The sequence below is a fragment of the Pseudomonas sp. 8AS genome, from assembly GCF_902506505.1.
GTDB lineage: Bacteria > Pseudomonadota > Gammaproteobacteria > Pseudomonadales > Pseudomonadaceae > Aquipseudomonas.
In genome coordinates this window covers 3,508,401-3,561,954 of record NZ_LR733406.1, presented here as the reverse complement: position 1 = coordinate 3,561,954, position 53,554 = coordinate 3,508,401, and the positions used below count along the sequence as shown (strand labels likewise).

The 53,554-nt window shown below is 66.9% G+C and carries 58 protein-coding genes and 1 pseudogene (2 of these 59 only partly in view); 34 read left to right on the top strand and 25 right to left on the bottom strand.

Features of this window, described 5'->3' with window-relative positions:
- From GV001_RS16665 to GV001_RS16655, 3 genes and pseudogenes are all read right to left on the bottom strand, one after another.
- Positions 1–272: pseudogene (locus GV001_RS16665) on the bottom strand (biotin/lipoyl-containing protein); its annotated part reaches 34 nt to the left of the window's first position; the annotation flags it as partial.
- Positions 273–1,325, bottom strand: coding sequence for an alpha-ketoacid dehydrogenase subunit beta (locus GV001_RS16660; RefSeq protein WP_160081826.1), 1,053 nt, complete (start codon positions 1,323–1,325; stop codon positions 273–275).
- Complete coding sequence (locus GV001_RS16655) at positions 1,322–2,554, bottom strand: 3-methyl-2-oxobutanoate dehydrogenase (2-methylpropanoyl-transferring) subunit alpha (protein WP_160081824.1); 1,233 nt, start codon at positions 2,552–2,554, stop codon at positions 1,322–1,324. Before GV001_RS16655 ends, GV001_RS16660 begins: the two co-directional genes overlap by 4 nt.
- 284 nt (positions 2,555–2,838) lie before the next feature.
- Between GV001_RS16655 and GV001_RS16650 the strand changes: the two genes are divergently transcribed.
- Entirely contained in the window at positions 2,839–3,300 is a 462-nt protein-coding gene (locus tag GV001_RS16650; RefSeq protein ID WP_160081822.1) for an Lrp/AsnC family transcriptional regulator, read from the top strand.
- 283 nt (positions 3,301–3,583) lie between these two features.
- On the opposite strand, the gene GV001_RS16645 is transcribed toward GV001_RS16650, so the two are convergent.
- Positions 3,584–4,708 carry a YbdK family carboxylate-amine ligase gene (locus tag GV001_RS16645; protein ID WP_160081820.1) on the bottom strand — a complete coding sequence of 375 codons (1,125 nt, stop codon included), beginning with the start codon at positions 4,706–4,708 and terminating at the stop codon, positions 3,584–3,586.
- A 1-nt stretch (position 4,709) separates the two neighbouring features.
- Complete coding sequence (locus GV001_RS16640; protein ID WP_160081818.1) at positions 4,710–5,897, bottom strand: cation:proton antiporter; 1,188 nt, start codon at positions 5,895–5,897, stop codon at positions 4,710–4,712.
- A gap of 671 nt (positions 5,898–6,568) precedes the next feature.
- Between GV001_RS16640 and GV001_RS16635 the strand changes: the two genes are divergently transcribed.
- Together GV001_RS16635 and GV001_RS16630 are read left to right on the top strand one after the other, a co-directional pair.
- On the top strand, positions 6,569–7,870 hold the full coding sequence (locus tag GV001_RS16635) for an MFS transporter (RefSeq protein WP_160081816.1): 1,302 nt from the start codon (positions 6,569–6,571) through the stop codon (positions 7,868–7,870).
- Between the two features lie 111 nt (positions 7,871–7,981).
- The gene (locus tag GV001_RS16630) at positions 7,982–9,427 is read left to right on the top strand and encodes a SulP family inorganic anion transporter (RefSeq protein ID WP_160081814.1); all 1,446 of its coding nucleotides are present in this window, start codon (positions 7,982–7,984) and stop codon (positions 9,425–9,427) included.
- Between the two features lie 64 nt (positions 9,428–9,491).
- Here GV001_RS16630 and GV001_RS16625 read toward each other — a convergent pair whose 3' ends face one another.
- Positions 9,492–9,923, bottom strand: coding sequence for a helix-turn-helix domain-containing protein (locus GV001_RS16625; protein WP_160081812.1), 432 nt, complete (start codon positions 9,921–9,923; stop codon positions 9,492–9,494).
- Positions 9,924–10,004: 81 nt separating this feature from the next.
- On the opposite strand from GV001_RS16625, the gene GV001_RS16620 reads away from it, so the two are divergent.
- The 3 genes from GV001_RS16620 to GV001_RS16610 are packed head-to-tail and all read left to right on the top strand — an operon-like array spanning position 10,005 to position 11,363.
- Complete coding sequence (locus GV001_RS16620; protein ID WP_160081810.1) at positions 10,005–10,502, top strand: DUF2938 family protein; 498 nt, start codon at positions 10,005–10,007, stop codon at positions 10,500–10,502.
- 37 nt (positions 10,503–10,539) lie between these two features.
- Positions 10,540–11,139 (top strand): flavodoxin family protein, encoded by a 600-nt coding sequence (locus tag GV001_RS16615; protein ID WP_160081808.1) that lies wholly within the window; start codon positions 10,540–10,542, stop codon positions 11,137–11,139.
- Positions 11,136–11,363: a DUF2798 domain-containing protein gene (locus GV001_RS16610; RefSeq protein WP_160081806.1), complete on the top strand. Its 228-nt coding sequence runs from the start codon at positions 11,136–11,138 to the stop codon at positions 11,361–11,363. Before GV001_RS16615 ends, GV001_RS16610 begins: the two co-directional genes overlap by 4 nt.
- A 66-nt stretch (positions 11,364–11,429) precedes the next feature.
- Here the strand turns inward: GV001_RS16610 and GV001_RS16605 are convergent, their stop codons facing one another.
- Positions 11,430–12,134 carry a glutathione S-transferase N-terminal domain-containing protein gene (locus GV001_RS16605; protein WP_160081804.1) on the bottom strand — a complete coding sequence of 235 codons (705 nt, stop codon included), beginning with the start codon at positions 12,132–12,134 and terminating at the stop codon, positions 11,430–11,432.
- A gap of 132 nt (positions 12,135–12,266) precedes the next feature.
- On the opposite strand from GV001_RS16605, the gene GV001_RS16600 reads away from it, so the two are divergent.
- Positions 12,267–12,701 (top strand): HIT family protein, encoded by a 435-nt coding sequence (locus tag GV001_RS16600; RefSeq protein ID WP_160081802.1) that lies wholly within the window; start codon positions 12,267–12,269, stop codon positions 12,699–12,701.
- Positions 12,702–12,736: 35 nt separating this feature from the next.
- On the opposite strand, the gene GV001_RS16595 is transcribed toward GV001_RS16600, so the two are convergent.
- On the bottom strand, positions 12,737–13,591 hold the full coding sequence (locus GV001_RS16595) for a tetratricopeptide repeat protein (protein ID WP_160081800.1): 855 nt from the start codon (positions 13,589–13,591) through the stop codon (positions 12,737–12,739).
- A 256-nt stretch (positions 13,592–13,847) separates the two neighbouring features.
- On the opposite strand from GV001_RS16595, the gene GV001_RS16590 reads away from it, so the two are divergent.
- A complete protein-coding gene (locus GV001_RS16590) occupies positions 13,848–14,279 on the top strand; it encodes a 3-isopropylmalate dehydratase (RefSeq protein WP_160081798.1) in 432 nt (143 codons plus the stop codon).
- A gap of 63 nt (positions 14,280–14,342) precedes the next feature.
- On the opposite strand, the gene GV001_RS16585 is transcribed toward GV001_RS16590, so the two are convergent.
- The 3 genes from GV001_RS16585 to GV001_RS16580 all read right to left on the bottom strand — a co-directional run bounded on the left by GV001_RS16585 (position 14,343) and on the right by GV001_RS16580 (position 15,979).
- Positions 14,343–14,978, bottom strand: a complete 636-nt coding sequence (locus tag GV001_RS16585; RefSeq protein WP_160081796.1) for a DUF1326 domain-containing protein — start codon at positions 14,976–14,978, stop codon at positions 14,343–14,345.
- 98 nt (positions 14,979–15,076) lie between these two features.
- Entirely contained in the window at positions 15,077–15,205 is a 129-nt protein-coding gene (locus GV001_RS20215) for a hypothetical protein (protein WP_256664949.1), read from the bottom strand.
- A gap of 162 nt (positions 15,206–15,367) precedes the next feature.
- A complete protein-coding gene (locus tag GV001_RS16580) occupies positions 15,368–15,979 on the bottom strand; it encodes a LysE family translocator (RefSeq protein WP_160081794.1) in 612 nt (203 codons plus the stop codon).
- A gap of 361 nt (positions 15,980–16,340) precedes the next feature.
- Here GV001_RS16580 and GV001_RS16575 point away from each other — a divergent pair, with 361 nt between their 5' ends.
- The 9 genes from GV001_RS16575 (at position 16,341) to GV001_RS16535 (ending at position 23,821) form a co-directional block, all read left to right on the top strand.
- Positions 16,341–17,462, top strand: a complete 1,122-nt coding sequence (locus GV001_RS16575; RefSeq protein WP_160081792.1) for a beta-ketoacyl-ACP synthase III — start codon at positions 16,341–16,343, stop codon at positions 17,460–17,462.
- Positions 17,463–17,517: 55 nt separating this feature from the next.
- Complete coding sequence (locus tag GV001_RS16570; protein ID WP_160081790.1) at positions 17,518–18,120, top strand: RNA polymerase sigma factor; 603 nt, start codon at positions 17,518–17,520, stop codon at positions 18,118–18,120.
- The gene (locus GV001_RS16565) at positions 18,114–18,344 is read left to right on the top strand and encodes an anti-sigma factor (RefSeq protein ID WP_160081788.1); all 231 of its coding nucleotides are present in this window, start codon (positions 18,114–18,116) and stop codon (positions 18,342–18,344) included. Before GV001_RS16570 ends, GV001_RS16565 begins: the two co-directional genes overlap by 7 nt.
- A gap of 213 nt (positions 18,345–18,557) precedes the next feature.
- Entirely contained in the window at positions 18,558–18,869 is a 312-nt protein-coding gene (locus tag GV001_RS16560) for a hypothetical protein (protein WP_160081786.1), read from the top strand.
- A 12-nt stretch (positions 18,870–18,881) separates the two neighbouring features.
- Complete coding sequence (locus GV001_RS16555; protein WP_160081784.1) at positions 18,882–19,727, top strand: DUF692 domain-containing protein; 846 nt, start codon at positions 18,882–18,884, stop codon at positions 19,725–19,727.
- On the top strand, positions 19,724–20,419 hold the full coding sequence (locus tag GV001_RS16550; protein ID WP_160081782.1) for a DUF2063 domain-containing protein: 696 nt from the start codon (positions 19,724–19,726) through the stop codon (positions 20,417–20,419). The genes GV001_RS16555 and GV001_RS16550 overlap by 4 nt, the downstream gene beginning before the upstream one ends.
- 11 nt (positions 20,420–20,430) lie before the next feature.
- The gene (locus GV001_RS16545; protein WP_160081780.1) at positions 20,431–21,027 is read left to right on the top strand and encodes a DoxX family protein; all 597 of its coding nucleotides are present in this window, start codon (positions 20,431–20,433) and stop codon (positions 21,025–21,027) included.
- Between the two features lie 241 nt (positions 21,028–21,268).
- A complete protein-coding gene (locus tag GV001_RS16540; protein WP_160081778.1) occupies positions 21,269–22,609 on the top strand; it encodes an OprO/OprP family phosphate-selective porin in 1,341 nt (446 codons plus the stop codon).
- A gap of 84 nt (positions 22,610–22,693) precedes the next feature.
- Positions 22,694–23,821 carry a GNAT family N-acetyltransferase gene (locus GV001_RS16535; protein WP_160081776.1) on the top strand — a complete coding sequence of 376 codons (1,128 nt, stop codon included), beginning with the start codon at positions 22,694–22,696 and terminating at the stop codon, positions 23,819–23,821.
- 91 nt (positions 23,822–23,912) lie between these two features.
- Here the strand turns inward: GV001_RS16535 and GV001_RS16530 are convergent, their stop codons facing one another.
- Positions 23,913–24,476, bottom strand: a complete 564-nt coding sequence (locus tag GV001_RS16530; RefSeq protein WP_256664948.1) for a hypothetical protein — start codon at positions 24,474–24,476, stop codon at positions 23,913–23,915.
- Between the two features lie 207 nt (positions 24,477–24,683).
- Here GV001_RS16530 and GV001_RS16525 point away from each other — a divergent pair, with 207 nt between their 5' ends.
- From GV001_RS16525 to GV001_RS16515, 3 genes are all read left to right on the top strand, one after another.
- Positions 24,684–25,394, top strand: coding sequence for a DUF4349 domain-containing protein (locus GV001_RS16525; RefSeq protein ID WP_160081772.1), 711 nt, complete (start codon positions 24,684–24,686; stop codon positions 25,392–25,394).
- Between the two features lie 63 nt (positions 25,395–25,457).
- Positions 25,458–25,988 carry an alpha/beta hydrolase gene (locus GV001_RS16520; protein ID WP_160081770.1) on the top strand — a complete coding sequence of 177 codons (531 nt, stop codon included), beginning with the start codon at positions 25,458–25,460 and terminating at the stop codon, positions 25,986–25,988.
- A gap of 75 nt (positions 25,989–26,063) precedes the next feature.
- Positions 26,064–26,285 (top strand): VF530 family DNA-binding protein, encoded by a 222-nt coding sequence (locus GV001_RS16515; RefSeq protein WP_160081768.1) that lies wholly within the window; start codon positions 26,064–26,066, stop codon positions 26,283–26,285.
- 101 nt (positions 26,286–26,386) lie between these two features.
- Here the strand turns inward: GV001_RS16515 and GV001_RS16510 are convergent, their stop codons facing one another.
- Positions 26,387–29,497 carry a transglycosylase domain-containing protein gene (locus GV001_RS16510; protein WP_160081766.1) on the bottom strand — a complete coding sequence of 1,037 codons (3,111 nt, stop codon included), beginning with the start codon at positions 29,495–29,497 and terminating at the stop codon, positions 26,387–26,389.
- Between the two features lie 103 nt (positions 29,498–29,600).
- On the bottom strand, positions 29,601–30,551 hold the full coding sequence (locus GV001_RS16505; RefSeq protein ID WP_160081764.1) for a LysR family transcriptional regulator: 951 nt from the start codon (positions 30,549–30,551) through the stop codon (positions 29,601–29,603).
- Positions 30,552–30,718: 167 nt separating this feature from the next.
- Here GV001_RS16505 and GV001_RS16500 point away from each other — a divergent pair, with 167 nt between their 5' ends.
- From GV001_RS16500 to GV001_RS16480, 5 genes are all read left to right on the top strand, one after another.
- Complete coding sequence (locus GV001_RS16500) at positions 30,719–32,227, top strand: efflux transporter outer membrane subunit (RefSeq protein ID WP_160081762.1); 1,509 nt, start codon at positions 30,719–30,721, stop codon at positions 32,225–32,227.
- A 9-nt stretch (positions 32,228–32,236) separates the two neighbouring features.
- On the top strand, positions 32,237–34,399 hold the full coding sequence (locus tag GV001_RS16495) for an FUSC family protein (RefSeq protein ID WP_160081760.1): 2,163 nt from the start codon (positions 32,237–32,239) through the stop codon (positions 34,397–34,399).
- Positions 34,389–34,589, top strand: a complete 201-nt coding sequence (locus GV001_RS16490; protein WP_160081758.1) for a DUF1656 domain-containing protein — start codon at positions 34,389–34,391, stop codon at positions 34,587–34,589. Before GV001_RS16495 ends, GV001_RS16490 begins: the two co-directional genes overlap by 11 nt.
- Positions 34,590–34,597: 8 nt before the next feature.
- Positions 34,598–35,524 (top strand): HlyD family secretion protein, encoded by a 927-nt coding sequence (locus GV001_RS16485; protein WP_160081756.1) that lies wholly within the window; start codon positions 34,598–34,600, stop codon positions 35,522–35,524.
- 176 nt (positions 35,525–35,700) lie between these two features.
- Complete coding sequence (locus GV001_RS16480; protein ID WP_160081754.1) at positions 35,701–35,964, top strand: DUF2790 domain-containing protein; 264 nt, start codon at positions 35,701–35,703, stop codon at positions 35,962–35,964.
- A 91-nt stretch (positions 35,965–36,055) separates the two neighbouring features.
- Here GV001_RS16480 and GV001_RS16475 read toward each other — a convergent pair whose 3' ends face one another.
- The 6 genes from GV001_RS16475 to metR form a co-directional block, all read right to left on the bottom strand.
- Positions 36,056–36,352 (bottom strand): chorismate mutase, encoded by a 297-nt coding sequence (locus GV001_RS16475; RefSeq protein ID WP_160081752.1) that lies wholly within the window; start codon positions 36,350–36,352, stop codon positions 36,056–36,058.
- Positions 36,353–36,360: 8 nt separating this feature from the next.
- Complete coding sequence (locus tag GV001_RS16470) at positions 36,361–37,014, bottom strand: DUF2238 domain-containing protein (protein ID WP_160081750.1); 654 nt, start codon at positions 37,012–37,014, stop codon at positions 36,361–36,363.
- A 53-nt stretch (positions 37,015–37,067) separates the two neighbouring features.
- Positions 37,068–37,376, bottom strand: a complete 309-nt coding sequence (locus GV001_RS16465) for a hypothetical protein (RefSeq protein WP_160081748.1) — start codon at positions 37,374–37,376, stop codon at positions 37,068–37,070.
- Positions 37,369–37,692 carry a DUF2834 domain-containing protein gene (locus tag GV001_RS16460; protein ID WP_160081746.1) on the bottom strand — a complete coding sequence of 108 codons (324 nt, stop codon included), beginning with the start codon at positions 37,690–37,692 and terminating at the stop codon, positions 37,369–37,371. Before GV001_RS16460 ends, GV001_RS16465 begins: the two co-directional genes overlap by 8 nt.
- A 230-nt stretch (positions 37,693–37,922) precedes the next feature.
- The gene (locus GV001_RS16455; protein ID WP_160081744.1) at positions 37,923–38,252 is read right to left on the bottom strand and encodes a cupin domain-containing protein; all 330 of its coding nucleotides are present in this window, start codon (positions 38,250–38,252) and stop codon (positions 37,923–37,925) included.
- A 97-nt stretch (positions 38,253–38,349) separates the two neighbouring features.
- Positions 38,350–39,270: a transcriptional regulator MetR gene (gene metR / locus GV001_RS16450; RefSeq protein ID WP_160083438.1), complete on the bottom strand. Its 921-nt coding sequence runs from the start codon at positions 39,268–39,270 to the stop codon at positions 38,350–38,352.
- A 199-nt stretch (positions 39,271–39,469) separates the two neighbouring features.
- Between metR and metE the strand changes: the two genes are divergently transcribed.
- The gene (metE, locus tag GV001_RS16445) at positions 39,470–41,776 is read left to right on the top strand and encodes a 5-methyltetrahydropteroyltriglutamate--homocysteine S-methyltransferase (protein WP_160081742.1); all 2,307 of its coding nucleotides are present in this window, start codon (positions 39,470–39,472) and stop codon (positions 41,774–41,776) included.
- Between the two features lie 249 nt (positions 41,777–42,025).
- On the opposite strand, the gene GV001_RS16440 is transcribed toward metE, so the two are convergent.
- On the bottom strand, positions 42,026–42,736 hold the full coding sequence (locus GV001_RS16440) for a 4'-phosphopantetheinyl transferase (RefSeq protein ID WP_160081740.1): 711 nt from the start codon (positions 42,734–42,736) through the stop codon (positions 42,026–42,028).
- A 417-nt stretch (positions 42,737–43,153) separates the two neighbouring features.
- Positions 43,154–43,930, bottom strand: coding sequence for a dienelactone hydrolase family protein (locus tag GV001_RS16435; protein ID WP_160081738.1), 777 nt, complete (start codon positions 43,928–43,930; stop codon positions 43,154–43,156).
- A 153-nt stretch (positions 43,931–44,083) separates the two neighbouring features.
- Between GV001_RS16435 and GV001_RS16430 the strand changes: the two genes are divergently transcribed.
- The gene (locus GV001_RS16430; RefSeq protein WP_160081736.1) at positions 44,084–45,268 is read left to right on the top strand and encodes an MFS transporter; all 1,185 of its coding nucleotides are present in this window, start codon (positions 44,084–44,086) and stop codon (positions 45,266–45,268) included.
- A gap of 25 nt (positions 45,269–45,293) precedes the next feature.
- On the opposite strand, the gene GV001_RS16425 is transcribed toward GV001_RS16430, so the two are convergent.
- On the bottom strand, positions 45,294–45,926 hold the full coding sequence (locus tag GV001_RS16425) for a DUF502 domain-containing protein (RefSeq protein ID WP_160081734.1): 633 nt from the start codon (positions 45,924–45,926) through the stop codon (positions 45,294–45,296).
- Between the two features lie 403 nt (positions 45,927–46,329).
- Between GV001_RS16425 and GV001_RS16420 the strand changes: the two genes are divergently transcribed.
- Positions 46,330–47,073, top strand: coding sequence for a class I SAM-dependent methyltransferase (locus tag GV001_RS16420; protein ID WP_160081732.1), 744 nt, complete (start codon positions 46,330–46,332; stop codon positions 47,071–47,073).
- 60 nt (positions 47,074–47,133) lie between these two features.
- Here GV001_RS16420 and GV001_RS16415 read toward each other — a convergent pair whose 3' ends face one another.
- On the bottom strand, positions 47,134–47,640 hold the full coding sequence (locus tag GV001_RS16415) for a M23 family metallopeptidase (RefSeq protein WP_372238553.1): 507 nt from the start codon (positions 47,638–47,640) through the stop codon (positions 47,134–47,136).
- Positions 47,641–47,669: 29 nt separating this feature from the next.
- The gene (locus GV001_RS16410) at positions 47,670–48,671 is read right to left on the bottom strand and encodes an AraC family transcriptional regulator (RefSeq protein ID WP_160081728.1); all 1,002 of its coding nucleotides are present in this window, start codon (positions 48,669–48,671) and stop codon (positions 47,670–47,672) included.
- Between the two features lie 142 nt (positions 48,672–48,813).
- Here GV001_RS16410 and GV001_RS16405 point away from each other — a divergent pair, with 142 nt between their 5' ends.
- The 6 genes from GV001_RS16405 to GV001_RS16380 all read left to right on the top strand — a co-directional run.
- Complete coding sequence (locus tag GV001_RS16405; protein ID WP_160081726.1) at positions 48,814–49,872, top strand: ArsO family NAD(P)H-dependent flavin-containing monooxygenase; 1,059 nt, start codon at positions 48,814–48,816, stop codon at positions 49,870–49,872.
- Positions 49,873–49,904: 32 nt separating this feature from the next.
- Complete coding sequence (gene arsB / locus GV001_RS16400; protein ID WP_160081724.1) at positions 49,905–50,975, top strand: ACR3 family arsenite efflux transporter; 1,071 nt, start codon at positions 49,905–49,907, stop codon at positions 50,973–50,975.
- Positions 50,976–50,986: 11 nt separating this feature from the next.
- Positions 50,987–51,991: a permease gene (locus GV001_RS16395; RefSeq protein ID WP_160081722.1), complete on the top strand. Its 1,005-nt coding sequence runs from the start codon at positions 50,987–50,989 to the stop codon at positions 51,989–51,991.
- A gap of 18 nt (positions 51,992–52,009) precedes the next feature.
- Complete coding sequence (locus tag GV001_RS16390) at positions 52,010–52,246, top strand: thioredoxin family protein (RefSeq protein ID WP_160081720.1); 237 nt, start codon at positions 52,010–52,012, stop codon at positions 52,244–52,246.
- A gap of 106 nt (positions 52,247–52,352) precedes the next feature.
- Complete coding sequence (locus GV001_RS16385; protein WP_160081718.1) at positions 52,353–53,297, top strand: DnaJ C-terminal domain-containing protein; 945 nt, start codon at positions 52,353–52,355, stop codon at positions 53,295–53,297.
- Positions 53,298–53,300: 3 nt separating this feature from the next.
- Positions 53,301–53,554: the 5' portion of a chaperone modulator CbpM gene (locus GV001_RS16380; protein ID WP_160081716.1), read on the top strand. The gene runs 58 nt beyond the window's last position; the window shows 254 of its 312 coding nt (coding positions 1–254); its start codon is at positions 53,301–53,303; its stop codon lies beyond the right edge, outside the window.

The window sequence follows — 53,554 nt, the reverse complement described above, 5'->3', positions numbered from 1 at the left end:
GCGGGTGCGCCGGCCTTGGCGTTGCCGGCACCGGCCACTTCCAGGCGGATCAGTTCGCTGCCGACGGCCATCACCTGGCCCGGCGTGCCGCCCAGGGCCAGCACCGTGCCGGCCACTGGCGAGGGGATTTCCACCATGGCCTTGTCGGTCATCACATCGGCCAGGGTCTGATCCTCGGCCACGGTCTCGCCAACCTGCACATACCACTTCACCAGCTCGACTTCGGCGATGCCTTCGCCGATGTCCGGCATCTTGATCACATGGGTACCCATTCAGACCTCCATTGCGCGCTTGAATGCCGCGCCGACCCGCGCCGGCCCCGGGAAGTAGTCCCACTCCTGGGCATGCGGGTAGGGCGTGTCCCAGCCGGTGACCCGTTCGATGGGCGCTTCCAGGTAGTGGAAGCAGTGCTCCTGCACCAGCGCCATCAGCTCGGCGCCGAAGCCGCAGGTGCGGGTGGCCTCGTGGGCGATCACGCAGCGCCCGGTCTTTTTCACCGAGCTGACTATGGCCTCCAGGTCCAGCGGCCAGAGGCTGCGCAGGTCGATGATCTCGGCATCCACGCCGGTCTCCTCGGCGGCGGCCTGGGCCACGTAGACCATGGTGCCGTAGGTCAGCACGGTCAGTGCGTTGCCGGGGCGGGCGATGGCGGCCTTGTCCAGCGGCACCTTGTAGTAACCCTCCGGCACCTGGCTGGCCGCGTGCTTGGACCAGGGCGTTACCGGACGGTCGTGGTGGCCGTCGAACGGGCCGTTATACAGGCGCTTGGGTTCGAGGAAGATCACCGGATCGTCGTTCTCGATGCAGGCGATCAGCAGGCCCTTGGCGTCGTAGGGGTTGGACGGCATCACCGTGCGCAGGCCGCAGACCTGGGTGAACATCGCTTCCGGGCTCTGGCTGTGCGTCTGCCCGCCGTAGATGCCGCCGCCGCAGGGCATGCGCACGGTCATCGGCACGGTGAAGTCGCCGACCGAGCGGTAGCGGATGCGCGCCGCCTCGGAGATCAGCTGGTCGGAGGCCGGGTACACATAGTCGGCGAACTGGATCTCCACCACCGGGCGCAGGCCGTAGGCGCACATGCCCACGGCGGCGCCGATGATGCCGCTCTCGGAAATCGGCGCGTCGAACACCCGCGAGGTGCCGTACTTCTGCTGCAGGCCTTCGGTGCAGCGGAACACGCCGCCGAAGTAGCCGACGTCCTGGCCGAACACCACCACGTTGTCGTCGCGCTCCAGCATCACGTCCATCGCCGAGCGCAGCGCCTGGATCATGGTCATGCTGGTGACGGCTTGGGTGTTCTCGTGTTGCGTCGTCATGGCGGTCATACCCCCAGCTCCTGGCGCTGCCGGCGCAGGTGCTCCGGCAGCTCCTTGTAGACATCCTCGAACATGTTGGCGGCGCTGAAGACATGGCCGTCGACCAGCGAGCCGTGGCTTTCCGCCTCCTTCTGCGCGGCCAGCACTTCGCCTTCCAGCTTCTTGTGCAGCGCTTCGTGCTGTTCTTCGGACCAGATGCCCAGAGCGACCATGTGCTGCTTCAGGCGGGCGATCGGGTCACCGAGCGGGAAGTGCGCATAGTCGTCGGCCGGGCGGTATTTCGACGGGTCGTCCGAGGTCGAGTGCGGGCCGGCGCGGTAGGTCACCCATTCGATCAGGCTCGGCCCGAGGTTGCGCCGGGCACGCTCGGCGGCCCAGCGGGAGGCGGCGTAGACGGCCAGGAAGTCGTTGCCGTCGACCCGTAGCGAGGCGATGCCGCAACCGACGCCGCGGTTGGCGAAGGTGGTGCCTTCACCGCCGGCGATGGCCTGGAAGGTGGAGATCGCCCACTGGTTGTTGACCACGTTGAGGATCACCGGCGCGCGGTAGACGTGGGCGAAGGTGAGGGCGGTGTGGAAGTCCGACTCGGCGGTGGCGCCGTCGCCGATCCAGGCCGAGGCGATCTTGGTATCGCCCTTGATCGCCGAGGCCATGGCCCAGCCCACCGCCTGGATGAACTGGGTGGCCAGGTTGCCGGAAATCGAGAAGAAGCCGTACTCGCGGCTGGAGTACATGATCGGCAGCTGGCGGCCCTTGAGCGGATCGGCCTCGTTGGACAACAGCTGGCAGATCATCTCCTTCAGCGGGTAGTCGCGGGCGATCAGGATGCCCTGCTGGCGATAGGTCGGGAAACACATGTCGCCGTCCTGCAGGGCCAGGGTGTGCGCAGTGGCGATGGCTTCCTCGCCCAGGCACTGCATATAGAAGGACATCTTCTTCTGCCGCTGCGCGGTGGTCATGCGCGCGTCGAAGATGCGGGTCTTGAGCATCGCGCGCAGGCCGCGCAGCAGTTGCTCGCTGCTCAGTTTCGGGTCCCACGGGCCGACGGCGTTGCCTTGCTCGTCGAGCACGCGCACCAGGCTGTAGGCCAGGTCGCTGGTGGCGGCGGGTTCCACGTCGATGGCCGGCTTGCGCACGGTGCCGGCGGCGGACAGGTGCAGGTAGGAGAAATCGGTCTTGCAGCCCGGTCGCCCGGTGGGCTCCGGCACGTGCAGGCGCAAGGGCGCGTAGTCAGTCATGGTGCCTCCAGTCAAAAGTGATCGGGAACGGATCAGCAGCGTGACGGCGGACTGGGCGGGTGCAGCATGTCTGGCTGGACGGAGGCGCAAAGGGCATGCGCGCGGCGGGTGCGGCAGGGGAGGCGGGTGTGCGTGACATCACTCATGGTGAGGCCCTCGTCGTTGTTCTTGTGATTTCAGTATATGCTTCGACTGCTAGTTTTTTGCTCCAAAGTCACTAGGTTTGCCTGGCTGTATTAGTATGTTTTAACTAATAAAACCAATAATCGTAGAAGCCTGCCGCCATGTCCGAACTTGACCGCATCGACCTGAAAATCCTCCGCGCGCTGGCCGAGGATGGCCGCATGAGCTGGCGCGACCTGGCCCTGAAAGTCGGCCTGTCGATGACCCCGACCCTGCGCCGGGTCCGTCGCCTGGAAGACGAGCACTACATCCAGGGCTATTTTGCGCGCCTCGACGAGGAGCGCCTGTCCGGGGCGATGAGCGTGTTCGTCTCTGTCTCCTTAGAAAAGCAGACCGGCGACTACCTCGCCCGTTTCGAGGAGCGCATCGTCGAGGCACCGCAGGTGATGAGCTGCTTCCAGATGACCGGCGACGCCGACTACATGCTGCGCGTGGTGGTCAAGGACCTGGCCGCCTACCAGGCCTTCCTCACCCACACCCTGACCTGCATCCCCGGCGTGGCCGGAATCAAGTCGGCCTTCGCCCTGAAGTCGGTGATGCTGCGCTCGGCGCCGCCGATTTGAGGGGCTGTGCGGCTGCCTGTCAGCACTTCTGTGGGAGTGGCTTTAGGCGCGAAGTGCTGGCCAGTGCTATGGGGTTGATGGTGCGACCGGCACACCCGCGTTGGGGCTGGGTAGAGGGCAGCTACCAACTCAACGCTGTCGGTGGGGAGCGGTAGAAACCGGCCAGAAGCTGTTATCAGGTATTTACGGGTTTCAGGGGTATTTACTTGTCTCTAAGTTATAACAGGCTGGGGCACCACCATCTTGGTATACACGGCTGAGGTGATATCAAGAGAGAAAAAGCTTAATTTTCATTGCGGCGAAAGTATTCAAGTGCTGCATCAACCATGCCCTCCACACTGCCGCGAGCCTGGTGTTCGCGACGAAGTAGGGTCGCGTCGTTCTCCTCATGAGTAATTCGGTAAATAAGCTCAAGTGCTGCGCCACAGCTTAAAGCCTCGGCCTGTGGCTGCAGCTGCCGAACTGTTGTCAGAATATCCTCGCGAAGAGAAATTCGATCATAGCTCCTGGGGTGTACGACAACGCCGTCAAGTCCAAAGCGGCATGCCTGGAACCGGTTGTAGTTGTAAACCAGATAGTCATCCTCAATTGGTGCCTTCTCACCGCGCTCAAATAAGTGCCGGCACAGACACTGCAGGTAGCAGGCTAATGCTGCCGCTCGCTCCACCGACAATGGCATATCGCAGACACGTAACTCTAAGGTCCCATACTCAGGCTTTGGGCGGATGTCCCAGTAAAAATCCTTCATGCTCTTAACGACGCCAGTGCGCTCCATCTTGGAAAAGAATTCATTGGAGAAATTGTCCCAATCCAGAATAAACGGTGCCCGACCGCTGAGCGGGAAGGAAAAAATTGAATTCAATCGTGCTGAGTTAAAGAGGGTATCCCGTCTCTGTACAAAAGGTGAAGATGCTGAAAGTGCGATGAACTGCGGCACGTAGCGATTGAGTGCATGTAACAAATACAGAGCATCGCTGCCACTCCGGCAGCCTACATGGATATGCAGGCCGAACACGGTGAACTGCTCAATAAGGTAACCATAGAGTGCAGAGACCTCACGGTACCTGGGCTTCTCAAAGATCCGACGCTCCGACCATAATTGGAACGGATGGGTGCCGCCGCCACAGATCCCAATGTTCAGTTGATCGCCAGCGTGGACGAGGATATTTCTCATCTGGCACAGCTGCGTCAGTAGACTGCCATATGCGTAGTGCACATCCGTGGATACCTCGATCATGCTTTCCGTGACTTCTGGCACAACATTCCCAGGAAAGGCTTTGCGCTGCAGCAAGGAAAGCAAGTCGGGGCTTGCAGCGATTAAGTCGAAATTGCTCAGACTAACCAACTGCAACTCTAACTCGACACCCAGACTGAGTGCCGACGACTGCTTGAACGCCTCTAGCGGCATGTCAGTCTCCCCTCCTTATCTGCACCTCATGAGCGAGTACCAGAGTTCCCTGTGTGAGCAATGGCCCCAAAATCTCCATAACTAAGGCAGCAGCTGCCAGGGGAGCTAATTGGTCGAAGAGATTTATACCCAGGTAACGTGTTTGCTCCAAAACCAGGATCACGAATGCCGCAAAAGGGCCTAAAGCGATACCCAACAAAAGCCCTTTGTATAAAGAAATTCCGCTCAAGTTCGCGAACAGTAACACGCCGGTGAGCTTGGCCAGTGCGCGCGTCAGAACTAACAACAAGCCAAAACCCAGGCCAGCCACTACAACATCCCACTCAAGTGTGGCAGCGATAAATACAAACAGAAAAACGGCCAGTAGATCACCTAGGGGGCCAAAGTTTCTCTGCGTCTGGCTCATGACAATGCGACGGTGGCGCGCAGTAAGTCCAAAGGTGAGTGTTGCCAGTACGGGAGAAAGCTTTAAAGCATGAGCTAAAGCTACTAAAGCGATTACTGCTATTGCAAAAGCCAGTGTGGCGTCGTGAGTTGCTCGGCCCAGCCAGCGAAGTAGTATCGGTATAAGCAGTCCAAAAATAATCCCTGTCAGGGCGGAGAGCAGCAAGAGGAGCAGGCTAGTAGAAGTGGCATCCCAGATGTTTTCAGATGTGTGGAAAACCAATAGACCGACTACGACCTTGAAAACAATAATTGCGAATACGGAATTGAGGACTGCGAGGTGAATCAAGCGTTCGCTGACTTGGCCGGAGCCGCACTGTTCGTTAATTACCCGTAACACTGTGGCCGGTGAAGTAGCCATTGAGATTGATGCCAGCAATAGTGCCGTGAGGTGAGCCGTGTCAAATGCAATGGCTAGCAGATATACCGCCCCAAACGTCAGGCTTGCCTCGGCCAAGCAGGTGAGACCAAGCCATGGGTTGGTTCGCAACCAGCGAAGGTTGAATCGATAGCCCGCCTCGAACAGGATCAAGCCGAAGGCGATATGTGCCAGCAGAAAGATCTCCGGCTCCAGTGAGCTTGGCAGCAGGCCAAATTGAGGCCCTGCCAAGAGGAATCCAGTGAGGCCGTAAATACTGATGCGCGACAGGCGTACCCAGCGGAAAGCTACTTCGCCGGCCATCCACGCGATCAGGATTGCAAGGGGCCATGCCATCTCTCGAACAAGCGTGCTGAGTTCTGGCACCTGCTGCCCTCCCTCTTAGCTAAGGCCTTGACTATAGGCTCCGGGGATCAAACATGCGCTCACTCATACGGAAACGTAGTGCAATGGCCCTGCTTTTTCTTCAGGCTAGTCGTTCCCCTTGAGCATCAACCGCCCAAATCTGAGGGGTAGCTGTGGCGGCATCCAGCCCTTCGCCAACGTCTCCTTCTGGCCGATTCTGTTGAAAAAGTCGGTCTCCGAGGGAGCTGCTTTTCGGCAGCTCAACAATCACTCATTTCTGGCGTTGCTACGTAAAAACCAACGCAGCTCCGCCTTCTGAGCGAGTCAGATTTCAACGTAGTCAACGCTATTTCGTGGTCAAAAATCGCAAAGGGACTTTTTCAACAGAATCGGCCGATTGCAGCCGCTCTACTAGTCGTCGTGGCCAGCCTTGCCTGCATTGCCGCGGCACAATCCCCGACTTCCACACCATAAATGCCGATCAGCTTGCGCATCCACCAATCTGGGCAGGGCTGTGCCGGCTTTCTCCCTGTACCGCTGTGACGCTGCGCGTGCGCTTGGCGGTCTCAGTTCATGGCCAGTCGGTTTCGGCAATGACCGGGCCCTGTCTTCTGCTTGACTGAACCATACTCCAGTCCATCCCCGATAAGCCTGTGCGCAGGCGCCCCCCTGATCGAACTCCCGAGCCGTCCATGACCAGTATTTGGAAGTCGTTTCGCTCACTGTATTTCGCCACCCTGCTGATGCTGATCGGCTCCGGTCTGCTGAGCACCTACCTGGGCCTGCGCCTGGCGGCGGACAAGGTCGATACCGCGTGGATCGGCGCGCTGATGGCGGCCAACTACCTGGGCCTGGTGCTGGGTGGCAAGGTCGGCCATCGGCTGATCGCCCGGGTCGGCCATATGCGTGCGTTCGTTTCCAGTTCCGGAGTGGTCGGCGCCGCTGTACTCGGTCACGGCCTGATCGACTGGCTGCCGGCCTGGCTGCTGCTGCGCGCGCTGGTGGGCCTGGGCATGATGTGCCAGTACATGGTGATCGAGAGCTGGCTCAACGAGCAGGCCGATGCCAGCCAGCGCGGGCGGGTGTTCTCCGGCTACATGATTGCCTGCTACCTCGGCCTGATGCTCGGCCAGCTCACGCTGGTGCTGCATCCGGCGCTGGGCGTGGAGCTGCTGATGCTGGTGGCGCTGTGCTTCACCCTGTGCCTGGTGCCGGTGGCCATGACCCGTCGCAGCCATCCGGCTCCGATGCAGCCGGTGGCCCTGGAGCCGCTGTTCTTCATCAAGCGGGTGCCGCAGTCGCTGACCACCACTCTGGTTTCGGGGCTGGCCATCGGCTCCTTCTATGGGCTGGCGCCGCTGCACGCCTCACGCATGGGCCTGAGCACCCAGCAGGTCGGCCTGTTCATGGCCAGCTGCATCCTCGCCGGCCTGTTGGTGCAGTGGCCGCTGGGCTGGCTGTCGGATCGCTATGATCGCGGCGCGCTGATCCGCAACTGCGCGGTATTGCTGACCCTGGCCAGCCTGCCTATGGCCATCTTGCCCGAGCTGCCGCTGGCGCTGCTGTTCCCCCTGGGCTTTGTCTTCTGCCTGCTGCAGTTCAGCCTGTACCCGCTGGCCGTGGCGTTCTCCAACGATTACATCGAGGCCGAGCACCGGGTTTCGCTGACGGCCATGCTGCTGGTGACCTTCGGCATCGGTGCCTGCCTGGGGCCGCTGACCGCGGGGCTGTTGATGCGCGAGCTAGGGCCGAACATGCTCTACGCCTTTGTCTGCTTCTGCGCCTTCGTGCTGATCTTTCGCGTGCGCCCGGACACCATCAAACAGATGCAGCCGGTGCCGGATGCTCCGCTGCAGCACGTGGCCGTGCCGGACAACATGACCAGCTCGCCGCTCTCGGCCGCCCTGGACCCACGCGTGGAGGAACGCACGGTGCACGAGCAGATGCAGCGCGCCAACCCCGCGGCCGAGGCGGGCGACCAGTCGGCGCCGTGATGGCGCCTGGCCAATCACTGGCCGGCCCGCCGGCATTTCCGTAACATCCGCGGCCCTCGTTCCCCTCACTCTCCGCGGACCGGCCTTGCCTGCCCGCCCTTGGGTCATTGCATGAAAGTAAAACGTCTGCGCGTCGACGTCCTGGCCGGGCTCACCACCTCCTTCGCGCTGGTGCCGGAGTGCATCGCCTTTGCCCTGGTGGCGCACCTCAATCCGCTGATGGGGCTCTACGGCGCCTTCATCATCTGCACCCTGACCGCACTGTTCGGCGGCCGGCCGGGCATGGTCTCCGGTGCCGCCGGCTCGATGGCTGTGGTGATAGTCGCCTTGGTGGTGCAGCACGGCGTGCAGTACCTGCTGGCCACCGTGCTGCTCGGCGGGTTGCTGATGATCCTGTTCGGTCTGCTGCGCCTGGGCAAGCTGATCCGCATGGTGCCGCACTCGGTGATGATCGGCTTCGTCAACGGCCTGGCGATCATCATCGCCCTGGCCCAGCTGGAGCACTTCAAGCAGGGTGACACCTGGCTCAGCGGCAACGCGCTGTACCTGATGCTGGGCCTGGTGGCGCTGACCATGGCCATCGTCTACCTGCTGCCGCGCCTGACCCGCAGCGTGCCGCCGGCGCTGGTGGCGATCCTCGGCGTGGGCCTGGCGGTGTACCTGCTCGGCCTGCCGACCCACACCCTGGGCGACATGGCGCACATCGCCGGCGGCTTGCCGCAGTTTGCCCTGCCGCAGGTGCCCTGGACCCTGGAAACCCTGCGCATCATTGCGCCCTACGCGATCCTGATGGGCCTGGTCGGCCTGCTGGAAACCCTGCTGACCCTGAACCTGACCGACGAGATCACCGAGAGCCGTGGCTACCCGGATCGCGAATGCGTGACCCTGGGCGCGGCCAACATGGTCTCCGGGGCATTCGGCGGCATGGGCGGCTGCGCGATGATCGGCCAGACCGTGATCAACCTCAGCTCTGGTGGCCGCGGCCGGCTTTCCGGCGTGGTGGCCGGGGTGATGATCCTGCTGTTCGTGCTGTTTCTCTCGCCGCTAATCGAGCGCATTCCGCTGGCGGCACTGGTCGGGGTGATGTTCGTGGTGGCGCAGCAGACCTTTGCCTGGGCCTCGCTGCGGGTGCTCAACCGGGTGCCGCTGAACGATGTGCTGGTGATCATCGCGGTAACCAGCATCACCGTATTCACCGACCTGGCCACCGCCGTGCTCTGCGGCATCGTCATCGCCGCGCTCAACTTCGCCTGGCAGCACGCCCGCGAACTGTATGCCGACAGCCATCTGCAGGCCGATGGCAGCAAGCTCTACAGCCTGCACGGCACGCTGTTCTTCGCCTCGACCACGCCCTTCCTCAACCAGTTCGACCCCGCCAACGATCCGCAGCAGGTCGTGCTCGACTGCCGCCACCTGAGCTTCGTCGACTACTCGGCCATCGCCGCGCTGAAGACCCTGCGCGAACGTTACGCCAAGGCCGGCAAGCAGCTGCGCGTGCTGCACCTGTCCGCGCGCTGCAAGCAACTGCTCAAGCGTTACGGCGTGCCGCACGACTGAGGCCGGGACGTGCGGTTGTCTTCTGACTAAACCACCTCCGGCTGGTCGGGGCCGTCCGCCCGGCTCACTGGCCCAGGCCCTTGCGTCCGCCTTTTCTGTGCTTGCGTGCATGGGCGCTGGCGGCCGCCGCTTGCACCAGGCGCTGGAAGGTCGGGCACTCGGCGTGGCTCGGCGCCGGGCAGGCCGCCGCATGACGTAAGCCATTGCTCATGGCCTGCAGGCGCTTGATGGTGGCATCGAGCTCATCGGCCTTGGCCGCGAGCATCTGCCGGTCGATCGCCGGCGCGCCATTGGGCGCGAACATCGTGCGTATTTCATCCAGGGTGAAGCCGGCCGACTGGCCGAGCGAGATCAGCGCCAGTTGATCCAGGATCTGCGGCGCAAAGCTGCGCCTTAGCCCCTGGCGGCCGAGCGAAGCGATCAGCCCCTTTTCCTCGTAGAAACGCAGTGCCGATGCCGGTACGCCGGAGCGTCTGGCGACTTCAGCGATATCCATAAGATACCTCTTGACCTCAAGTTCACTTGAACTTGTAGATTCGAGCAGAACCCCTGGCGGGTCAACCTTGAGGAGGTCCTTATGACGCACTTACTGCAATTCATAACCCTGGCGGCCGGCATCGGCATCCTGGCGACGGCGCTGATGGATGTCTGGCTGATGCTGTTGAAATACCGCGGCGTGCCGACCCTGAACTTTGCCTTCATCGGTCGCTGGGTGGGGCACCTGTTGCGCGGCAGGCTGGCCCATGAAGCCATCGCCAAGGCGCCGCCGATCCGCGGCGAACTGGCCCTGGGCTGGCTGATGCACTACCTCACCGGTATCGCCTTTGCGGCGCTGCTGCTGGCCATCGCCGGCCTGGACTGGGCCTGGCAGCCGACGCTGCTCCCGGCGCTGCTGGTTGGGGTCGCCACAGTCAGCATCCCCCTGCTGGTGATTCAGCCGGCCATGGGCTCGGGCTTCGCCGCCGCCAACACGCCAACCCCTCTAAAGAACTGCATCAAGAGCGTGGCCAATCACAGCGTGTTTGGCCTGGGCCTCTACCTGGCCGCCGTATTCATCAGCGCACTGCTGCGCTGAGCGCAGCAACGCATCACGCACAACCCGGAGAACCGTCATGAACAAAGTCGCAGTGATTTACCACAGTGCCCACGGGCATACCGCGCACATCGCCGGCATCGTTGCCGAGGGTGCGCGCAGCGTTCCCGATATCGAGGTTTGCCTGCTGCAGGCGCAAGACCTGGCCAGGGCGCCGGATGCGCTGCTCGAGTTCGACGCCTACATCCTCGGCTCACCCACTTACCTCGGCGGGGTGTCGGCCCAGGTCAAGGCCTTCATGGATGCCACCGGCGGGCTGTGGCGCAGCCAGCAGCTGCGCGGGCGCCTGGCGGCGGGTTTCACGGTGTCGGCATTGCCGGCCGGTGACAAGCAATCGACGCTGCTGTCGATGTTCGTCTTCTGCATGCAGCACGGCATGCTGTGGGTCGGCAATCCGATTCTGCCGGAGCAGCACAGCGGCGTGGCCTACGACGAAGCGGCGAACCGCCTCGGTTCCTGGTCGGGGCTGATGGCCCAGGCGGAGAAAGCCTCATCGGCCGACTCGTTTGTGCCGGGCGATATCAAGACCGCGCGGCTGTTCGGGCAGAACTTCGCCGCCACCCTGCAGCGCCTGCAGCACGGCAGCCCGCTCACGCAGAGCCTGGAGGTGGTCGGATGATCCCGCGCAAATACAGCCCGCTGCTGTTCGCCCTGATTCTCTCGGGGCTGATGTCTCTGCTGGTCTCGGGGCTGTCGACCTTTCGCGCCACGGGGCCGAGCCCCGGCTTTGTCAGCCTGTGGCTCGGCGCCTGGCTGACGGCCTGGCTGCTGGCTTTGCCGCTGGTGCTGCTGATCAGCCCGCTGACTCGGCGCGTGGTCGAGTGGCTGGTGCGTAGTGATTAGAGGAGCAGGTTGCCGGTGCGTGAGCTGATCGGCTGGGTTGGTCTGCGGCCGCAGGCGGCCATCCGTTCAAGCCCGCTGCGGAATCGTCAGCCCCCGCACCACCGCCGGCCGCGCCAGGAAGCGTTCGAGAACCCGCTGCACATTGGCAAAACGCTCGAACTCCACCAGTTCGCCCGCCCCGTAGAAGCCGATCAGGTTGCGTACCCAGGGGAAGATGGCGATGTCGGCGATGCTGTAGGCGTCGCCCATGACCCATTCGCGGCCCTGCAGGCGCTGGTCGAGCACGCCGAGCAGGCGCTTGGCTTCCTCGATGTAGCGGTCGCGCGGGCGCTTGTCCGCGTAGTCCTTGCCGGCGAATTTATGGAAGAAGCCGACCTGGCCGAACATCGGGCCGATGCCGCCCATCTGCCACATCAGCCACTGGATGCACTGGTAGCGCGCGGCGGCGTCTTGCGGCAGCAGCTGGCCGGTCTTATCGGCGAGGTAGAGCAGGATCGCCCCGGACTCGAACAGCGCCAGCGGCTGGCCGTCCGGGCCATTGGGGTCGAGGATGGCGGGGATCTTGTTGTTCGGGTTGAGCGAGAGGAATTCAGCGCTGAGCTGGTCGTGGCTGTCGAAGCTGACCAGGTGCGGCTCGTAGGGCAGGCCGGTCTCTTCCAGCATGATCGACACCTTGACCCCGTTGGGCGTGGGCAGCGAGTAGAGCTGCAGGCGCTCGGGCTGGGTGGCGGGCCATTTGTGCGTGATGGGGAAGGTGGACAGGTCTGGCATGGGCGCTCCGGTCGGGCTGGCGGAAAGGGGCAGGATAGCGGCGAATGTCCGTTCGGTCAGGTAGCGGGTTTTTCCCGGTGCGCCGAAACCGGTATGGTTCGCTCCTTTGCACAACGCTACCGGAGAACCTTGATGAGCCTGCACGGCGATTACGATGAACAGAACATCTTTGCCAAGATCATTCGCGGCGAAGCCCCCTGCTACAAGCTGTACGAGGATGACGATGTGCTGGCCTTCCTCGATGTGTTCCCGCAGTCCTTCGGCCACTCGCTGGTGATCCCGAAGCAGGCGCAAGCGCGCAATATCCTGGAAATCGACAGCGCCAGCCTGGCCAAGGTGATGGCCGTGGTGCAGCGCCTGGCCCGCGCGCTGGTGGACGAGCTGCAGCCGGCCGGGGTGCAGGTGGCGCAGTTCAACGGCGCGCCTGCCGGGCAGACGGTGTTTCACATCCATATGCACGTGATCCCGCGTTTTGCCGGCGAAAGCCTGGGCATCCACGCCAGCGCCAAGGCCGACCCGGCCGAACTGGAGCAGCTGCAGGCACGCTTGCTGGCGCGCCTGGGCTGAGGGCGGCGCTGGTCGGTGAACCGTCCGGGGCGGGCTTATTGCTCCAGGGCCAGGGCGACATCCGGGCAGCGGGCTTCCTCGCTGACGGTCTGGCGCTTGAGCCACTGCTCGGCCCGGGTGTACCAGGCGCTATCGCTGCTATCCAGTTCGGCGATGGCCTCTTGAGAGCCGCTGGCCGCGGCCTTTTCCAGCCAGAGGCGGCGCTGGACCTGGTTGCTCGGCATGCCGCGGCCGATGCTGTAGGCATGGCTGAGGCCGTACTGGGCCTGTGCATAGCCGCCCAGGGCGGCCTTGCATAGCCACTGCAGGGCCTTGTCGTCGTTGCTGACGTAACGCTCGGCGAGCCCGTCGTCGCTGCCGATGTCCTGAATGCCGTTGTCGTCGCTCCAGTATTCCTCGGCGAGGAGGTACTGGGCGTGGGTGTTGCCCTGCACGGCGGCCTTTTCGAACCACTGCATGGCGATGAACTGCTGCTGCGAGTCGTCGCCCTGCAGCAGGTAGTCGACGCCCAGTTCCACCTGGGCCAGGTCGAGGCCCTGGTTGGCGGCCTGTTCCAGCAGGGGCAGGCGTTTGCCATCGCCGCCGGGGAGCAGCTCGTCGCGGTAGAGGATGGCCAGCTCGAAGGCCGCGCGGGCGACCCCCTGGTCCGCGGCCTGGGCATACCACAGCTCGCTGAGGGGGTAAGCCTGGCGGGTGTAGTACACATAGCCGAGGTTGAACTGGGCGCAGGCATCGCCCACCGCTGCTTTGGCCTTGAGGGCCTCGACGGCGGGGGCATCGGACGGGTCGACGACTATGGTGCAGGTGCTGGCCCAGGCGCTCCCGGCGCCGAGACTGCCGAGCAGGGCCAGGCTGGCCAGCAGACGTGGAAGATGGCGGGGGTACTGCATGGTGGGGCTCCTTGCCGGTTCTGGCTCCGTGGTCGCCACCGCGCTCCAGGCGCGGCTGGCCTGTCGGCGACATTAGCCATTCGCCGCAGGCCGCACAAGTTGCCCGTGGCGGGCTTGCCGGCTGTGGCACAGGCGGGCGTCCGCCGCGGCTGGGCGGCGCACGGGGCGGTAAAGTTCTGCGCCGTGCCCGGCTTGTGGCGAGCGGCGCGAGCGCCAATACTGGAGCCGCATCTTCGATCGCCCAAGGAGGGCTTCCATGCGCTTGATCTCTGCGGTTCTGCCCCTGTTGTTGCTCGCCGGTTGCTCGTCCTTCCGTGCCGATCCCGAAGATGTGCGTCCGGTGCCGGCCGATCGGCTGCTGGCCTTTCAGGAGGCTCGCGAAGGCGGCGGGCAGATCGTGGTCAACCGCGACCTGGGCATGATGGGCGGCGGCTGCTACGTGGCCATCGAGGTGGATCGCCAGGTGGCCGCGCGCATCGGCGTCGGTGAGGTGGCGAGCTTCCAGGTGCCGGCCGGCACCCGCGTGGTGGGCATCACCCTGGACAAGCAGGACGACACCCTGTGCAGCAAGGGCCGCCTGCTGCGCGAACTGGCCGTGCCGGTCAAGGTCGGCGAGAGCCATGCCTTTCGCATCGTCAGCCAGAACAAGGGCGGTTTCGACATCCTCCCCGAGCAGCCACGGCCCTGATGGTCGGCCGGCACCTGGCGTCCCGGGTGGACGCCAGGGGCCGGCCGTGAGCTAGCGCTCCGCTCAGCGCACCACGCCGCGCCCGGTGAAGTGCAGGTGGGCGAAGTGGCCGTGGCTGTTCTGCGCCTGGATGTGGATCGGCCCCTGGGTCTGGTAGCTGCCGCTGGCCATTTCCGCTTCGTTGAACTCGAAGCCGTCGGGCAGTACCAGGCGCACGCGCTGGGCCTCGCCGCTGACCGGGTTGCGGATCGGTTCGCCGCTGGCTTCCAGCACCTCGGGAATGCGCACCCGGGCCAGGCGCCCGTCGACATCGACGGTCAGCTCGATGGCGACGAACCGGGGCTCGTACATTTCGCTGATGGTGCCGGCGAACACATTGAATACGGTGGCGCCGGGGTCGGTTTCGGCTCCGGAGAGAATGGTCAACAGGGCGTTGCGCTGTTCGGCGCTGGCACGCTGGTCGATGAACACCTGGCAGCGGCCGTTGCCTTCGTGGATGGCGCCCGGCCAGGCGAACATGCCGACCCAGCACAGGCCGTCGAGAACGGTTTCGTTGAAGTGGCCCCGGTCGATGCGCATCGACACCACGGCTTCACACTTGCCGCGGCTGGGCCGGGCGCTGAATTGGCAGGGGCAGCCCCAGTCGCAGTTGCAGGTGGCGAATTCGTCGCCCTGCATCCGCCAGTCGGCCATGGACATGGCGTCCTCCTTCCCGCCGCAGCGGGGTTGGCAATCCCCCATCCGTCAGGCTAACCCCGGGGGCGGGTGGACGGGAGGCGAGCCGACTAAAGGCGGCGTCAGCGGTACCTGGCCAGGATCGCCTCAAATTCGCCGTCCTGCTTCATCCGCACCAGGGCGCGCAGCAGGCGCATGGTCGGTACATCCGGCTCGTTGCGCACCAGGCAGGCGACCGGGTCGGCGCTCACTTCGCCCACCGCCTGCAGCTTGCGCTCGGCGGGCTGCCGGCGGTTGTACCAGTCGAGGGACAGTTCATTGCTATAGATGCATGACGATGGCGGGTGGCGGCCTGGAGCTTGGGGCGCGCCGCACAGCTTGCCGAGAACCGGCGCGGTCGTCCTGTGCCGGTTTCAGCGGGTCAGCGGCAGGGCCAGGCCCATCGCCGTGAACAGGCCGCCGCAGCCGCGGTTGAAGAACTTGCCGCTGCGCTCCAGCCAGGGGCGGATGCGCTGGGCCATGCGCGCCAGGGCATATTCCACCAGGCCTTCGACCAGGGCGAAGGTCAGCGCCATGACGGCGAACTGCAGCCAGAGGTCCGCCGCCGGGTCGAGGAACTGCGGCAGGAAGGCGGCGTAGAACAGGATCACCTTGGGGTTGGAGACTGCCGCCAGCAGGCCCTGGCGAAACAGCAGCGGAGCGGGCCTGGCGACTGCCGGGGCGAGCGCGGTCAGGTGCAGGGGCGGGGCGCGCCAGAGCTGCACGCCGAGCCAGATCAGGTAGGCGCCGCCGAGCCACTTGAGCAGGATCAGCGCGTCGACCGAGGCCAGCAGCAGGGCGGCCAGGCCGAACATCGACAGGGCCATCAGCAGCACGAAGCCGAGCACGCCGCCGCTCACCGTCCACAGGGTGCGGCGGTGGCCATACAGGGCGCCGTGGCTGAGGGCGAGCAGGCCGTTGGGGCCGGGCGTCAGCGCCAGGCCGATGACGGCGCCAAGGTAGATGAGCCAGGTGTGCAGGGCCATGTTCGATTCCCGGAAGGGCGGGAGCGGCCGGGAGGCCGATCATCCAGCCTGCACGCTAGCCCACGGGCGCCGCGCCGCACAAGGCCGGGCGTCTGCCATGCTGGCCGTTATGCCCGGATTTATGGCGGGTAAGGCCTGTGTCCCTTGCGGGCTGGCGAGCATCTCTCCTAGCAGGGATACGCTCGCCGACAGTCTGTCGGGGCAGCGCTGGGCGCCCGGCTGTGGCACACTCTGCCGCTTACGACAGGCGTGCCGCCACCGGTGCTGCCGCTTTGCCGGTCCAAGAATTTCTGCCCGCGGCTGGCCGCGGGCCTATCGCACACCTGGTCGCCAGCGCGACCCAGACCTAGAGGAACGCCCCGTGCACAAAGCCGTAATCAGTGGCACTGGCCTGTATACCCCGGCTAACAGCATCTCCAACGAGGAGCTGGTGGCTTCCTTCAACAGCTACGTTCAGCAGTTCAACAGCGACAACGCCGCCGCCATCGAGCGTGGCGAGGTCGAGGCGCTGAGCGAGTCCAGCGTGGCCTTCATCGAGAAGGCATCGGGCATCAAGAGCCGCTACGTGATGGACAAGGCCGGCATTCTCGACCCGCAGCGCATGACCCCGCGCATCCCCGAGCGGTCCAACGACGAGTGGGGCATCCTCTGCGAGATGGCCGTCGGTGCCGCCAAGGAGGCCCTGCAGCGCGCCGGCAAGACCGTCGCCGATATCGACGGGGTGATAGTCGCCTGCTCCAACCTGCAGCGCGCCTACCCGGCGGTGGCCATCGAAGTGCAGGCGGCCCTTGGCATCCAGGGCTGGGGCTATGACATGAACGTGGCCTGCTCCTCGGCCACCTTCGGCCTGCAGGCGGCGAACAACGCCGTGCAGACCGGCCAGGCCCGTGCCGTGCTGATGGTCAACCCGGAGATCTGCACCGGCCACCTGAACTTCCGCGACCGCGACAGCCACTTCATCTTCGGCGATGCCGCCACCGCGGTGATAGTCGAGCGCGCCGACCTGGCGACCTCGGCTCAGCAGTGGGACATCGTCGGCACCAAGCTGCTGACCCAGTTCTCCAACAACATCCGCAACAACTTCGGCTTCCTCAACCGCGCCGCGGAAGAGGGCATCGGTGCCCCGGACAAGCTGTTCGTCCAGGAAGGCCGCAAGGTGTTCCGCGATGTCTGCCCGATGGTTGCCGAGCTGATTGCCGCGCACCTGGCCGAGAACCAGTTGAATGTCGGCGACGTGAAGCGCTTCTGGCTGCACCAGGCCAACCTCAACATGAACCTGCTGATCGCCCGCAAGCTGCTCGGCCGCGATGCCGAAGAGGGCGAGGCGCCGGTGATTCTCGATACCTACGCCAACACCAGTTCGGCCGGCTCGGTGATCGCCTTCCACAAGTACCAGGACGACCTGCCCAGCGGCGCGCTGGGCGTGCTCAGCTCCTTCGGTGCCGGCTACTCCATCGGTAGCGTGATTCTGCGCAAGCACTAAGCCCTGCCAGCGGGGAGGCGTGGATGGTGCGCGCAGCGCATCCTACGGGAGGCCCATGAGCGATGACGATCTGCTGCCGCGCCTGCTGGCCGGCGAGCAGCAGGCCTTCCGCGAGCTGGTGGCGACCTACCAGGGCGCCATGCGCGCGGTGGCCTATGCCATAGTCGGCAGCCGCAACGCCGACGAGGTGGTGCAGGACGCCTGGCTCGCCGTGGTGCGCAATCTGGACGGCTTTCAGCGCCGCTCCAGCCTGAAGACCTGGCTGCTGACCATAACCGCCAATACCGCCAAGAGCCGCCTCAAGCAGCATCGCCGCGAGGTGCTGCTGGATGACCTGCCGGCGCCCCATGGCACGCTCGGCGACGAGCGTTTCGCTGCCAGCGGCCACTGGCAGACGCCGCCGCATGCCTGGCACGAGGACTCGCCCGAGGCCCTGCTGGGCGAGGACGAACTGCGCCAGTGCCTGGAAAAGACCCTGGCCAGCCTCTCCGAGATGCAGGCCAGCGTGCTGCTGCTGCGCGAGCGCCAGGGCCTGGAACTGGAGGAGATCTGTAATCTTCTCGAGCTTTCGCTCTCCAATGTGCGGGTGCTGCTGCACCGTGCCCGGCTCAAGGTGTTCGCCACCCTGGAGCATTTCGAGGAGACCGGCCAATGCTGAGCTGCAAGGAACTGGTAGCCCACTCCAGTGATTTTCTCGACGGCCAGCTGAGCCTGCGCGAGCGCCTGAGCGTGCGCGCGCACCTGGCCATGTGCCGCCATTGCCGGCGCTTCATCCGCCAGATGAAGGTGACCCAGGGCGTGCTGCGCGCCCTGCCCGAGACGGCCATCCCCGAGCTGGATGCCCTGGCCGAGCGCCTGGCGCAGCAGCGCCGCAAGCCCTGAGCGATCTGCCCCGGCGTTTTCTGCAGCTCTGGTGATGCTTGAGACAGCGGCTGCAGCCGCGATCTTTCGCGAATCGGTTCGCCTCCACCCGGCGCGCCGGCCCGGCGCAGAAAAAACTTTTCGCCACCCTGTAACGCCCCTTGGCCTGCTGGGTCTAGTGTTGCGAGGGGGCCATGGCGGCCTCCAGCAATCAACCACCCCCGGAGAGACTCCATGAAACAGCTGAATACCGTTGTCGCCACCCTGGGCGCCGCCCTGCTGAGCACCGCAGCGTTCACCGCTCAGGCGGCCGGCAACCCGTTCGCCGCCGAGGAGCTGAGCAGCGGCTACAGCCTGGCGGCCCAGGAGAAGGTTAACGAAGGTTCCTGTGGCGAAGGCAAGTGCGGTGGCGAGATGAAGGCCGTGGGCAGCAGCAAGGCCGGCGAAGGCAAATGCGGTAGCGAGAAAGCCGCCAAGGAAGGCAGCTGTGGCGAGGAAGGCAAGATGGCCAAGGAAGGCAGCTGCGGCGCTGCGCAGGCCGAGTAAGGAACGGCGCACATGAGCTCGCAGCCTTTCGTCAGCGGCGCCGGCCTCGGCCTGCGTCGCGGCCTGCTCCCGGCGCTGGTCGACAGCGCCGCGGGGCAGGTGGATTTCCTCGAAATCGCCCCAGAAAACTGGATCGGCGTGGGCGGGCGCTTCGCCCGCCAGCTGCGTGGCCTGAGCGAGCGCCTGCCGTTTCTCTGCCATGGTCTGTCCCTCAACCTCGGTGGCTTCGCGCCGCTCGATTTCGCGCTGCTCGAGGCCGTCAAGGCCTTCCTCGACGAGCACGGCATCCGTGGTTACAGCGAGCACCTGTCGGCCTGTGCCGACGATGGCCAGCTGTACGACCTGATGCCGCTGCCGTTCAGCGACGAGTCGGTGCGCCGCGTCGCCGCGCGTATCCGCACGGTGCAGGAGGTGCTGCAGCGGCCGCTGATCATCGAGAACGTCTCGGCCTATGCGCGCCTGCCCGGCGAACTGGACGAGGCCACGTTCATCCGCGCGGTGCTGGAGGAGGCCGATTGCCGGCTGCTGCTGGACATCAACAACGTCTACGTCAACGCGAGCAATTTCAGCTTCGATCCGCGCGCCTACATCGACGCCATGCCCGGCGAACGCATCGCCTACCTGCACATGGCCGGGCATTCCGACGAGGCCGCCGGCCTGAAGATCGATACCCACGGCGCGCCGGTGGGCGACCCGGTGTGGGCCCTGCTGGAACACGCCTACGCCCGCCACGGCGTGCGTCCGACCCTGCTCGAGCGCGATTTCAACTTGCCGCCGCTGGCCGAGCTGTATGCCGAGGTGGCGCAGATCCGTGCCCTGCAGCAGCTGGCCGGCAGGCACCGGGAGTCGGCGGCATGAACGCCGTGCAGGCCCAGGCGGCCTTCGCCGCGCGCATCCGCCAGCCCGCGGCGCAGGCGCTGCTGCCGGGCATTTCCGGCGAGCGCATGGCGGTGTACGAGGCGCTGTTCTTCAACAACATCGAGAGCTTCCTGGGCAGCGGCTTCCCGGTGCTGCGCCGGCTGTTCGAGGACGCGCGCTGGCAGCGCCTGGTGCGCAGCTTCATCGCCGGGCACCGCTGCCGCACGCCGTACTTTCTGCAGATCGGTGAGGAGTTCATCGCCTGGCTGCAGCAGGGCTTCGTCGCCGAGCCTGACGATCCGCCGTTTCTCCTCGAACTGGCGCACTACGAGCGGGTCGAGCTGGCCCTGGATGTGGCCTGCGCGGAGTTGCCCACGCACGGCTGGTCGCCGCTGGCCTGGCCGCTGGCCTACGTCTGGCCGGTGCAGCGGCTGAGCGCCGAATACCGTCCGGCGCTGCCGCCGGCCGAGCCGACCTGCCTGCTGGCCTGGCGTGACCGTGCGGACAGGGTGCGTTTCCAGCAACTGGCGCCGTTCGCCTACCGCCTGGCCCTGCGCCTGCAGGCCGGCGAGGACAGCGCCGCGGCGCTGCCGGCCCTGGCCGAGGAAAGCGGCCTGGTCGCCGACGCGAGCTATTTCAACCAGGCCCGTGCGCTGCTGGATGACTGGCGGCGCCAGGACGTCTTTTTCTAGCGGAGCTACCCATGCTGACCCTGCTCAATCGCCTCCAGGATGCCCTGGACGCCACGCGTCGCCTCGATTTCCTCGGCCCGTTGCTGCTGCGCCTGTACCTGGTGCCGATCTTCTGGATGGCCGGCACGCACAAGCTGGCCGACATGCCGGCGACCATCGCCTGGTTCGGCAACCCGGACTGGGGCCTGGGCCTGCCGTTCCCCACGCTGCTGGCCTGGCTGGCGGCACTGACCGAGACGGGTGGGGCGATGCTGTTGCTGTTCGGCCTGGCCCTGCGCTGGATCAGCATTCCACTGATGGTGACCATGCTGGTGGCGATCGCCAGCGTGCACTGGCCGTTCGGCTGGCAGGCGATCGCCGATCCGTCCGCGCCCTTCGCCAACGAACGGGTGCTGGCCTCGGTGGAGAAGCTCGAACGGGCCCGCGTCCTGCTCAAGGCGCACGGCAACTACGACTGGCTGACCAGCAGCGGCAAGCTGGTGGTGCTGAACAACGGCATCGAGTTCGCCGCCACCTACCTGGTGATGCTGGTCGCGCTGTTCTTCACCGGTGCCGGGCGCTGGGTCAGCCTGGACTACTGGTTGGCGCGGCGCTGGCGCCGCCCCTGAGCCGAAATGACCGGGTTTTTCCCGCCCGAGGCCGGCCCGGCGCCCCGGCGCGGGGAGCCCGAAGGGCGCAGGGCCGCGCGCCGGCTTCGCTTATTAGTAAACGGAGTAAAAAGTTCCGCTGTCATCGAACTTTCATATATCAGAAACCGGGCTGAAATAACCCCCCGCCAAGATTCCCCTCCAGCACCAAGGGCAGTTGCCCGCGTGTTTTCAACGCAAAAGACCAATAGGGGAATTTTCGATGATCCGTAAGCACTTCGCCGGTTTCGTGACCAGCGCCCTGGCTCTGGCCGTTTCCGCCCAGGCTTTCGCCGGCACCGTGACCACTGACGGTACCGACATCGTTATCAAGACCAAGAGCGGTCTGGAAGTCGCCACCACCGACAAACAGTACAGCTTCAAGCTGGGTGGCCGTATCCAGGCCGACTTCGATTCGTTCGACGGCTTCTATACCACCAACAACGAACAAGCCAACGAAGCCTTCTTCCGCCGTGCCCAGCTGGAATTCGGTGGTAACTACAAAGACTGGCGTTACCAGATCAACTACGACTTCACCGACAACCGCGGCAACGAAAACAAGTTCGACGAAGCCACCATCACCTACACTGGCTTTACGCCGATCAACATCAAGGTCGGTCGTTTCGATCCCGACTACAGCCTGGAAAAAGCCACCAGCTCCAAGTGGGTCACTGCAAAGGAGCGCTCGGCGATCCTCGATCTGGCTTCCTGGACCACCGACCATGAAAACGGCATGGGCGTACAGGTCAACGGCACCTACGGCGGCATGTTCTATGGTTCGGCCAGCATTCAGCAGCAAGACTCCGGTGTTTATCTGGAGGACGAAGACGGCAAGGATGTCAACAGCTTCTTCGCCCGTGGAGTGATCGCCCCGATCGTCAGCGAAACCCAGGTGCTGCATTTTGGTTTGGACTATGCCACTCGCAGCTACGGCAATGAGGGCGATGGCACCAAGTTCGATGGCCGCATCCGTTCGCGTCTTGGCGTGCGTGGTGTTTCCGAAAACCAGGCCAACTCGGACCAGCTGGTCTTTGCTCCGGCTGATGCCGGTGTTAATGGCGGTTTCGAGAATGACGACGTAGTGGGCCTGGAGTTTGCCTATATGCAAGGCCCGTTCTCCGTACAGAGCGAGTACCTCAAGCGTGATCTGAGTGGCAAGGACAACAACGGTGATCGTGAAGCCACCGGCTACAACGCCATGCTGGCCTACACCCTGACCGGTGAGTCGCGCGTGTACAAGCTCGACGGTGCCAAGTTCGACACCATCAAGCCGGCTGACAAGCAGTACGGCGCCTGGGAAGTGTTCTACCGCTATGACCATCTGAGCGTGGAAGACGACGACACCATGGCGACTGTAGGCGGCCTGGCCATCGACGAATCCGAAGCCAAGGTGCACACCCTGGGTGTCAACTGGTATGCCAACGAAGCCGTCAAGGTGTCGCTGAACTATCTGATGACCAAGACTGACGACGATACCGTACGCCTGCAGAATGGCCGCTTTGCGGCTGGCAATGACGATGATGATGGCCAGGCCATCACCATGCGTGCCCAGTACGTGTTCTAAGTCAGCCCCCATCCTCTGACTGCTCCTCTGAGCCCCGCCACTGGCGGGGCTTTTTTTCGCCCCCAGGAAAAGGGACACTGCGGCATGCCCGTACAGACCCTCGATTCGATCCGGCAGATCGCCGCCGCCGACTGGGACGCGCTGCTGCCCGGCGCCGCCCAGCCCTTCCTGCGCCATGCCTTCCTCGCCTGCCTGGAAGACAGCGGCAGCGCCGCGGCCGCCAGCGGCTGGCAGCCCAGCCATCGCCTCTGGCGCGACGCGGGCGGCGAGCTGCGCGCCATCCTGCCGGCCTGGATCAAGAGCCACTCGCGCGGCGAATACGTGTTCGACTGGGGCTGGGCCGAGGCCTGCCAGCGTGCCGGCATCGCCTACTACCCCAAGCTGCTGACGGCCGTGCCGTTCTCGCCGGTGGTCGGCCCGCGCTTGCTCGGTGCCCCGGCGGCCTGTGTGCAACTGCTGGCTGAAGTGAGCGCCACGCTGGCGGAGCAGGGCCTGTCGAGCTGGCACCTGAACTTCACCGACGCGGCCGAGGCCGCGCTGCTGGCCCGCCAGCCGGGCTGGCTGCAGCGCAGCGGTTGCCAGTTCCACTGGTTCAATCGCGGCTACCGCGACTTCCAGGATTTTCTCGACGGCTTCGCCTCGCGCAAGCGCAAGCAGGTGCGCAAGGAGCGTGAGCTGGTGGCCGGGCAGGGTCTGGAGTTCACCTGGCTGGCCGGAGATGAGCTGAGCGAGGCGCAGTGGGATTTCGTCTATCGCTGCTACGCCAACACCTATTGGCTGCGTGGCCAGTCGCCCTACCTGAGCCGAGAATTCTTCAGCCTGCTGGCCGAACGCATGCCCGCGGCCATTCGCGTCAACCTGGTGCGGCAGGGCGCGCGGCCGGTGGCCATGGCCTTCCTGCTACGCGATGGTGAATGTCTTTACGGGCGCTACTGGGGCTGTCTGCAGGAGTTCGCCAACCTGCACTTCGAGACCTGCTTCTACCAGGGCATCGAGCAGGCGATTGCCGGCGGACTGCAGCGTTTCGACGCCGGGGCGCAGGGGGAGCACAAGCTGGTGCGCGGCTTCGAGCCGGTGCTGACGCAGTCCTGGCACTACCTGGAACATGCCGGGCTGCGCGCGGCGGTGGCGGATTTTCTGCAGGAAGAGCGCGAGCATGTCCTGGCTTATCTGGAGCAGGCCCGGCAAGCCTTGCCCTATAGGCGCGGCTGATTGGCACCAATGGGCTGGCGGCGCAGCCTGCGCGCAACGGCGAAAACCCGGCCCGGGATTGCCCCGGGCCGGGTCGCTGCCGCGCTGGCGATCAGCCCTTGGCCGGGGTGATGCCGTTGTTGATCTGGAACTGCTTGATCAGTTTTTCCGGCTTCTTCTCTTCTTTCTGCAGCAGATAGACCACGCGCTCGCCGTTCGGGCCGCTGGCGACCTCGGTGTGGCGGAAGATCGGCTCGCCGATGGTGTTCACGTCGACCATGTCGCCGTAGCGCTGGCCCACGTAGATGATGCCTTCCTGGCGGATCTCGCCGTAGAAGCTGGCGGCCGGCGGCAGGCTGCGGTTGAGGAACTGGTAGGCGGCGATCTTGTTCAGATCCTTGCCCTGGTCCTCGGCGCGCAGGGCCAGCACGATGTTCTGGCCGTACTGGTCCTTCTGTTGCAGGTCTTTCAGGTAGGGCGCCTTGCCGCTGACGAGGAAGTCACGGTAGACCGTGGCATCGTCGAACAGGTAGAGGCTTTCCTCGGTGCGCACCTGGTACCAGTCTTCGTTGTTCAGGCTTTCCGCCTTCGGCGCCGGAGCCTGGCTGCTGCAGGCGGCCATGGCCGCGGCCAGCAGAGCGATGGATACAGGTTTGAACATGGATTTCACGGACATCAAATTACCTCCCCAGGACGAATGGCAAGAGAGTCTCGCCGCGCCAGGTGACGAAATGATGACGTTTGCATAACAGGCTCGATTATCGCCGCGGCACAGCAGCGGCCTTTCGCCTGGGGCGGGCGCGAATGCGGTCACGCCAGGCGGTGGTCGATCCCCGTATGATCCGCGCCTGTTCAACAGGGATGAGCCGAGAGGGCGCAACGGATGAAAAACTACCTGAAGCAATGGGCCGCCCTGGCCCTGCTGTGTGTTCTGGCCGGCCTGGCCGGGTGTTCCACCCACGGCCGTGACATCGGCGCGGCCGCCGCCGAGTCTGCCGCCGCGGCGCCGAGCGCGCCGGTGCAGGGCAAGGCCTCCGGGCGCCTGCTGGTGTGGACCGCCGATTTCTCCCTGCAAGTGCAGGACATGGGCAAGGCCCGCAGCCAGCTCAGCGAGCGCATGCTGGCGCTGGGCGGCTATGTCGAGGAGAAGAGCGACTACGGCGATTACAGCCAGAGCTTCGTCTTCCGCGTGCCGGCGGATGCCTTCGAGACGGCCCTGGGCAGCGTCGAGCAGAGCGGCAAGGTGCTCTCGCGCCACGTCAAGGGCGAGGACGTCACCGAGCAGTACGTCGACGTGGAAACCCGCCTGCAGAACAACATCGCCCTGCGCGACCGCCTCAAGGAGCTGCTCGGCAAGGCCAGGGACATCCAGGACATCCTGCAGATCGAGAGCGAGCTGAACCGCATCCAGTCGGAGATCGACTCCATGCAGGCGCGCATGCGCATCCTCAAGGACCAGATCCAGATGGCCACGATCCGCGTCGAGCTGCGCCAGCAGGAGGCGCCGAAGCCAGCGACCATCTACGGGCCGCTGGGCTACCTGTACAAGGGTACCGAGTGGTTCGTGACCAAGCTGTTCATCATCCGCGAGTGAGGCTGGCCGCAATGGCGAGCAGCCGGGCATGATTGCGCTTCTTGCAGACGGAGGGCACAGCAGATGGACGACACATTCCTGATCATCCCCGGCTACGGCGGCTCCGGCGCCGAGCATTGGCAGAGCCGCTGGCAGCAGGCCGATCCGCGTTTTCGCCGGGTCGAGCAGCGCGACTGGTGGCGCCCGGTGTGCAGCGAATGGGTGGCGGCGCTGGAGCAGGCGGTCGCCGCCAGTGGGCCGCATACCGTGCTGGTCGCCCACAGCCTGGGCTGCGGGCTGGTGGCGCACTGGGCGGCGCAGACTCGCCTGACGATCCGCGCCGCCATGCTGGTGGCCCCGCCGGACCCGGAAGGCCCGGCCGCGCAGCTCGGCATCGACGGCTTCGTGCCGGTGCCCGAGCTGCCGCTGGCCTTTCCCAGCCTGCTGGTGGCCAGCAGCAACGACCCCTTTTCCAGCCTGGAACACGCCCACGGCGCGGCGCAGCGCTGGGGCAGCCGCTGGGCCAATATCGGCGCGGCCGGGCATATCAACGGCGACAGCGACCTGGGCGACTGGCCGCAGGGGCGGGCGCTGCTGCAGTCGTTGCTGGGCTAGGACGGCGTGCCTGCTGACGCGCGGCCTGCTTGTTGCTAACGTGGCGCCCCGCCCATCTCCCGCACAAGGCCGACCGTGAGCGAACAAGCGAAGAACCCCCTGCATGGCATCACCCTGGAACAGCTGCTCACCGAACTGGTGGCGCGCTACGGCTGGGACGGCCTGGCCAAGCGCATCGACATCCGCTGCTTCAAGAGCGATCCGAGCATCAAATCGAGCCTGACCTTCCTGCGCAAGACGCCCTGGGCGCGGGAGAAGGTCGAGGCGCTGTTCGTGCAGATGCGCAGCAAGGGCTGACGGCCCCGACCGCCACCGCCCCGTAGGGTGCGCCGTGCGCACCACCGGCAGCGCATGGCCCTGGTGCGCACGGCGCACCCTACGACGCAATAGACCCGTGGTCAGCGATTGCGCACCTGTGGCGCGCTCAGCGGCAGCGCGCAGCCGGTCTGGCCATCGGCCTGCAGGTAGGGGGCGAGGATCGGCGCCATGCCCTTGAGCACCTGCACCGGCAGCGCCGAGGTGAAGCGGAAGTTCTCCGCCGCCTGGCCCGGGACGAAGGCGGTGAGGGTGCCGAAGTGGCGCGGGCCGAGGTAGAAGACGAAGGTGGCGGTGCGGTTCAGCGCCCGTGAGCTGAGCACGTGGCCGCCGCGGGTGACGCTTTCCACCCGGTTGTCACCGGTGCCGGTCTTGCCGCCGAGGGTCAGCGGGCTGCCGTCGGCCAGGCTGAAGCTGCCGTGCAGGCGCCGCGCGGTGCCGGCTTCGACCACCTGCGACAAGGCCTCGCGCAGGGCCGCGGCGACTGCCGAGGGCAGCACCCGCTCGCCGCGCTGGGCGTTCTGCAGCAGGTGGGTCTCGTAGGGCGTGGCGCTGGCGAACTGCAGGGTGTCGATGCGCACGCTGGGCTGGCGGATGCCGTCATTCTGGATAATGCCCATCAGCTCCGCCAGCGCCGCCGGGCGGTCGCCGGAGCTGCCGATGGCGGTGGCCAGCGACGGCACCAGGTGGTCGAACGGATAGCCCAGCCGTTGCCAGCGCTGGTGGATATCGAGGAAGGCCTCCACCTCCAGCATGCTGCGGATGCGGCTGTCGCGGGCGCTCTTGTGGCGGCTCTTGAACAGCCAGCCGTAGACCTCCTGGCGCTCCTTGCTGCTGGCCGCCACGGCGTCCTTGAAACTGGCCTGCGGCTGTTCGATCAGGTAGCCCAGCAGCCACAGTTCCAGCGGGTGCACGCGGGCGATGTAGCCCTGGTCGGGCAGGCTCCAGGCGCCGGGGCCGTAGTCCAGGTAGAGGCTGTGGACCTTCTTGTCGGTCAGCTTGGCCTGCGGCAGGTGGGCCTTGAGGAAGGCGGCGAAGGTGACTTCGTCCACCTCGGGCATCAGGTAGCGGTGCACGGCGGCCAGGCGGGTGGGGGTATGGCGCAGGCCGTCGAGGAAGGTGTCGAGGCGTTCCTGGGCCGTCTTGCCCTGGTACTTGCGCCAGAAGCGCAGGAGGAAGGTGGTGCCTTCGCGGTCGGCGAAGCGCTTGAGGTAGTCGGCGCGCAGCGGGTTCTTGTCGTCGCGCAGCAGCTCGGCGCTGTTGCTCTCGCCGTGGTAGGTGCTGTAGCGCACCAGGTCGCGCAGCAGGCGGATGAACGGCAGGTTGATCGACTCGCGCAGGGCCTCGCGCAGGGTGGGAATGCGGCCGTTGTCCTCGCGCTTGAAGTTGCTGAAGCTGTGCAGCCCGCCGCCGGTGAAGAAGCGCTCGTAGGGGCTGGCCGAGTACTTGCGCTCCAGGGCCGCGTCGAGCAGGGCGCGCAGGCCGAGGTCCGGTTGGGCGATCAGCTGGTCGAGGGCCCAGCGGGTCAGGTGGTCCTGCGCGGCCACCTCGACCTGGCGCAGCTGCTCGGCGCTCTGCCCGGCGTAGCGGGCGTGCAGCTCGGCCATCACCTCCAGGTAGGTGGTCAGCACGCGCAGCTTGGCGGTGGAGCCCAGTTCCAGCTTGCTGCCCTCGTTGATGTCGAAGGGCTGGTCGGTGTTGTCGGTCTGCACCCGCACCCGTGCGCCGGCCGGGGTGCGTTCGAACAGGGTGAAGCTGTAGCGCACCTCGGCGGTCTTTTCCGGCGACAGCAGGCGTTCGCCGTACAGGCCGATCTGCCCGGCGAACTCGGGGTCGGCCAGCTGCCGCAGGTAGGCGCTGACCTGCTGCTGCAGCTCGGCGTTGAGCGTGCTGCTGGCGGCCAGGTCGAGGCGGTCGAGGTCGTACAGCGGCAGGTTGAGCAGGTTGGACAGGCGCGTGCGCGCCACACTGATGCCCTTGTTGCTCTGCACCGGCTGGATCGCCGGATGCAGCTCCAGGTCGCGAAAATGCAGGGTCTGCCCCAGCGCCGCGTCACGCAGGGCTTGGTCGATCACCCCGCCGCCGGCCAGCACGCGGATATGGCTGTCGGTCAGGGCTTCCAGCTCGCGGCGGCCCTTGGTCAGGTAATAGGAGGGGCGGCGCTGGGCGATCATCAGCGCCAGCACCTGGCGCAGGGCCTGGCCGCGCTCGCTGGCGGACGCCTGCGGGGTGCGCTGCGGGTCGAGCAGGGCATTGACCCGGGTGAAATCGGCGCCGAACCACACCCGCAGGCCGTCGGCCAGGCCGTGCACTTCGCCATGCCCGGGGGCGGCGGAGAGCGGCACGCTGTTGAGGTAGTCGCGCACTATGGTCTGGCGCGCGGCGAGGCTGTCCGGGCCCTGCTGGTAGGCGCGCACGCTGGCGGAGACCATCTGCCGCAGCTTGTCGCGGGCGGAGGGGGTGCGGCCGTCCGGCGAGTGGCGGTATTTCTCCAGCTGGGTGGCCAGGGTGCTGCCGCCGGCCGACTGCTCCTGCACCCCGAACAGCTTGCCGAGCTGCGACAGCGCGGCCTTGGCGAAGCGCGGCCAGTCCACCGCCGGGTTCGCCTGGGGCTGGTCGGGGTCGAGCAGGTGGCGGTTCTCGATATACAGCAGGCTGCCGACGATCAGCGGCGGGATCTCGGCGAAGCTGGCGTACAGCTGCTGCGGGTAGCGGAACTGGTACAGCGGCAGGCCGCGGCAGTCACTGATGGTCAGGCCGGCCTGAGGCTTCTCGCGAAACGGCGGGAAGTAGCCGCGCTGGCTGTAGTCGAGCAGGGCGGGGGAGAAGCGCACCTGCTCGGCGATCAGGAAGCCGCGTTGCTGCAGGCGCTCCAGCAATTGCGGCAGGCTGGCGTAGCCGAGGCGCTTGTCGAACGGCCCGGCCGCCGGATAGTGCAGCGCCGTGCTCGGCCCGGGTTGCAGCTGGTAGTTCAGTTCGGCGGCGTAGCGGCTGAACTCTCGGGCCTGCAGCCTGGCCGTTTGCAGTTCCTGGCGCAGGGCCAGGCCGAGGCCGGCGAGGACGATCAGCAGGGCGAGCCACAGCCAGGTCTTGCGGCGTTTGCGCGGCGGTGATTCTTGCGGCGACGACAGGGGCTCGGAGTCGCCCACGGGGTGCGCGGTCTGCGGTGCGTTGGACTGCCATGGAACGCCCATAGGGATCGGCCTGACCACCCGGGAAGCAAGCTCTTGCTGCAAGCTTAGCCGCGCTCTGCGCGGGCGGCGGCTTTTTGCTGGGCGCCGGGCGGCGCCGCCTTGCTCAGTGGCCGCGCAGGCGCAGGCTGATGGCGGCCACCGCCTCTGCGTCTGCGCGCAGGCGTGCGGGCAGGAAGTCGCGGACGAACTCGACCCAGGTGCGGGTCTTGGCATCGAGGAACTGCCGCGACGGGTATAGCGCATAGATGCCCAGCGGGAACAGGCTGTGGTTGGGCAGCACGCGCACCAGGCTGCCGTCGCCCAGGCCGCCGACCGCCGAATACAGCGGCAGCGCGCCGATGCCCAGGCCGGCCTTGATCGCCTCGGTCATGGCGTCGGCGGTGTTGACCTGGAACGGCGTCTGCTTGATCTGCACCAGTTCCTGGCCGTCCGGGCCGTCGAACAGCCACTTGTCCAGGCCCATCACGTTGTTGACCAGGCGCAGGCAATGGTGCGCACCCAGCTCGCCGGGCAGGCGCGGCACGCCATGCCGCGCCAGGTAGGCGGGCGAGGCGCACAGCACGCTATGGGTGCTGCCCAGCTGCTTGGAGATGAAGCCCGAGTCGGGCAGCTCGCTGGCGATCACCACCGAGATGTCATAGCCCTCGTCGAGCAGGTCGGTGTTGCGGTTGGCCAGGGTCAGGTCGAAGCTGACGTCCGGGTACTTCTCGTGGTACCCGGCGATGGCCTTGATCAGGTAGTGCTGGCCGATGCCGGTCATCGCATGCACCTTGAGCACGCCGACCGGGTGGGCATTGGCCTCGCCGGCCTCGGCCTCGGCCTCGTCGATGTAGCCGAGGATCTGTTCGCAGCGCAGCAGGTAGCGCTGGCCGGCCTCGGTCAGGGCGATGCGCCGGGTAGTGCGGTGCAGCAGGCGGGTGCGCAGGTGCGTCTCCAGGGTGGCGACGGCGCGCGAGACATAGGAGGTGGTGAGGGACAGGCGCTGGGCGGCGGCCGTGAAGCTGCCGGTCTCCGCCACGCAGACGAAGGCGCGCATGTTGAAGAGGGTGTCCATGGGGGATTCCGGCTCTGGCTGGGAGCGAATTCTGTCACGAAGTCTAGCCCGGATTATGGCTGTTTCAGTACACAATCCATCATCTATCCGCCCGCTTATCCGGTGCCCGGCGCCCCTCTAGAATCGCCAGCCTTCTCGGCTTCTTGCCATTCTCAGGATGTAGCGCAGTGCCCCGCACCCCTTGGCCGTGTCTTGTTCGTGCCAGTCTGTTGACCCTGATTTCCCTTCTCAGCGCCTGTATCGACAGCCAGGGCATCGTGCCACAGGCCGAACGCCTGCAGCCCGCGCGGCTCGACCCCGGCGCCGCCCTGCGCCAGGCCGAGCGGGAGGCCGCCTGGCCACAGGAACGCTGGTGGCAGGCCTATGGCGATGCGCAGCTGGACGCCTGGATGGCCCGCGCGCTGGCCGCCAGCCCGAGCCTGGGCATGGCCGCCGCGCGGGTGCGCCAGGCGCGGGCCCTGGCCGGCGTGGTGGAGTCGGCCGAGGCGCCGCAGCTGGATCTTGAGGCCAGCGTGCAGCGCAAGCGCTGGCCGGACGACTACTTCTACGGCCCCGGTGTGCTCGGCCGCACCAGCAGCTGGAACAACACCACGCAGCTCGGTTTCAGCTATGACCTCGACCTCTGGGGCCGCGAGCGCAGCCGCAGCCGGCAGGCCATCGACCAGGCCCGCCAGGCGGTGGCCGAGGCGCGCCTGGCGGCGCTGGAACTGCAGGGCAACCTGGTGCGCAGCTACATCCAGCTGGCCCTGCGGCACGCCGAGGCGGATATCGCCCGGGCCAGCCTGGCCCAGCAGCAGGCCCTGCTGCGCCTGGCCCAGCGGCGCCTGCGCGATGGCATCGGCACGCGCCTGGAGGTCAGCCGCGCCGAGGCGCCGCTGGCGGAAAGCCACCGCCGCATCGACGCGCTGCACGAGGCCATCGTCCTCAACCAGCATCAGATCGCCGTGCTGGCCGGCCAGGGCCCGGGGGCGGGCGAGGCTCTGCAGCGGCCGACGCTGTCCCTGCAGCGCCAGCCCGGCCTGCCGACGCAACTGCCGCTGGAGCTGCTCGGTCACCGCCCGGACCTGCAGGCGCGGCGCTGGCAGGTGGCCGCCGCCGCGCGCGGCATCGAGGTGGCCAAGGCGAGCTTCTACCCCAACGTCAACCTGCTCGCCGGGCTGGGCAGCAACGCCACCCAGGGCGGCCTGCTGGACTTCCTGCACTACGACAAGCTGGCCTACAACGTCGGCCCGGCGCTGAGCCTGCCGCTGTATGACGGCGGCCGCCGGCGCGGCGAGCTGGGCGTGGCCAGCGCCGACTACGACCTGGCCGTGCAGCAGTACAACCAGAGCCTGCTGCAGGCCCTGCAGCAGGTGGCCGACGCCCTGGTGCGGCAGCAGTCGCTGGCGCAGCAGGCGCAGCTGGCCGCCGAGGCCGTGGCGGCGGCGCAGCGCACCCACGAGCTGGCCCTGCTCGCCCAGCAGCGCGGCCTGACCGGTTTCGACGAGGTGCTGCAGACCCAGCCGCTGCTGTTCGCGCGCCAGCTCACCCAGCAGCAGGTACGCGCTGCCCAGCTCAGCGCCCAGGCCGACTTGCTGCTGGCCCTCGGCGCCGGCGTGCAGCCGCAGCCCGGCGCGCCGAGCGAGGCCGACCTGGCACCGGGCGAGCCGCGCCTGCGCTTTCTTCCCCAGCCCTGAGGACCTCCCATGCCGCACTCCTTCAAGCTCGCGCTGGCCGACTGGGCGCGCAGCGACGGCCTGACCTGGGCCTTCGTCGGCAAGGCGCTGCTGAGTGCCTTCATCGCCCTGTGGCTGGCCTACCGCCTGCAGTTGCCGCAGCCGACCACCGTGCTGGCCACGGTGTTCATCGTCATGCAGACGCAGAGCGGCCAGGTGCTGGCCAAGAGCTTCTACCGCCTGATCGGCACCCTGCTCGGGCTGGCGGTGATGGTGCTGCTGATCGCCCTGTTCAACCAGGAACGGGTGCTGTTCATGCTCAGCCTGGCGTTGTGGGTCGGCCTGTGCACCGCCGGCGCCGCGCGCTACCGCGACTTTCGCGGCTATGCCTGCGTGCTGGCCGGCTACACCGCGCTGATGATCGGCCTGCCGGCCACCCAGGCGCCGGAAAGTGCCTTCATGCAGGCGCTGTGGCGGGTGCTGGAGATCAGCCTGGGCATTCTCTGCACCGGCCTGGTCCATGGCCTGCTGCTGCCGCAGCACAGCAGCGACGACCTGCGCCGCAGCCTGCAGGCGCGCTTTCGCGAGTTCGCCGGGTTCGCCAGCGCGGGCCTGCGCGGCAACCTCGGCGTGGAGCGTTTCGAGGCCTGCAACGTGCGTTTCGCCGCCGCCGCGGTGAGCCTGGAGAACCTGCGCAGCGCCACCGCCTTCGAAGACCCGCACATGCGCCTGCGCAGCGGCCGCCTGGGCCGGCTGAACAACGAGTTCATGGTCCTGTCCACCCGCTTCCACGGCCTCCACCAGCTGCTCCAGCGCCTCGCCGGGGCGCCCGGCCAGCGGGTGCGCGAGGCCTTGCAGCCTAGCCTGGCCGAGCTCGATGCCTTGCTCGCGCCCTTGCATGAGCGCCTGTGCAGCGAGGCCGATGCCGCCCAGCTGGCCGAGCGCCTGGCCATCGCCAAGCAGGCGCTGATGCAGAGCATCCGCCAGGGCCGCACGCAGCTGGCCATGGGCCAACCCGGCGAGGCGCAGCGACTCGACTACGACACCGCCGCCGAGCTGCTCTACCGCTTCGCCGATGACCTGCACGGCTACGCCCAGACCCACGCCTCGCTGCTCGACCACCAGCATGCCCGCGAAGACTGGCAGGACAGCTTCCGCCCGCGTGCCAACGCCGCCGCGGCCGCGGTGGCCGGGGTGCGCAGCAGCCTGCTGATCCTCCTCCTCAGCCTGTTCTGGATGGCCACCGCCTGGCCCAGCGGCGGCACCTTCGCCATGACCGTGGGCATGGTCGCGGCGCTGGCGTCGACCTCGTCGAGCCCCAGGCGCCTGTCGCTGCAGATCGGCCTCGGCGCGCTCGGCGGTGCCTGCCTGGGCTTTTTCCTGACCTTCTGGGTGCTGCCCTGGCTGGATGGCTTCGCCCTGCTGTGCTGTGCGCTGGCGCCGGTGTTCGCCCTCGGCGCGTGGATTTCCGCGCGGCCGTACGGCGCCGGCTACGGCCTGGGCTTGCTGATGTGGTTCTGCATGCTCTCGCTGCCGGCCAACCTGACCTTCTACGACCCCCAGCGCATGCTCAACGAATACCTCGCCGCCTTGCTCGCCATGGGCCTGGCCACGGTGGCCGCGGCGGTGCTCCTGCCGCCCAACCGGCCCTGGCTGTGGCGGCGCCTGGAGCACGATCTGCGCATGTGCGTGGTGCAGGCGGTGAGCGGCCGCCTGCGCGGCCTGGTCGGCGAGTTCGAGAGCGGCACGCGCGACCTGCTCAGCCAGGCCTACGCCTTCTCCACCGGGCGTGCCGACGTGCAGCGCCAGCTGCTGCGCTGGATGTTCACCGTGCAGGAGGTCGGCCACGCGCTGATCGAGCTGCGCCTGGAGCAGGAACGCCTGCCGGCGCTGGCCTGCTACGCCGAGTCGATGCCCTGGCGGCATTCCGTGCGCCTGATGGGGCGGGCGCTGATCCGCCTGTTCGTGCAGCCCGGCGAGGCCAACCGGCAGCGCGCGCTGCATGCGGTGGAGCAGGCCATCGACACCCTGCGCGGCACCGCCGAACCCTGCGCGCCGCAGTTCGACAGCTCGCCGCTGCGGCGCATGCTCAGCTACCTGCACTTCATCCGCAGTTCGCTGCTCGACCCGCTGTCGCCGCTGCGCTCGCCCGGCGCCTCGGCCTACCACCACGGAGTCGCCCATGCCGCGTGAGATCGCCCTGCACGGCGTGTACCTGCCGAGCCTGACCCTGCTGTTCCTGCTGGCCCTGCTGCTGGCCTGGGCGCTCGACCGGCTGTTTGCCTGGCGCGGCCTGTACCGCCATGCCTGGCACCCGGCGCTGCTGCGCGTGAGCCTGTTCACCTGCCTGTACAGCGCCCTGGCGCTGACCATCTACCGTTGAGAACCGCCATGCCCGTGAAACGCTTCGTCAGTGTCTGCGCGACCCTGCTCATCCTCGGCCTGGCCGTGCTGCTGGTGCGCACGCTGTGGCTGCACTACATGGACTCGCCCTGGACCCGCGACGGCCGGGTGCGCGCCGACATCATCAACATCGCCCCGGATGTGGCCGGGCTGGTGGTCGAGGTGGCGGTGCACGACAACCAGCGGGTGGCGGTCGGCGACCTGCTGCTGCGCATCGACCCGGCCCACTACCGGATGGCCGTGCAGCAGGCCGAGGCCCTGGTGGCGGCGCGCAAGGCGGCGCTGGCGATGCGCCAGGTCAACGCCCGGCGCCGCGCGGAGATGGACGACCTGGTGGTGTCGCGCGAGAGCCGCGAGGATGCCGGCCACCTGTCCGCCATCGCCCTGGCCGAATACCAGCAGGCCCTGGCCCTGCTGGATGCCGCCCGGCTCGACCTGCAGCGCACCGAGGTGCGCGCCACGGCCGCCGGTTACATCACCAACCTCAGCGTGTTCGAGGGCGACTACGCCAGCACCGGCGAACCGAGCATGGCCCTGGTCGACAGCAACTCGTTCTACGTCAACGGCTACTTCGAGGAGACCCGCCTGCCGCGCATCCGCCTCGGCGCGCCGGTGGAGATGCGCATGATGAGCGGCGAGCGCCTGCGCGGCCATGTCGACAGCATCGCCCGCGGCATCTACGACCGCGACAACCCGCAGAGCCGCGAGCTGACCGCCGACGTCAACCCGACCTTCAACTGGGTGCGCCTGGCCCAGCGCGTGCCGGTGCGCATCCACCTCGACGAGGTGCCGGCCGGCCTGCAGCTGGCCGCGGGAATGACCTGCACCGTGGTGGTCGAGGAAGCCGCCGGGCAAGCGGTGGATGCCGAGGGCCCAAACGGCTTGCTGCAGGACGGATTGTTGTTTGAGCGGTAACAGTGCATGCGCACTTCGCCGGTATATCGTCGCCGCCCGGCTACCTAGAATTGTCCTGCCTCCCACGACGAGGCTAAGCAGCCCAGGCTACCTCTACCGGGCCGACTGGCTGCAACTTCGGCCGCTGCATACCGGCACGGCCGAAGTCCTTTTCCCTGTACTCAGGAACACTGCCCATGAAAGCTCTTACCTTGCTGGCCCTGGCCGGCCTGACCCCGTTCGCCTTCGCGGCGGAGCAGGCGGACACCACCGCTCGCGGCGAACCGCCCGTGGAGGTCTACACCTACGGCATGGATGTGGACGTGGCCCGCGTCATCGCCACCACCGATGTCTCGCAGATCTGCGGCGTGACCCCGTCGATCATGACCTACGAGGATCACCAGGGCCGCGTGCATCGCCTGGAATACCGGGTGCTCGGCGGCGGCTGCACCGACGGCTGATACGCGCGGCACGCGCAGAGTGGAAACGCAGCATGCCCGGCCATCCGCCGGGCATCGTCGTTTCTGCGCGTGGGCAAAGGTGGCGGCGCTTTCAGCCGCGTTCGAGGCGGGCGTGCTCGGCCAGTTCGGCCTCGATGAAGGCGCCGATCATCGCCAGGTACACCTGGGCCACCACCTGCGGGTTGGCGCCTTCCTGCTCGGCCAGCGCGCCGACCTTGGCCAGCACCTGGGCCACCCGATCCGGCGCCGGCACCTCGGTGCTGCTGGCCTTGAAGCGCGCCGCCTGGCTGACGTAGCGGCCGCGCTCGGCGAGCAGGGCGACGATCTGCCGGTCGAGGCGATCGATCTGCGCGCGCACTTCGGCGAGGGATTCACAGTTGACGTCCATCTGTCTGGCTACTCCGGGTCTGCGGTTGGCTGGGGCGAGTTGCCGCGTGGCGGCAGGCGGCGGATCTGCCGGTCCTGCAGGCGCGAGAACAGCAGCAGGGCAAAGAGGGCACCGAGCAGGGCGAACAGCATGTCCGACTGGGTATCCCAGGGGTCGCCCTGGGTGCCGAGAAATTCCACCGCGCCCTGGCCCACGGCCACGGCAACGCCCCATTCGATGAACTCGTAGCAGGCGCTGATGGCCAGCACGATGCAGGCCACGATGAAGGCCAGCATCGCGCGGGTGCGCACATAGGCGCCGCGCAGCAGGATCTCGCGGGCCACCAGCGCCGGCACCAGGCCCTGGAAGAAGTGGCCGAGCTTGTCGTAGGGATTGCGCTGCAGGCCGAACGCCTCGGCAAACTCAAAGCCCAGCGGCACCCGCGCATAGGTGTAGGCGCCGCCCAGCATCAGCACCAGCGCATGCAGGAAAATCAGCACATAGAGCAGGGTGCTCAGCGGGAAACGCCGATAGGTGGCCCAGAGAATGGGCAGGGCGATCAGCACCGGCGCCACTTCCAGGGCCCAGGTGGCCTGGTCGTAGGGGTGATAGCCGGAGAGCGCCAGCAGGCCGAGCAAGAGCAGCGAGGCGCCTATGAGCCAGGGCGTACGGTGTGAGTTCATCGGGGTCACCGGGTCGTTGGATTCAATGACAGAGCGAGGCGCGTGCGCAGGGTTCAACCGACAATGCCATACCAGCACCCGCTTGCACATGGCGCCAGGTAGGCGTTGAAGGCGGCGTATATCGCCAGCAGCCAGAGCCCCCCGATGCTGGCCAGCAGCAGCCAGCTGACCAGCCGTAGCCAGCGCCGCCGCAGGGTCTTTTGCGCCAGCAGCGCCAGCGCGGCCAGCACCAGGCAGGGCAGCACCACGAGCAGCAGCACCTGCCCGGGCGAGGCGCAGGGCTGGCTGGGGGCGGGGCAGGGCTGGAAGGCGTGCAGCTCGCCGCACAGCATCAGCAGGGTGGCGGGCAGGGCTCTACGCATGCCCGGCTCCCTGGGGGCGCGCCAGGCTGCGCAGCACCAGATAGAGCAGCGGGCCGATGGAGACGAAGACCAGGGTCAGCGCGAAGTAGGGCAGCACCGCGGCCACCGACTTGCCGCGCGCCTGGTTGTCCCGGTACATCCAGATGCACGCCAGGGTGGCGAGGATATACAGGTCGATCACCACCTGGGCGGTGTCGGGGCTCGACATCAGTTGCAGGCCGAACTGCAGGAGCGACTGCTCGGCCTGCAGCAGGCTGAACAGGGTATAGGCCGTGAAGGCCAGCAGGGTCAGCAGTGGTAGCAGGGCTTTCTTCATGGTCACGTCCTTGTTAACAAACATCGGGCCAACATATTCGCTTTTGTGGGAGCGGCTTCAGCCGCGATTTCGGCAACCGGCGCCGCCCCTGCTGACGACTGCGCCGCAAGCCCTGGCGGGCTAGCGGCTGCCTTTGTACCACCGGCACCGGCCGCAGCGCTGCCCACTGGTGCACAGCGGCCGCCTGGCCGGCCTGTCGCTTCCCCTGCCCGCGCTGCCACAGTAGGCGGTTAATCAGGCGCCGCGCCCGCTTCGGGGTGCAGATGCACCGCCAGCCACAGCGAACCCTCGGCGGCGCGCTCGACCGAATGCGCCACTCCGGCGGGCAGGAACAGATGATCGCCGGCCTTGAGTGCAACCCGCTCGCCGGCTACTTGCAGCACGGCCTCCCCGCGCACCAGCAGCACCCACTCGTCCTGGGCCTGCACATACTCCTGCGGGGTGATGGCGTCCGAACTGACGATGCGCTCGATTTGCAGGTTGCGGTGGCTGAGCAGCGTGTCGAAACGCTCGCCTTGCCGCGGGGCGGCGGCATCGCTGAACAGGTTGCTGACTTGCATGGCTGGCCTCTCGGGGTGGCTGGCGATTCGGTTGGCCCTAGTCGGCGTCGCGGCAGCGCCGGGCAGTCCATCTTGCACCAGCAGGGGCGGCGCCGGGTCAGTTGCGCGCGGCGCTGACGCCTTCGAGGGTGGCGAAGGAGGTGTCCTTGGCGGTGAGCAGGAAGTCGCGCATGAAGGGGGCGTCGAGCATGTCGGCGCGGATGCCGGCGTAGAGGGTGGCGAACAGGCCCTTGTCGCCCAGGCGCTTGGCGGTGACGTAGCCGCGCGAGCTGTATTCGTGCAGCGCCCAGTTGGGCAGGCCGCACACGCCGCGGCCGCTAGCCACCAGCTGCATCATCATCACCGTGAGTTCCGAGGTGCGCACCTGCGCCGGTTCGACGTCGGCCGGCTCCAGGAAGCGGGTGAAGATGTCCAGGCGGTCGCGCTCCACCGGGTAGGTGATGAGGATTTCCCTGGCCAGGTCTTCGGGGACTATGTAGGGCTTGCCGGCCAGCGGGTGCTGGTTGCCCACGGCGAGCATGGCTTCGTAGGTGAACAGCGGCACGTAGGTGATGCCGGCCAGTTCCACCGGGTCGGAGGTCACCACCAGGTCGAGGTCGCCGCGGGCCAGGGCCGGCAGCGGGGCGAAGGAGAAGCCGGAGGCCAGGTCCAGCTCGACTTCCGGCCAGGCGTCGCGGAACTGGTCGATGGTCGGCATCAGCCACTGGAAGCAGCTGTGGCATTCGATGGCCATGTGCAGCCTGCCCGCCGTGCCGCCGGCCAGGCGCGCCAGGTCGCGTTCGGCGCCGCGCATCTGCGGCAGCAGGCTGTCGGCCAGTTGCAGCAGGCGCAGGCCGGCGCTGGTGAAGCGCACCGGCTTGGTCTTGCGGATGAACAGCGACAGGCCGAGCTGGCTTTCCAGTTCCTTGAACTGGTGGGAGAGGGCGGACTGGGTCAGGTGCAGGCGCTCGGCGGCTTCCACCAGGCTGTCGGCCTCGCGCAGGGCGTGCAGGGTTTTCAGGTGGCGGATTTCCAGCATGGTGGCCTCGCTCTGTAGGGGGGATGACGCCTTGTTCATCCACCACTCGGGCTGTGCGGGTTGGCGGTGGACAAGCGGAGCCCTATCCACCTCGGTGATGATCGTGAGTAAAACTGTAGATCGTCGCGAATATGTTGAGTTTGTCTCATGTGTGGTCGGCTGTCGAGAATGGCGCCATTGACGAACAAGGAGATAGACCATGGCATTGGCCCACACCCTCGGTTTTCCGCGCATCGGCCGCGACCGCGAATTGAAGAAGGCCCTGGAAGCCTATTGGCTGGGCACGCTGGACGAAGCCGGCCTGCGCGCCGTTGGCCGCCAGCTGCGTGCCGCGCACTGGCAATTGCAGAAGGACGCCGGCATCGAGCTGCTGCCGGTCGGCGACTTCGCCTGGTACGACCAGGTGCTCGGCCACTCGCTGGCCTTCGGCGTGATACCCGCGCGTTTTCGTCCGCACGGCGGCCGGCCGGGCCTGGATACCCTGTTCGCCATGGCGCGTGGGGTTTCTGGAAACATGCGCAGCAAGAACACCTGCTGCGGCGGTGCCCACGCTCAAGAGATGACCAAGTGGTTCGACAGCAACTACCACTACCTGGTCCCGGAGTTCACGGCCGAGCAGCAGTTCGCCCTGAGCTGGGAGCAGCTGTTCGAGGAGGTGGCCGAGGGCCACGCGCTCGGCCATCGGCTCAAGCCGGTGCTGATCGGCCCGCTGACCTACCTGTGGCTGGGCAAGGCCAAGGGCAGCGAGTTCGATAGGCTCGACCTGCTCGAGCGCCTGCTGCCGGTGTACGGCGAGATCCTCCAGCGCCTGGCCGCCCAGGGCGTGGAGTGGGTGCAGATCGACGAGCCGATCCTGGCGCTGGACCTGCCGCAGGACTGGAAGAATGCCTTCGAGCGCGCCTACAACATCCTCCAGCGCGAGCCGGGCAAGAAGCTGATCGCCACCTACTTCGCCGGCCTGGAAGACAACCTCGGCCTGGCCGCCGGCCTGCCGGTGGATGGCCTGCACATCGACCTGGTGCGCGCGCCGGAGCAGTTCCCGGCGATTCTCGACCGCCTGCCGGCGTACAAGGTGCTGTCGCTCGGCGTGGTCGACGGGCGCAACGTCTGGCGCACCGATCTGGCCCGCGCCCTGGAGGTGCTGCAGCAGGCCCACGAGCGCCTGGGCGAGCGGCTGTGGCTGGCGCCGAGCTGTTCGCTGCTGCACTGCCCGGTGGACCTGGGCCGCGAAGACCAGCTGGATGCCGAACTGAAGAGCTGGCTGGCCTTTGCCGTGCAGAAGTGCGAGGAGGTCGCGGTACTCGCCGCCGCGCTGAACCAGCCGCAGGACGCCCGCGTGCAGGCGGCCCTGGCGGCGAGCCGCGCGGTGCAGGCCGGCCGCGCGCAGTCGAGCCGCATCCACAAGCCGGCGGTGCAGGCGCGCCTGGCCGCCGTCAGGCCTGCCGACAGCCGGCGCCAGGCGCCGTTCGCCCAGCGCAGCGAGCGCCAGCGGGCGTGCCTGCAACTGCCGGCGTTGCCAACCACCACCATCGGTTCCTTCCCGCAGACCGCGGCGATCCGCCAGGCGCGCCAGGCGTTCAAGGCCGGCAAGCTGTCGCCGGCCGAGTACAGCGAGGCCATGCACGGCGAGATCCGCCACGCGGTGAGCGTGCAGGAGCGACTGGGCCTGGACGTGCTGGTGCACGGCGAGGCCGAGCGCAACGACATGGTCGAGTATTTCGCCGAGCAGTTGGACGGCTACCTGCTGACCCGCTTCGGCTGGGTGCAGAGCTACGGTTCGCGCTGCGTCAAGCCGGCGGTGATCTACGGCGACCTGAGCCGCCCGCAGGCGATGACGGTGGCCTGGAGCCGCTATGCGCAGAGCCTCACCGGCAAGCCGATGAAGGGCATGCTGACCGGCCCGGTGACCCTGCTGATGTGGTCCTTCCCGCGTGACGACATTTCCCGCGAGCAGCAGGCGCGCCAGCTGGCCCTGGCCCTGCGCGACGAAGTGGTCGAGCTGGAGGCGGCCGGCATCCGCATCATCCAGATCGACGAGGCGGCCTTCCGCGAGGGCCTGCCGCTGCGCAAGGCGAACTGGCAGGCGTACCTGGGCTGGGCGACCGAGGCCTTCCGCCTGGCTGCCTGCGGCGTGCGCGACGAAACGCAGATCCACACGCACATGTGCTACAGCGAGTTCAACGAGGTGATCGAGTCCATCGCGGCGCTGGATGCCGACGTGATCACCCTCGAGGCCTCGCGCTCGGACATGCAGCTGCTGGATGCCTTCGAGCGTTTCGACTACCCCAACGAGATCGGCCCGGGGCTGTACGACATCCACTCGCCACGGGTGCCGGACAGCGCCGAGATGCTTGCCCTGCTGCGCAAGGCCGCGGCGCGCATCCCGGTCGAGCGGCTGTGGGTCAACCCGGATTGCGGCCTGAAGACCCGCGCCTGGGCGGAAACCGAGGCGGCGCTGGTGAACATGCTGGCGGCGGCGCGCCAGCTGCGTGGCGAGCTGGCCTGAACGCCGGGTTTGCGGGCGGCGCTGTCCCCATTCCGTGTTGCTGCGCAGCGCTGTGGGAGCGGCTTCGGTCGCGCAAGAGCGGCCCATGTTGCGACTCGCGCGCGGATAGATCCGTCCACCGGGTTCGTGCGGGGCCTGGCTGCTCTGGCTGTCCGTGGGAGCGGATTTATCCGCGATAAACCGGCCGCTCGGAGCAGGCCCCGAGCGCGGATGAATCCGCGCCCACCACAGCTCGATGGCGGTTTGCGGCTAGGCGGCGATGGCGATCAGGCTCAGCAGGTAGCCGTCGAAGCTGGCGAACTGCCCGCTCAGCTGGCTGCCGGCCGGCCAGGCCTGGCTCAGGTCGAGCAGCAGGCGCAGCCGGGCCTGGCCGTCGCTGGCGTGCTCGAGCAGCTCGGCATCGTGGAAGTAGAAACGCTGCCGCACCAGCGGGTAGAGCGCCTTGAACAGGCTCTCCTTGAGGGAGAAGGTCAGGGTCACCCGCTGGGCCAGGGCCAGTTCGTCCAGCCCACTGGCCCGCTGCAGTTCGGCCGGGGTGAGGATTTCTCCGGCCAGCCGGGCGGCGCGGGCCGGGCTCAGCTGTTTTTCCAGGTCCAGGCCCAGGCCCTGCCAGGCATGGCTGTGCGCCACCAGGGCGGCGGCCTGGCCATGGCTGTGGGTGATCGAGCCGACGCTGCCGGTCGGCCACTGCGGCGCGCCGTCTGCGCCGCGCTGCGGCACGCCCGCGCGGCCCTGCAACAGCTGCAGGGCCTGGCGCGCACACAGGCGCCCGGCCAGGTATTCGCCCTGACGCTTGGCCACGCCGTCGACCGGGGCGATGGCGCAGTGGGCAAAGTCGTCGCTGCGCAGCTGCGCCGGGTCGAACTGCGCCCGCACCAGGTGCGCGCCGGCCAGCGCAAGCGGCGTCGGCCAGGCAGCGGGGAGCAGGGTGCAGAAGGGGGGGATGGCTGTGGACGTCATGCTCGGCATTCTGCCGTGCAGCGGGGAAGCGGGCCAGCCGTTTACATTTCTTTGCAAAGGTTAACCAAGCGCTACAGAGCAAACGCTTGTTTTCTGTTTAGATGGGACACGCGTTCCAACTGAACGCTGGTGAGGTTGTAGCCACGGCCGGCAATTTGCCGCTGTGGTTTTACTCTGATGAATGAGTGCGGGAGCCCGTTTGGGCTCCCGTTTTTTTTGCCTGCGGTTTGCCGCCGGATCGCCAAACCCTAGGTTGGGTTGAGGAGCAACGCGACGAAGCCCAACGGTCCAGCCCGGACTGTTGGGTTTCGCTGCGCTCAACGCCAATCTACCCGCGCCTGCGCGCCGCGAACCCATGCCATATCGAGTAGGGAGCCTTCTTGCCCATGAGTTGTCGACGGGTGTCGTTGCGCCCGCTCAGAACACCTCCTCGAACAGTGCCCGCATGTCGGCCCAGGAGCGCTGGTCGGCCTCCTTCTGGTAGCCGACATCCATGCCGTGGGCCTGGTGCGCGTCGGCGTCCGGGTTGCTGAAGCCGTGCTTGGCGCCGGGCAGTTCGACGAAGCGGTAGTCGGCGCCGGCCTTCGTCATCTCGCTCTTGAAGTCGGCGACCTGCTGCGCGGTGATGAAGCTGTCGGCGCCGCCGTGTTCGACCAGCACCCTGGCCTTGACGCTGCCCGGCGTGGCCGGGGTGGCGGTGACCAGGGCGCCGTGGAAGCTCACCACCGCGGCCAGCGGCAGGCCCTGGCGGGCCATGTCCAGCACCACCTTGCCGCCGAAGCAGTAGCCGACCGCGGCCAGGCGCGCCGGGTCGGTCTGCGCCTGCGCCTTGAGCAGGTCGAGGCCGGCCTGGAAGCGCGCCTTGGGCGTGGCCGGGTCGGCCAGGGCGGCGTTCATGAAGGCCTTGGCGTCGTCCGGGTGGCTGGTGTGTTTGCCGGCTCCGTACATGTCCACGGCCAGGGCGCTGTAGCCGAGGGCGGCGAGGTCGCGGGCGCGGCGTTTGGCGTAGTCGTTCAGCCCCCACCATTCATGCACTACGATCACCCCGGGACGCTGGCCGGCGACGGCATCGTCCCAGGCGTGGTAGCCGACCAACTGGGTGCCGTCGGCGGCGGTGTAGGGGATCTCGCGGGTCTGGATTTCGGCCTGGGCCAGGGCGCTGCAGCACAGCAGGCCGAGGAGCAACTTGCGCATGGTGGTTCTCCGTTCGACTGGGGTTGGCGTGGTAGCGAAGCCGCAGGTTAACCCCGGGGCCGGCACCGCTAAAGGGGGAAGATTAGCCTGCTATCGGTAGCCTTTCCTGTGCTAGCCTGAGGTTCCCATCGGCTCGTCCGTCCGAGAGTCTGCATGTCTGCCTCGCCTGTTTCCACGCACCTGGTGCGCGGCACCGTCGCCTATCGACGGGCCACCCTGGCGCTGTTCTGCGCCGGCTTTGCCACCTTCGCCATGCTCTATTGCGTGCAGCCGCTGCTGCCGTTGCTGGCCGGGTATTTTGCCGTGTCGGCGGCGAGCAGCAGCCTGGCGTTGTCCCTGACCACCCTGAGCCTGGCCCTGTGCCTGTTGCTGGCCGGCGCCCTGGCCGAGAGCTGGGGGCGCAAGCCGGTGATGGTCGCCGCCCTGGGCCTGGCCGTGTTGCTGGGGCTGGCCTGCGCCCTGGTCGACAGCTGGCAGTGGCTGCTGGTGCTGCGCGCGCTGCTGGGCCTGGCCCTGAGCGGCCTGCCGGCGCTGGCCATGGCCTATGTCGGCGAGGAATTCGACCCCGACTCGCTGCCGGCGGCGATGGGCCTGTATATCGGCGGCACCGCCCTCGGCGGCCTGCTCGGGCGCCTGCTTGCCGGCCTGCTGGCCGACCTCGGCGGCTGGCCGCTGGCGCTCGGCGGGATTGCCGGGCTGGGCCTGCTGGCGCTGCTGCTGTTCGTCTGGCTGCTGCCGCCGTCGCGGCATTTCCAGGCGCAGGCCTTGTCGCTGCGCGGGCTGCTCGGCAATTTCGCCGGGCACCTGGGCAATCCGCAACTGCGCCTGCTGTTCCTCCTGGCCTTCCTGCTGATGGGCGGCTTCGTCGCGCTGTTCAACTACGTCGGCTTTCGCCTGGCTGCACCGCCGTTCTCGCTGTCGGCGACGGTGATCGGCCTGCTGTTCGTGGTCTACCTGGGCGGCATTCTCAGCGCCGGCTGGGCCGGGCGCCTGGTCACGCGCCTCGGCGCGCGGCGGGTGCTGCAGGGTGGCATCGGCCTGATGCTGCTGGGCGTGCTGGGGTGCGCGGCGCCCTGGCTGTGGCTGCTGGTGCTGGGGCTGGCGCTGTTCACCCTGGGCTTCTTCGCCGCCCATGCGGTGGCCAGCGGCCAGGTCGGCCAGCGCGCCCGGCAGGCACGGGCGCAGGCTTCGTCGCTGTACCTGTGCGCCTACTACCTGGGCTCCAGCGTGCTCGGCTATGCCGGCGGCTGGATCTGGCAGCACTTCGGCTGGTCGGCGCTGCTGGTGGCGCTGGCCGGGCTGTTCCTGCTAGCGCTACTGGCGGTGCGGCGCTTGTAGGGAGCGCCGTGCGCCGGAACAGGCTTTAGCCCTTGGGTGGGGTGATGCCCATCGACACGTAGATGCTGGTGAAGCGGTCCATGCCCATTTCCGCCGGCTTGACCCATTCCACCGGCACATACAGCAGCCCGCCGCCCACCGGCACCGGCGCGGTCGGCACCAGGATGGCGTGGTAGGCGCGGCCGTCGATCTCGATCGGCTGCGGGTTGGGCAGCAGGGCCAGCACGGCGGTGCCGTCGCCGCCGAAGAAGCACCAGACCGGGCGCATGGCGGCCAGGTCGGCGCCTTCCTTCTGGTCGAGCAGGCCGACGAAGCGGTCGGCCAGCCCATACAGGTTGCCCAGCAGCGGGATGCGCCGCAGGGTGCGGTCGAACAGGCGGCGCAGCGGCCCCTTGAGGCCCAGCTGCACGGCCAGGCCGAGCGGGTAGAGCGCCACCAGCAGCGCCAGGGTGCCGAGCAGCCAGGCCAGCAACGGGCTGCTGACGAAGGGCTGGCCCAGCCCGGCGAACAGCTTGCCGATGAAGCTGGTGGGGCCGATCAGCTGGTTCAGCAGGCTTACCAGCCAGCCCAGCAACGCCAGGGACAGGGCCAGCGGCAGCAGGGCGAGCAGGCCGGCCAGCCAGGTGGTGGCGAGGGAGTGGAAGCTGCGTTTGAACATGGCGGGGTTCCGTTGGCGATGGGCGCGACAAGGCTATTGCAAAGGCTCGGTGCCAGCTACCGCTGGCTGCCGGTGACTCATGCAAAACCCTGGCGGGAGCGGTGGCTTGCACCGGTAATTAACGTGGATGGATTTGTTGCAGGTTCGCTGCATTAAGTTGGCGGGTCGTTTCGTTACTTGAATGTCCGATTAAACAATGGTTGTTGCGGCGAGGAGCTTCTGCTTGGTTTGCGGGCGCTGAAATTATTGTGCGGTAGCTATGTCGGATAGTGTGGGTTAACTTAAATTATTATTGTGTTGGCTTGCCTGGCGTAATTGTTTTGTCTGCCATTTAAACTTTACCTGCCGTATCACGCGGGTTGCTTGCTATACTGCGGACTATTGATGTGTCTGCGGAATTGCCATGTCCACCAATGCTTTGTATACCGATTTATCCGGCTATTACGACCTGATGTGTGCCGATATCAACTATCCGGCGCAAAGCAACACCGTACGCCGGCTGCACCAGCTGTTCGGTAACGCGGGCCGGCGTCACCTCGATCTGGCCTGTGGCACCGGGCCGCATGTCCGCCATTTCATCGAGTTCGGCTACCGCAGCGGCGGGCTGGATATCAACCAGCCGATGCTGGACATCGCCCGGCTGCGCTGCCCCGAGGCGCAGTTCGCCTTGCAGGACATGTGTGCCTTCACGGTCGACGAACCCCTCGATCTGATCACCTGCTTCCTGTATTCCATCCATTACAGCGGCGGGCTGGACAGGTTGCGCGAATGCATTGCCTGTGTGCATGGCGCACTCGATGCAGGTGGCGTTTTCTGTTTCAACTCGGTCGATAAAGACCGGATCGATAACAACTCGTTTGTCCGGCATGTCGTCGAACATGCCGGCAGTGAGTTTGCTTTCGGTTCGGCCTGGAACTATTGCGGGCATGGCGACAAACAGTCGCTCAGGGTCAGTATCGAAAAGACCACGCAGGGGGTGACCCAGGCATGGCAGGATGAACACCCGATGGTGGCTGCAAGTTTCGCCGAGTTGCAGCAACTGTTGCAGCCTTATTTTGCAGTGCATGTGTTCGAACATGATTATGAAAAGTTAGTGCCGTGGGATGGCGTGTCGGGCAACGCCATCTTCGTTTGTGTGAAGCGCTAAAACTTTTCATCGTTCATAGGGGGCGCGGTGGCTTGATGGCGGCTGGTCCGGGCGGATGGGCTATTTGCCGCCCAGCATCGCGCTGGGGTCGAGGTAGAACATCTTCTTCCAGCCCTGGCTGCTGCCATCGGCGCGCCACGGGTAAGGCAGCAGGCTGACGATGGCGTAGTGCAGGTGGGGCGGTTTGCCGCGGGCGTTGCCGGAGTCGCCGACCGTGCCCAGCGGGCTGCCGGGCAACAGGGGTTGGCCGGGCCAGGCGCTGTGGCTGTCGAGGTGGGCGAAGTAGTGCAGGCGCCATTTCGGCCCGAGCACCACCAGCACCTTGCCGCCCATGTCGATCTCGCCGCGCAGCAGCACCAGGCCGTAGGTGGGGGCCAGCACGGGCGTGCCGCTGCGGGCGAAGATGTCGATACCCTTGTGCACGCCGGAGCGGCCCCAGGGCTCGAACCAGAAACTCTTGGGGTGCCAGTCCTTGCTGCTGGCACCCTGCACCGGCACCTGCGGCCATTCGGGGGCGAGCAGCCAGGCCAGCAGCAGGGCGAGTAGCAGGTAGCGTTTACGTGTCATATGCGGCATCCATGCGGCGGGGTTGTGGCTCAGCCGTCCTGGTGCGCCCGGTAGGCGCCGGGGGTGAGCCCGGTCCATTTCTTGAAGGCGCGGTGGAAGGCCGAGGGTTCGGAGAAGCCGAGCTGTTCGGCCAGGGCCTGGATCGACAATTCGTCGCGCCCCAGGTGGTAGATGGCCAGGTCGCGGCGCAGGTGGTCCTTGAGTTCCTGGAAGCTGCTGCCTTCCTCGCGCAAGTGGCGGCGCAGGGTCTGCGGGCTGACGTGCAGTTGCTGGGCGACCTGTTCCAGGTCCGGCCAGCTGGCGCAGTCGCGGCCGAGCAGGCGGCGGATGCGGCTGGTCAGGCTGTCGCCGCCATCCGGGCGGGCCAGCAGGTCGGCCGGCGAGTGCTGGAGGAACTGCTTGAGGGTGCGTTCGTCCTGCAGCAGCGGCATGTCCAGGTAGCGGGCGTGGAACTGCAGGCTGGTGCGTTCGGCATCGAAGCGGCGCGGGCAGGGGAACAGCAGGTCGTATTCGCCGCTGTGCGGCGGTTCGGCGTAGGCAAAGCTGGCCTCTTCCAGGCGGATGCGCTGGCCGATCAGCCAGCTGCCGAGGCGGTGCCAGATCACCAGCAGGCTTTCGGTGAGGAAGTGGTCCGGATCCCACAGCAGCGAACTGTCGATGCTCAGGCACACCTGGTCGCCGTCGCGCTGCAGTTGCACGCTCGGCGCGTCGGGGAACAGGCCGTAGAACAGCATGCCGCGCACCAGGGCCCTTTCCAGGGTGCGGCAGTGGATGATGGCGTGGCACATCATGGCGAAGGTGCCGCGCTTGCTCGGGCGCTGGCCGAAGCCCATGTATTCGTCGTCGAGCAGCTGCCACAGGGCCTGGATCAGGCGCGAGAACTGCTCCGGCGCCAGGCGCGCGCGCGGCTCGTCGAGCAGCGCCGGCTGGATGCCCAGCTCGCGCAGCAACGCGCTGCAGTCACGGCCCTGGCGCTCGGCGCCACGCAGGGCGGCGCGGATGAAGTGGCTGGCGATGGTGCGTTCGCGCATGGGCAGGCTCGGCAAAAGGCTGGCCGGATGGTAGGCCGCAGGCCCGGCGCGAGACAAGCCGGGTTGCGGCAGATCAACAGGGCGAATCGGCCAGTCGCTATGCTGGGACTTTGGTGGCGCACGGCGTGGAGGCAGGGCGACAGTGGCGGATACCCAGGTGGATGTGGTGATTATCGGCGGTGGCCAGGCGGCCCTGGCGGTGGCGTATTTCCTGCGCCGCAGCGGCCTTTCGTTCGTCATCCTCGATGCGGAGCAGGGGCCGGGCGGAGCCTGGCGGCATGGCTGGAATTCGCTGCGGCTGTTCTCGCCGGCGACCTGGAGTTCGATCCCCGGCTGGATGATGCCGCCGGTGGCCGCAGGCTACCCGAGTCGTGACCATGTGCTCGCTTATCTGGATCAGTACGAGCAGCGCTACCAGTTGCCTGTCGAGCGGCCGGTGTGGGTCGAGGCCGTCGAGCGCACAACCGCCGGCCTGCGGGTGCGGGCGGGGGCGTGCAGCTGGCTGGCGCGGGCGGTGGTCAGCGCCACCGGCACCTGGCGCCATCCCTATATTCCGGCCTATGCCGATGCCACGCGGTTTCGCGGCGAGCAGCTGCATTCGGCCAACTACGTCGAGCCCGGGGCCTTCGCCGGCAAGCGCGTGCTGGTGGTCGGTGGCGGCAATTCCGGGGCGCAGATTCTCGCCGAAGTGTCGCGGGTCGCCGAGACGACCTGGGTGACGCCCGAGGAGCCGCTGTTCCTGCCCGACGAGGTGGATGGCCGGGTACTGTTCGAGCGCGCCACCGAGCGCTGGAAGGCGCTGCAGGAGGGGCGGGAGATCGAACAGCCGGTCGGCGGCCTGGGCGATGTGGTCATGGTGCCGCTGGTGCGCGAGGCCCGCGCGCGCGGCGTGCTCAAGGCGGTGCGGCCGTTCGCCCGCTTCACCGCGAACGGCGTGGTCTGGGCCGACGACCACGAGTCGCCGGTGGATGCGGTGATCTGGTGCACCGGCTTTCGCCCGGCGCTGGATCACCTGGCCGCGCTGGGCGTGCTCAACGAACAGGGCCGGGTGGCCGTCGCCGGCACCCGTTCGCTCAAGGAGCCGCGGCTATGGCTGGTCGGTTATGGTGAGTGGACCGGCGCGGCCTCGGCCACCCTGATTGGCGTAACCCGCACTGCGCGCAGCACGGTCGATGAAATCGTCGAGGCCTTGCAGGGTTGACCGGCAAGGCGACTTTCACAACAGGACAATCCATGCGTGACACCATCGCTGTACCGACCACCGCCAGCCCACTGGGCTTCTTCGAGCGTTATCTGACCCTCTGGGTGTTCCTCTGTATCGTCGCCGGCACCGCGCTGGGGTTGCTCGTACCGGCCGTGGCCCAGGGCGTGGGCGCATTAGAAGTCGCCCATGTGAATATCCCGGTGGGGCTGCTGATCTGGGTGATGATCATCCCGATGCTGATGAAGATCGATTTTGCCTCGCTCGGCGAACTGCGTACGCAGAAGGCCGGGATCGGCATCACCTTGTTCGTCAACTGGGCGGTCAAGCCGTTCTCCATGGCGCTGTTCGGCTGGTTGTTCCTGCGCCATGTGTTTACCCCTTGGCTGCCGGCCGGGGAGATCGACAGCTACATGGCCGGGCTGATCCTGCTGGGGGCTGCACCGTGCACGGCAATGGTGTTCGTGTGGAGCAACCTGTGCCGCGGCAACGCCAACTTCACCCTCAGTCAGGTGGCGCTCAATGACCTGGTGATGGTGTTCGCCTTCGCTCCCATCGTCGCCTTACTGCTCGGCGTGTCTTCGATCCCGGTGCCGTGGGACACCCTGCTGCTGTCGGTGGTGATGTACATCGTCATCCCGCTGAGCATCGCCCAGTTCATTCGCGCCCGCCTGTTGCGTGGTGGCGAGGTGGCGTTCCAGGGGGCACTGGCGAAGATCGCGCCGTTCTCCATCCTGGCCCTGCTGGCGACCCTGGTGCTGCTGTTTTCCTTCCAGGGTCAGGCCATCGTCGCGCAGCCGCTGGTCATCGCCATCCTGGCCGTGCCGCTGTTGCTGCAGACGTTGTTCATCGCCGCGCTGGGCTACTGGCTGAACCGCCGGTTCAGGGTGCGTCACGATATCGCCGGGCCGTCGACCATGATCGGGGCCTCCAACTTCTTCGAGCTGGCGGTGGCGGTGGCCATCGTGCTGTACGGCTTCCAATCCGGGGCGGCCCTGGCCACGGTGGTCGGCGTGCTGATCGAGGTGCCGGTGATGCTGCTTCTGGTGCGCATGGTCAATGCCAGCCGTGACTGGTACAACCGCGCCCTGCCCGACGCCTGAAAGGAGTCCGCATGGAATTCTTCGCCTGGCTGAACGCGCAGTTGCTGCGCATGGACTGGCTGGCCGATCTGGTGCGCCTGCTGCTGGAACACGGCCTGGGCCTGGATACCGCCAGCCGCCTCGGTGCCAGTGTGCATTTCTTCATTTATGACGTGATCAAGATCTTCATCCTGCTCGGGCTGCTGATCTTCTGCATCTCCTGGCTACAGAGCTATTTTCCGCCGGAGCGTACGCGGCGCATCCTCGGCGGCCTGCGCGGGGTGCGCGCCAACCTGATGGGGGCGCTGCTCGGCACTGTCACGCCGTTCTGTTCCTGTTCGTCGATCCCGCTGTTCATCGGCTTCACCAGTTCCGGGTTGCCGCTGGGGGTGACCTTTGCCTTTTTGATTTCCTCGCCGCTGGTGGACCTGGCTTCGGTGATCCTGCTGGCGAGCATCTTCAACTGGTCGATCGCCCTGGCCTACGTGCTGGTGGGCATCGTCCTGGCGGTGCTCGGCGGCAGCCTGATCGGCCGGGCGCGCATGGAGCGTCATGTCGAGGCTTTCGTCATGCACAACAAGGTGCTCGACCTGCCGGCCAGCCAGCTGACCCGTCGCGACCGCCTGCAGTTCAGCTGGGCGCAGGTGCGCGAGGTGTTCGGCCGCGTCTGGCTGTATGTGCTGATCGGCGTGGGCATCGGCGCGGTGATCCACAACTGGATTCCCCAGGAACTGGTGCTGGCGCTGCTCGGCGAGGAGCACTGGTGGTCGGTGCCGCTGGCCACCCTGGTGGGCGTGCCGATGTATGCCGATATCTTCGGTACCTTGCCGATTGCCGAGGCGCTGGTGGTCAAGGGCGTCGGCCTGGGCACCGCGCTGGCCTTCATGATGGCGGTCACGGCCTTGTCGCTGCCGTCGCTGGTCATGCTCAAGAAGGTGGTGAAGGGGCCGCTGCTGGCGCTTTTCTTCACCATAGTGCTGGTCGGCATCATGCTGATCGGCGTGCTGTTCAACCGCTTCGCCTACCTGTTCATCTGACCCGCGAGGAGCGTGTGCATGATCATCAAGATTCTTGGTTCCGGCTGCAAAAAGTGCATCAGCCTGACAGAAAACACCCAGCAGGCCCTGCACGACCTGGGGCTGACGGCGCAGGTGGTGAAGGTCACCGACTTCGCCGAGATCGCCGCCCACGGGGTGATGTCGACCCCGGCGCTGGCCATTGACGACAAGGTGGTGTCGGTGGGCAAGGTGCTCACGGCGGCCGAGGTCGCCGACTTGCTGCGCGCCGGCTGAACCTCGGGTCGGCTGGCCCGGCAGCGCTGCCGTGGCCGGCCATACTCAGTAGCGGCGCCGCGCATTAGCGGTTGCTGTGCAAGCCAGCGGCAGGGGAGTCCGATTCGTGGAATTCAAGGATTACTACCAGATTCTCGGCGTCGACAAGGGCGCCGGCGCCGATGCGATCAAGAAGTCCTACCGCAAGCTGGCGCGCAAGTATCACCCCGACGTGAGCAAGGAGGCCGATGCCGAGGTGCGCATGAAGGAGGTCAACGAGGCCTACGCGGTGCTCGGCGACGTGGAAAAGCGCGCCGCCTACGACCAGCTCGGCGGGCGTTACCAGGACGGCCAGGAGTTCCAGCCGCCGCCGGGCTGGGACAGCGGCTTCGAGTTTACCGGCGGCGATTTCTCCGCGGCCGACCTGGGCGAATACAGCGACTTCTTCGCCAACCTGTTCGGCCAGGCCGGTCGTGGTCGCCACGCCCGTGGGCGGGCGCAGTCGATGCGCGGCGAGGACCACCACGCCAAGATCCACATCGAACTGCGCGATGCCTATGCGGGGGCGACGCGCACCCTCACCCTGCGCGGTGCGCGCGCCGACGCCCAGGGCCGGGTGAGCGTGCAGGAGCACAGCCTCAACGTGCAGATTCCCAAGGGCATCCGTGAGGGCCAGCAGATCCGCCTGGCCGGCCAGGGCAGCCCGGGGTTCGGCGGTGGGCCGGCCGGCGATCTGTACCTGGAGGTGCACTTCCAGGCGGACCCGCACTACCGGGTGGACGGCCGCGATGTCTACGAGACCCTGCCGGTCACGCCCTGGGAGGCGGCGCTGGGGGCGAGCATCGAGGCGCCGACGCCGTCCGGCAAGGTGCAGGTGAAGATTCCCGCGCACTCGCAGAGCGGTCGCAAGCTGCGCCTCAAGGGCCGCGGCATTCCCGGCGAGCCGGCGGGTGATCTGTACCTGCTGCTGGAGGTGGTCCTGCCGCCTGCCGACACGGACCAGGCCCGCCAGCTCTACGAAATGATGGCCCGGGAACTGCCCTTCAACCCGCGCCAGTCCATGGGAGTGTGAGCCATGCCATCGATCGAGATCATCGCCAGCGTGGTCGTGGATGAGGTCACCCTCGACCTCGACGAACTGGCCCGCGCCTGCGCCGTCGAGGCGGTGTGGATAGTCGAGAGGGTCGAGGCCGGCCTGCTCGGTGCATTGAATCGGCAGCAGCCGGCCGACTGGCGCTTCAGCAGCGCCGAACTGGCCCGTGCCCGGCGCCTGGTGGCGCTGGAGCGCGACTTCGACGCCAACCCCGAACTGGCCGCCCTGGTGGCGGA

What these genes read in the sequence shown, in the direction of transcription:
- GV001_RS16660 (WP_160081826.1), bottom strand. Translation starts at nt 1,325, where the DNA reads ATGACCGCCATGACGACGCAACACGAGAACACCCAAGCCGTCACCAGC.
- GV001_RS16655 (WP_160081824.1), bottom strand. Translation starts at nt 2,554, where the DNA reads ATGACTGACTACGCGCCCTTGCGCCTGCACGTGCCGGAGCCCACCGGG.
- GV001_RS16650 (WP_160081822.1), top strand. Translation starts at nt 2,839, where the DNA reads ATGTCCGAACTTGACCGCATCGACCTGAAAATCCTCCGCGCGCTGGCC.
- GV001_RS16645 (WP_160081820.1), bottom strand. Translation starts at nt 4,708, where the DNA reads ATGCCGCTAGAGGCGTTCAAGCAGTCGTCGGCACTCAGTCTGGGTGTC.
- GV001_RS16635 (WP_160081816.1), top strand. Translation starts at nt 6,569, where the DNA reads ATGACCAGTATTTGGAAGTCGTTTCGCTCACTGTATTTCGCCACCCTG.
- GV001_RS16630 (WP_160081814.1), top strand. Translation starts at nt 7,982, where the DNA reads ATGAAAGTAAAACGTCTGCGCGTCGACGTCCTGGCCGGGCTCACCACC.
- GV001_RS16625 (WP_160081812.1), bottom strand. Translation starts at nt 9,923, where the DNA reads ATGGATATCGCTGAAGTCGCCAGACGCTCCGGCGTACCGGCATCGGCA.
- GV001_RS16620 (WP_160081810.1), top strand. Translation starts at nt 10,005, where the DNA reads ATGACGCACTTACTGCAATTCATAACCCTGGCGGCCGGCATCGGCATC.
- GV001_RS16615 (WP_160081808.1), top strand. Translation starts at nt 10,540, where the DNA reads ATGAACAAAGTCGCAGTGATTTACCACAGTGCCCACGGGCATACCGCG.
- GV001_RS16610 (WP_160081806.1), top strand. Translation starts at nt 11,136, where the DNA reads ATGATCCCGCGCAAATACAGCCCGCTGCTGTTCGCCCTGATTCTCTCG.
- GV001_RS16605 (WP_160081804.1), bottom strand. Translation starts at nt 12,134, where the DNA reads ATGCCAGACCTGTCCACCTTCCCCATCACGCACAAATGGCCCGCCACC.
- GV001_RS16600 (WP_160081802.1), top strand. Translation starts at nt 12,267, where the DNA reads ATGAGCCTGCACGGCGATTACGATGAACAGAACATCTTTGCCAAGATC.
- GV001_RS16595 (WP_160081800.1), bottom strand. Translation starts at nt 13,591, where the DNA reads ATGCAGTACCCCCGCCATCTTCCACGTCTGCTGGCCAGCCTGGCCCTG.
- GV001_RS16590 (WP_160081798.1), top strand. Translation starts at nt 13,848, where the DNA reads ATGCGCTTGATCTCTGCGGTTCTGCCCCTGTTGTTGCTCGCCGGTTGC.
- GV001_RS16585 (WP_160081796.1), bottom strand. Translation starts at nt 14,978, where the DNA reads ATGTCCATGGCCGACTGGCGGATGCAGGGCGACGAATTCGCCACCTGC.
- GV001_RS16580 (WP_160081794.1), bottom strand. Translation starts at nt 15,979, where the DNA reads ATGGCCCTGCACACCTGGCTCATCTACCTTGGCGCCGTCATCGGCCTG.
- GV001_RS16570 (WP_160081790.1), top strand. Translation starts at nt 17,518, where the DNA reads ATGAGCGATGACGATCTGCTGCCGCGCCTGCTGGCCGGCGAGCAGCAG.
- GV001_RS16565 (WP_160081788.1), top strand. Translation starts at nt 18,114, where the DNA reads ATGCTGAGCTGCAAGGAACTGGTAGCCCACTCCAGTGATTTTCTCGAC.
- GV001_RS16560 (WP_160081786.1), top strand. Translation starts at nt 18,558, where the DNA reads ATGAAACAGCTGAATACCGTTGTCGCCACCCTGGGCGCCGCCCTGCTG.
- GV001_RS16555 (WP_160081784.1), top strand. Translation starts at nt 18,882, where the DNA reads ATGAGCTCGCAGCCTTTCGTCAGCGGCGCCGGCCTCGGCCTGCGTCGC.
- GV001_RS16550 (WP_160081782.1), top strand. Translation starts at nt 19,724, where the DNA reads ATGAACGCCGTGCAGGCCCAGGCGGCCTTCGCCGCGCGCATCCGCCAG.
- GV001_RS16545 (WP_160081780.1), top strand. Translation starts at nt 20,431, where the DNA reads ATGCTGACCCTGCTCAATCGCCTCCAGGATGCCCTGGACGCCACGCGT.
- GV001_RS16540 (WP_160081778.1), top strand. Translation starts at nt 21,269, where the DNA reads ATGATCCGTAAGCACTTCGCCGGTTTCGTGACCAGCGCCCTGGCTCTG.
- GV001_RS16535 (WP_160081776.1), top strand. Translation starts at nt 22,694, where the DNA reads ATGCCCGTACAGACCCTCGATTCGATCCGGCAGATCGCCGCCGCCGAC.
- GV001_RS16530 (WP_256664948.1), bottom strand. Translation starts at nt 24,476, where the DNA reads ATGTCCGTGAAATCCATGTTCAAACCTGTATCCATCGCTCTGCTGGCC.
- GV001_RS16525 (WP_160081772.1), top strand. Translation starts at nt 24,684, where the DNA reads ATGAAAAACTACCTGAAGCAATGGGCCGCCCTGGCCCTGCTGTGTGTT.
- GV001_RS16520 (WP_160081770.1), top strand. Translation starts at nt 25,458, where the DNA reads ATGGACGACACATTCCTGATCATCCCCGGCTACGGCGGCTCCGGCGCC.
- GV001_RS16510 (WP_160081766.1), bottom strand. Translation starts at nt 29,497, where the DNA reads ATGGGCGTTCCATGGCAGTCCAACGCACCGCAGACCGCGCACCCCGTG.
- GV001_RS16505 (WP_160081764.1), bottom strand. Translation starts at nt 30,551, where the DNA reads ATGGACACCCTCTTCAACATGCGCGCCTTCGTCTGCGTGGCGGAGACC.
- GV001_RS16495 (WP_160081760.1), top strand. Translation starts at nt 32,237, where the DNA reads ATGCCGCACTCCTTCAAGCTCGCGCTGGCCGACTGGGCGCGCAGCGAC.
- GV001_RS16490 (WP_160081758.1), top strand. Translation starts at nt 34,389, where the DNA reads ATGCCGCGTGAGATCGCCCTGCACGGCGTGTACCTGCCGAGCCTGACC.
- GV001_RS16485 (WP_160081756.1), top strand. Translation starts at nt 34,598, where the DNA reads ATGCCCGTGAAACGCTTCGTCAGTGTCTGCGCGACCCTGCTCATCCTC.
- GV001_RS16480 (WP_160081754.1), top strand. Translation starts at nt 35,701, where the DNA reads ATGAAAGCTCTTACCTTGCTGGCCCTGGCCGGCCTGACCCCGTTCGCC.
- GV001_RS16475 (WP_160081752.1), bottom strand. Translation starts at nt 36,352, where the DNA reads ATGGACGTCAACTGTGAATCCCTCGCCGAAGTGCGCGCGCAGATCGAT.
- GV001_RS16470 (WP_160081750.1), bottom strand. Translation starts at nt 37,014, where the DNA reads ATGAACTCACACCGTACGCCCTGGCTCATAGGCGCCTCGCTGCTCTTG.
- GV001_RS16465 (WP_160081748.1), bottom strand. Translation starts at nt 37,376, where the DNA reads ATGCGTAGAGCCCTGCCCGCCACCCTGCTGATGCTGTGCGGCGAGCTG.
- GV001_RS16460 (WP_160081746.1), bottom strand. Translation starts at nt 37,692, where the DNA reads ATGAAGAAAGCCCTGCTACCACTGCTGACCCTGCTGGCCTTCACGGCC.
- GV001_RS16455 (WP_160081744.1), bottom strand. Translation starts at nt 38,252, where the DNA reads ATGCAAGTCAGCAACCTGTTCAGCGATGCCGCCGCCCCGCGGCAAGGC.
- metR (WP_160083438.1), bottom strand. Translation starts at nt 39,270, where the DNA reads ATGCTGGAAATCCGCCACCTGAAAACCCTGCACGCCCTGCGCGAGGCC.
- metE (WP_160081742.1), top strand. Translation starts at nt 39,470, where the DNA reads ATGGCATTGGCCCACACCCTCGGTTTTCCGCGCATCGGCCGCGACCGC.
- GV001_RS16440 (WP_160081740.1), bottom strand. Translation starts at nt 42,736, where the DNA reads ATGACGTCCACAGCCATCCCCCCCTTCTGCACCCTGCTCCCCGCTGCC.
- GV001_RS16435 (WP_160081738.1), bottom strand. Translation starts at nt 43,930, where the DNA reads ATGCGCAAGTTGCTCCTCGGCCTGCTGTGCTGCAGCGCCCTGGCCCAG.
- GV001_RS16430 (WP_160081736.1), top strand. Translation starts at nt 44,084, where the DNA reads ATGTCTGCCTCGCCTGTTTCCACGCACCTGGTGCGCGGCACCGTCGCC.
- GV001_RS16425 (WP_160081734.1), bottom strand. Translation starts at nt 45,926, where the DNA reads ATGTTCAAACGCAGCTTCCACTCCCTCGCCACCACCTGGCTGGCCGGC.
- GV001_RS16420 (WP_160081732.1), top strand. Translation starts at nt 46,330, where the DNA reads ATGTCCACCAATGCTTTGTATACCGATTTATCCGGCTATTACGACCTG.
- GV001_RS16415 (WP_372238553.1), bottom strand. Translation starts at nt 47,640, where the DNA reads ATGACACGTAAACGCTACCTGCTACTCGCCCTGCTGCTGGCCTGGCTG.
- GV001_RS16410 (WP_160081728.1), bottom strand. Translation starts at nt 48,671, where the DNA reads ATGCGCGAACGCACCATCGCCAGCCACTTCATCCGCGCCGCCCTGCGT.
- arsB (WP_160081724.1), top strand. Translation starts at nt 49,905, where the DNA reads ATGCGTGACACCATCGCTGTACCGACCACCGCCAGCCCACTGGGCTTC.
- GV001_RS16395 (WP_160081722.1), top strand. Translation starts at nt 50,987, where the DNA reads ATGGAATTCTTCGCCTGGCTGAACGCGCAGTTGCTGCGCATGGACTGG.
- GV001_RS16390 (WP_160081720.1), top strand. Translation starts at nt 52,010, where the DNA reads ATGATCATCAAGATTCTTGGTTCCGGCTGCAAAAAGTGCATCAGCCTG.